The sequence below is a fragment of the Sphingorhabdus rigui genome (genome assembly GCF_014196595.1).
Lineage (GTDB): Bacteria > Pseudomonadota > Alphaproteobacteria > Sphingomonadales > Sphingomonadaceae > Sphingorhabdus_B > Sphingorhabdus_B rigui.
Window position 1 is genome coordinate 1563487 of the sequence record NZ_JACIEA010000001.1, and the last position, 57401, is coordinate 1620887.

A 57401-nucleotide genomic window follows, 5' to 3' on the forward strand; every position below is an offset into this window, starting at 1 on the left:
TCTGCCGCTGGGCGGTCAATTGATTGACCTCACCCTCTGCAATCACGGCAGACGCGTTCGACAAGATTTTGAGAACCTTAAGCGATCCATCCTCGACCATCAGCTCAAATGAACGGCTGAACAGAAAGTCACCGACCAATACAGCGGCAGGGTTACCGAAAATAAGGTTGGCGGCGGTTTTGCCGCGGCGCATGTCGCTGCCGTCGACAACATCATCGTGCAGCAAGGTTGCGGTGTGAATAAACTCGACGGCCGCCGCCAGCTTGTGATGACGGTCGCCGGGATAATCGAGAAGCTGCGCGCACGCCAATGTCAGCATCGGGCGCATCCGCTTTCCACCGCCAGCAATAAGATGCCCGGCCAGTTCAGGAATAAGCGGGATTTCGGACTGCATACGGTCCAAAATGACCGCGTTCACCTTGTTCATTCCGGGTGCGACCAGCTTGAACATGGGTTCCAAAGATGGCGCACGATTTCCGCCGATTTTATGTATGGTTGCAGTCATAATCGTTTCGCTCTGACGACAGCCGCGTCGCAAGGCAAGTGCAAATGGCGTATTTCCTCTTGTCCGTTGCAGTCATTATCGGCACAGGATGCAGTCATGGACGATCAAGAAACCCTCACCCGTTTTCGTGAAAGCATCGACAATATCGATGCCGCGCTCGTATTCATGCTGGCCGAGCGCTTTAAAATAACGCAGGCGGTGGGCGAGTTTAAGGCAAAGTCTGCGCTGCCACCCGCCGATCCCGCCCGCGAAGAACGGCAGATTGAACGGCTTCGGCAACTGGCCCGCGATGCGAAGCTTGATCCGGATTTTACCGAAAAATTCCTGCGGTTCATCATCGATGAAGTCATCCGCCATCATCAGCAGATCCGCGACGCAAGCTGATTAGCTGATCGCTTTGGGTAACCTGAGGCGCACGAGCAACCCGCCCAAATCTTCGCTTTCTTCAAGCCGGACGGTCCCGCCGTAAATTTCAACAACATCGCGAACAATCGCCAAGCCAAGCCCCGTGCCCGGCTTACCAGTATCTAGACGCGCGCCGCGGTCGAACAAACGTTCACGCTCGCCTTCTGGTATGCCCTTCCCATCGTCCTCAATAAGCATTTCGACAAAATCGCCTGCGTCTTCGACCGTAACAAACACGCTGCCGCCACCATATTTGGCTGCATTTTCGATCAAGTTGCCGAGCATTTCATCGAGATCCTGGCGTTCAACACGGGCAGCGATTTCCTTATCGCCCGCCATGTCGAGCCGGACATGCGAATATAGGCGGCTGACGGCGCGTTCGACGGACTCAAGGCTGTCCCATACTTGCGCGCGGCTATGGCTATGCCCGCGCCGTCCGACGGCACGCGCACGCGCCAAATGATGGTCCACCTGACGCCGCATGGTCGTGGCTTCGCGAATGACGGTTTCGGCGAGGTCGGGTGATTGCGCGGTCGCACTGTTCATGATGACCGTGAGCGGCGTTTTAAGTGCATGCGCCAAATTCCCGGCATGACGCCGCGATTCTTCGGCCTGCTTTTCATTATGGTCCAGCAAGGCGTTCAGTTCATTGACCATCGGCATGACTTCGTCCGGCAAGGCGTCGGTAACCCGGCTTTCACGGCCACTGCGCATCTGCGCGATCGCTTTGCGCACCGCACGCAGCGGCCATAAGCCATAAAATGTCTGGAGCGCGGCCAAAATAATGAGGCCAAGACCGAGCAAAAGAAAACTCGTTACCAGCACGGACCGTAGCTCGATAATTTGCTGATCAAGGCTGTCCCGGCTTTGCGCAACCATGAAGGTCCACGCGATGTCGGAATCGGGGAGCTTGATTGCGCGTTCGGCAATGCGCAAGGGTTCTTCGGCGAATTCGTTGCTGTTCCGGAAATGGACGGCTTGGTCGTTATGATTGGCAGGCGCACTTAATGCGCGGTCCCATAATGACCGGGATGGGAATGGCATCGCGCCCTTTCCGGTGATTTGCCAATATAGGCCGCTGTTGGGTTCAAGAAAGCGCTGATCGCCCAACGGGCGGTTCATCCGGATTTCACCATCGGGACCGATTTCCGCCGAAGCAATCATCGCGGTCAGAACATATTCCAGCTGATTGTCGAAATTCTGCTCGACCGAATTGACCAACACGCGGTCAAGCGCGGCACCGCCACCGATCAACAATATCGTAATCCACGCCGCAGCGGTCAGAATCATCCGGCGGGTCAGCGAACCCGTGCTCTGAAACTGGCTTCGCCACGTCGGTGCTTGATTGGCCGTTTTCATGGCGACCGGCTTGTTCAGCTGACGGGTTCCTCAAGGCTATAGCCAAGGCCGCGGATCGTCGAGATCACATCTTGGCCAAGCTTTTTGCGGATGCGCGTTACGAACACTTCAATCGTGTTGGAATCGCGGTCAAAATCCTGATCATAAATATGCTCAATCAACTCGGTCCGCGACACAACCTTGCCCTTGTGGTGCATCAGGTAGGACAGCAATTTATATTCCTGCGCGGTCAATTTCACGGGCTCGCCGCCCAGCGTGACGCGGCCTGAGCGTGTATCAAGGCGAACCTCGCCAACGGTAAGTTCGGACGAAGCATTGCCCGACGCGCGGCGGATCAGCGCCCGAAGACGCGCGATCAGCTCTTCTGTCTGGAATGGCTTTGCCAGATAATCATCGGCACCCGCATCAAGACCAGCGACCTTATCAGACCAGCTGTCACGCGCCGTCAGAACCAGAACGGGGAATTTCCGCCCTTCCTTGCGCCAGCGATCAAGAACCGTGAGTCCATCAATTTCAGGCAGGCCCAGGTCAAGAATGACCGCATCGTAATTTTCGGTCGAGCCCATATAATGGCCGTCTTCGCCGTCGGTGGACAAATCAACCGCATATCCAGCCCCTTCAAGGGTGGACTTTAATTGCTTGCCCAATGTGGGTTCGTCTTCGACGATCAAGATGCGCATGCTGTCCCCTTAAATTGTTAAATATTCTGCCAAAATCGGGCTAGCAGATTCGCCGCCTGCCGCAAAATTCATTCAGCGTTGCCGCAGAACGTTGCCGGTCTTTCCATCGACATCGACGAAGATAACGCGGTCCTTATTGATGAACTTCAGCCGGTAAACCTGCGCGCTTGGATCATATTCAGGACCCAGATATTGCATTCCGCGCATACGCGGCACGACGCTTGCCTCGATCTCGCGCAGCGATTTCACTTTTCCGGCCGCCATATCCTGACGTGCATCATCCTGTTCGCCGCGACGCGCATCGGCGGGAAAGGCCGTCAGCAACGCAATGGCCGAAAGCCCTGCGAAAATTGAAGTTCGGTTCAACATTCCTGCGCACTACCCCCATGGCATTGAACGTAAAATGAATGGAGGCCGGTCATCACAACCGGCCCGATAAGATTATTTCACCATTTCAAAGGTGAATGAAAGGGTTGCCCCTACGCTTAATTCACCCGGCGCGATCGGTGTCGACTTTTCCGACGCATCCATCGCGCGCAAGACCATGGGCCGTGGATAGCCACCGCCTTGGCTGTCGGTTTCTTCAACGCGCAAGACGCGGACATCATTGTAGCCAGCCTTTCGTGCAAGATTTTGTGCGCGGCTCATTGCGGTTGCCCAAACCTTGTCACGGGCAGCGCCGCGAAACGCACTGTCATCATCAACGCTGAATGTCGGACCATTGAAGCTTGTCGCGCCATCGACCGCAAGCGCATCCAGAAACGCGCCCAGTTTCTTCAGGTCGCGCAGTTTCGATGTCACCATGTTCGAAGCCTGATAGCCTTTGAAAATTTGCCGCCCATCGCGATAATCAAATTGCTGGTTAAGGCTGATCTGCGTGGTTTGGATATCGCGCTCGGCAATACCCAATGTCTTCAGCCGCGCAACAACCGACGCCATTTGCACGTTGTTCGCGCGGACGGCCTCGGTCGCCGTTGGTGCCATATTTTGGACGCCGGTTGAAAAGGTCGCGATATCTGGCTTGGCGTCAACAGATTCGGTGATCGTCAGATCAATGACGGGGTTTGCGGCGGTGATACTAACCTGCGTGGCCATCGCTTCGCCCGACGCCAACCCTGTGGTTGCCAGCAAAGCGGCAAAAATCATTATACGCATAATATGCTCCTGTTTGATGCCAACCACTTATATCGCGGTTCGGCGTGCCCAATCGATATAGGCTTGGCGAAGCTGAACGGTTGCCGAACCGGGCGTTCCATCGCCGATGGTTTTGCCGTTGATTTCCACCACCGGCATCACAAAGCCTGATGCCGACGAAACGAAAGCCTCAGCGGCTTGTTCCGCCTCCGCGACCGAAAACGCCCGCTCTTCGATTGTTTGCGCAACCAATGGTAAAACCGCGGCACGGGTAATGCCATGCAGGATTTCGCGGTTCAGCGGATGCGTCACCAGCACGCCATCATGCGTAATGATATGCGCGTTTTGCGCGGTCCCCTCTGTCACGACGCCGCCACGTTCCATCCACGCGTCGTCGACCCCGCGGGCAATCGCCTCATTCTTCATCAGCGACGCATAGAGCAATTGCGTCGTTTTGATATCGGCCCTGCCCCAGCGCAGATCTGGCAAAGTCACCACACGAATGCCGCGCTTTGCCAATGGGGTGTCTGCCAATGCACGGCTTTGGCTAAAGGCCAGAACGGTCGGCGTTGTGCCTTCGGGTGGGAAGACAAAATCACGATCAGTCGGCGCGCCGCGCGTGACTTGCCAATAGATCATGCCTTCCTCAACCGCATTGCGCGCGACAAGTTCGCGGCAAATCGTGAGCCACGACCCCGCATCAGGCGCGCCTTTAATACCCAGTTCGCCAAGCGAGCGGGCCAGTCGCTGCACATGGCCGTCAAAATCCACCAGCTTGCCGCCCAGTACCGAGACAACTTCGTAGACCGAGTCAGCGAACAGAAAGCCCCGGTCGAATACCGATACTTTGCCGTCGATTTCGGGAACATATGCCCCGTTGAGATAAATAGTGCGCATATGACGTCTGTGCTGGAAGCACCGCTAATCGTCAACATCGACATTGTCATTCCCGTTGCGACCCCCTATCCGCCAGCGCATATGTCTCAACCCCCAATCTTCGCATTCGAAAATCTCGCGCTGCAGCAAGGTGGCGGCTGGCTGTTTCAGGATATCAACCTGTTTATTGGCGCACGCGATCGGCTCGCGCTGATTGGCCGCAATGGCGCGGGCAAAACAACGTTGATGAAACTGGTCGCTGGCACGGTCGAGGCGGACAAAGGCACCCGCGTTGTCGTTCCCGGCACCAACATCGTCATGCTGGAACAAGACCCCGACGTGACATCGTTCGATCGGCTCGTCGATTTTGCCATTCATGGCGAAAAAGGCCCGCCCGAATATGCGGTGCGCGCCATTGCGGACCAGTTGGGCATAAATCTGGACCGCGAAGCCAAGACCGCAAGCGGTGGTGAGAAACGGCGCGCCGCGATTTGCCGCGCATTGGCCAGCGAACCCGATTTGCTGTTGCTCGACGAGCCGACCAACCATTTGGATCTCGCCGCGATTGAATGGCTGGAAGATTGGCTGACGCGGTATCGCGGCGCCTTCATGGTTATCAGCCATGACCGGACATTTTTAACGCGTCTGACGCGGCAGACATTCTGGCTGGACCGTGGCCTGTTGCGCAGGAATGAGATTGGCTTTGGTGGCTATGATGCGTGGACCGAGCGCGTCTATGCCGAAGATGCGCGTAATGCGGACCGGCTTGATGCCAAGCTGAAGATCGAGGCACATTGGCTTGAGCGCGGCGTCACTGCGCGGCGTAAGCGCAATCAGGGGCGGCTCGCAAAGCTGTGGGAAATGCGCGCCGCACGCGCCGCAATGATCGGCCCGCAAGGCACCGCCAAACTCGCCGCCGCAAGCGACGATAGCAAAACCAAAACCGTCATCAGCGCAGAAGGCGTCGGCAAAAGCTTTGGCGACCGCACGATTATCAAGGATTTTACGCTGCGTATCCAGCGCGGGGACCGCATCGGCATTGTCGGCGCGAACGGTACTGGCAAAACGACCTTAATCCGTATGCTGACCGGTGAAACGCAGCCCGACAGCGGCAGCATCACGCTATCGCCAACGCTGACCGGCATTGTCATCGATCAGCAGCGCAAATTGCTGACCCCCGAAAAGCGCGTGCGTGATGTGCTCGCCGATGGCAGCGACTGGATTGATGTGCGCGGTGTGCGCAAACATGTTCAGGGTTATCTCAAAGAGTTTCTGTTTGACCCCGCATTGATTGAGGCGCGGATCGGCTCGTTATCGGGTGGCGAACAATCGCGTATTTTGTTGGCGCGCGAATTCGCGCGTGAGGCCAATTTGCTGGTGCTGGATGAACCCACAAACGACCTCGACCTTGAAACGCTGGATCTGCTGCAGGAAGTCATTGCCGATTATGATGGCACTGTGCTGATCGTCAGCCACGACCGTGATTTCCTTGACCGAACGGTGACGCTCACGCTCGGCCTTGATGGATCAGGGCATGTCGACATCATTGCGGGCGGTTATGCCGATTGGGAAGCCAAGCGGGACAAGCGCGACAAACCCGCAGCGAAAAAGGCAGACAAACCCGCCGCGCGGCCAGAGGTAAGCAACGACACTGCGCCTGCCAAACGGGTTAAGCTGACCTACAAAGACCAGCGCGACTATGATCTGCTGCCCAGCCGCATTGCCGAGATCGATGCCGAGGTTGCAGCCGCCGAAAAGGAAATAAGCGAACCGACGCTCTACACAAAGAACTCGGCGCGATTTGCCGAACTGACGGCAAAGACCGAAAAACTGCGCGCCGAAAAGGACGCGGCGGAGGAGCGGTGGCTCGAATTGGCCATGATGGTTGAGGAAGCGGCCACCTAACCCGGTATCCGGTAAAAGGTCACCAGCCGGTCGAGCGCAATTTTCAGCACGAGCTTTCCAGACCGCACAGGCCATGACATCTCACGTTCTGCCGCAGGCATGCTCTCGCCCACGCAAATAACCCGCCACGCAATGTCCGACAGGTCGGGGCCAAGCGCGGACAAGGCATCGTCAAAACGCGCCTTTGCGCTCATCATCCGCTCTGTCCGGTTCAAGCCGGTCGGCGCAGCGCGTTTTTGGCGGCCGATCGGAATATTTTCCCAAGACATTGTGACGTGCGGGCCGAGCGCCGCAGATTCATAATCGCGGCGCAAGGTTTCCCCGGCCAACATCTGCCGGTCCGACAAGTGACCACGCGCATGCAACCATGACAGCGGCGATTCTGCGAGATTGACGGTCACCGTGCGACGGACTTTCGCATTTCGCGGAACTGGACCGGTTTCGCGCAAGCCCCGCTCGGCCAATAGCCGTGGATCAGGCAGGTTACGTTTTGCATGGGACTTTGAAGGCATATCTATTCTCCGCTTAATCAGCGAATCACCCTTGCCATGTGGTAAATATTGTAGGAAAGAAAAAACCTATCTGGTGATGGAGTATTTTATGCAAAGCCGAATTCGTGATGTGCGCAGGGCCAAGGGGATGACGCTTGCCGATGTGGCGGAACGGTGCAAACCCGCAACGACGGCGCAGACCATTGGGCGGCTGGAGACCGGTACGCGGGTGCTGTCGCTGATTTGGATTAACCGCATTGCCGATGCCTTGGGCGTTGAATCGAGCGATTTGTTGGCCCTGCCCGACCAGCAGTATTTGCCTGTGGCCGCCATCTTAAACGAGGACGGCACACATGCGCCGACCAAGAAAGAACGCATCATGGTGCCGAACGTGGGCGGGACGATGGTCGGCCTGCGTATTGCCGCGGCGACGGGCGAATATCGCCGTGGTGACGAATTATGGCTTGAACAGATTCAGCCTGACGCTTTTGGATCTGCGCTCAATCTGGACGTTTTGGTTCCACGCCCCGGTGGCCGTTTCCTCTTTGGCCGATTGTTGGGGCGCGAGGCGGGCAAGCTGCATCTGCTGCCGCTTGAGGCTGGAGCACGGCAACAGGTCGTCGCGGACCCGGCGTGGATTGCGAAAGCCGTACGGCTTGTCCGCAAGCTGTAGCGCGCGGGATGCGGATGCCACCGCGAACGCGCAGGCATTCTCCGGGAAAGAAAATGCCCGCCAGTTAGCCGACTTTTTCCGGACGCTGTCCGGACGTCAGGTTTACGATTCAATACCTTCGATGATGCGCTCGGCCTTTGAACCGGCTTCATCGGTCGGCACAAAGCTGTGTGAGCCGACCTTGAGCCAGATCAGGATTGGCGCAGCCTGATAAATCGAAGAATATGTTCCAACGACAATACCAAACGCCATCGCGGCGCTGAATCCGAAAATAACGTCTGGCCCGAACAGCACGAGGACAATCAACGGCAGCGAGATCGACACGCTGGTCATGACCGTACGCGACAATGTTTCGTTCACCGAAAGGTTCAAGAGCGACGCCATTTCCATCTTGCGGAATTTCATCAGGTTTTCGCGAATACGGTCATAGACAACCACGGTATCGTTCAACGAATAACCGATGATCGTCAGCAGGGCCGCGATGATGTTCAGGTCGAACTCCCAACCCGTCAGCGCAAACAGGCCGAAGGTAAGCGTTACGTCGTGGACAAGCGACCAGATGGCGCCCACGCCGAACTGCCATTCAAACCGGAACCAGATGTAAATCGATACGCCAGCCATCGCTGCAAGCAGCGCGAGGATACCCTTGCTGAACAATTCCTCCGACACCTTACCCGACACCGAATCCACGCCGTCAATGCGCACGTCAGGGTGACCCGCTTTCAACGTATCGGTGATCTTTGTTGCCATGGCATTGGCGAGCTCAGGATTCTTATCGGCGCCTTCCGGCAATTTCATGCGGATCGAGACCTGATTTTCAGCGCCAAAACGCTGAATGGTCGGATCGCCATAGCCGAGCTTCGCTACCGTTTCGCGTAATTCCGTGACCGGTGCGGATGCGCTTTGCGTAAATGTCGCGCGGATCATTTGGCCGCCGATAAAATCGACACCAAAGTTCAGGCCCTTTGCGGCCACCAATCCAACCGACGCGACCATCAGAAAAAGACTGATCCCAAAGGCCCAGGTCCGCCATCTCAGGAAATCGATATTTGTATCGTCAGGAACGACTTTGAGCAGTTTCATGTCTATATCCTCAAATCGTCAGTTCATGGGGACGGGTACGCTTCACCCAGCGTGAAACCCACATGCGCGTGATGGTAACTGCGGTGAAAACCGATGTGACGATCCCGATCATCAATACCACTGCGAAACCGCGAATGGGTCCGGAGCCAAAGATGAACAGCAATACCGCCGCAATGACGTTGGTGCTGTTCGCGTCAAAAATGGCGCGGCTGGCTTCTTTATAGCCAAATTCAATCGCCTGCACGACACGGCGGCCCCGTTTCAATTCTTCGCGAATACGCTCGTTGATCAACACGTTTGCGTCAACCGCAGCACCAATGGTCAATACGAAACCAGCAATGCCCGGCAGGGTCAGCGTTGCGTTGGCAAATGCCATGACGCCAAGGATCATGGCGACGTTGATGACCAACGCGACGTTGGCATACATGCCGAAGCGACCATAAACGAGGAACATCAGCACCAGAATTGCAGTGGTACCGATAACCGCAGCCAAAATGCCGCGGCGGATTGAGTCTGCACCCAAATCCGGGCCAACAGAGCGCTCCTCAACAATCTTCAGATCAACAGGCAATGCGCCCGACCGAAGCGAGATGGACAGTGCGTTCGCACTTTCCGTCGTGAAGCTTCCAGAAATTTGGGAGACACCGCCAAAAATGGGTTCACGAATTTGTGGTGCCGAAATCACCTGTCCGTCCAACACGATGGCGAACAGCTTGTTGACATTCTGCTGCGTCATACGGGCAAATTTCTGCCCGCCTTCGCTGTCGAACTGGATGGTGACCGCTGGCTCATTTGTCTGCGGGTCGAATGTCGGGTCAGCCTTGACCAGCTTGTCGCCGGAAATGCCGCCCAACCGGCGCACGGCAATGTACGGCAGACCGGAAGGGTTATCGGGATAGGGGAGAACTTGGCTACCAACGCGGGCCTTGCCCTGCGCGGTTTGATCTGGGTCGGCTTGTTCGTCGACAAGCTTGAACTCAAGCTTGGCCGTCTTACCAATCAATGCCTTCAACGCCTCTGGATCATCCAATCCGGGGACCTGAACAACGATGCGATTTTCACCCTGACGAATGATCGTAGGCTCAAGCGTGCCCAAGGCGTTGATGCGGCGATCGATAACGTCCTTTGCCGTATCCATCGCTTGATCGAGTGCGGTTTCATCGCCTGTGCCCGCTGGCGTCAGGATCATGCGGTTGCCGTCATTCACCCCGATGTTCCAGTCGCGGCTGCCGGTCGCGTTGCTGGTCAAAGGCAACAACGCCTCGCGTGCGGCGTCGATTTGCGTGGGGCTATCGACGGTGAAGCTCAATTGTCCGTTGGCACGCGACACATCCGAAATCGCAATCCGCGGATCGGCGCGGCGCATTGCCGTTCTGACGCTGTCTTCCAAAGCTTCCAACCGGGTTTCGGCAAGCTGCGAAGTGTCCGCCTCAAGCAGAATGTGGCTACCCCCCGCAAGGTCGAGACCAAGGTTGATGGTCGGCGTCGGCACAAATTGCGCGAGCTGCGCCCTGATGTGGGTAGGCAACACGCTTGGTATGGCAAAAAGCACACCCAGAACAATCAGGGTGTTGAGCATCCATACGCGCCAACGGGGAAAATCAAGCATAGGCTGGGTCCGAACGAACTGGAAAAACGGAATTTGGGGTCAGCATCACTGCTGTTCAACCCCGGCGATCAATCGTTAGCGGCTTTGGCGCCGCGCGGCTGGACGTTGGCGATGGTGGATTTAACCGCCTTCACCCGCACATTTGGCGCGATTTCGACTTCGACATAGTCATCGGCAACTTTCGTTACCTTGCCCATCAAGCCACCCGCAGTGACGACTTCATCATTCTTCTGCACCGCGTTGATTTTCGCCTCATGCTCCTTGGCGCGCTTTTGCTGCGGGCGAATGAGAAACATGTAAAAAACGACGAAGATCAAAAGCAGCGGGAACAGCTGCACAAAAAATGCCGAACCGCCCGCGCCACCAGCTGCAGCGCCCAAGATAACAAACTCCATCGGAAACCTCACAATTTAAAAAAGGCGCCCAATGCAGGCGCGGTCCTGAACAATCCGGCGCGATTATCACCTGCACCCAGCTGACGCAACGTCAAAGCGTCCAAACCGCGCTTGCTTTTAGGAAACCAGCGCCATATAGGCGCGCTTCCACTGGCCTCGGCGAGGTCTTTGGCGGTCGGGACGTAGCGCAGCCTGGTAGCGCATCACACTGGGGGTGTGGGGGTCGCAGGTTCGAATCCTGTCGTCCCGACCAATTATTCCAAGAAAATTTGCATCAAATAAGACCGCGACGCGCCAGCGCTGCGGCTTTGCGTTTTTCACTTTCCTACAAATAACCATATTGGTTATTATTGTTACGAAAGTGAGGACTCGATGACAATGGATCATATTGACGCGCTGATTGATGACCTGATTGCCCGTGAAGGCGACTATGTAAATCATCCGGCGGACCGAGGCGGCCCGACCCGCTGGGGCATTACCGAAGCGGTGGCGCGTCGGCACGGCTATCATGACAAGATGAGCCAACTCCCCCGGACCGAAGCCGCGGCCATTTACAAACGCATATATTGGCATGCCCCCGGCTTTGCCGATGTGGCAGCCATTGCACCAGATTTGGCGGCAGAATTGTTCGATACCGGCGTCAATATGGGCACCGGAACGGCCACCGGCTTTCTGCAACGCGCGTTGAACGCATTGAACCGGAATGGGCGTGACTATGCGGATATTGTGGTTGATCGCAAAATGGGCCCCGCAACGTTGCGCGCACTTTCTGCCTTTTTCGACACACGTGGACGCGCTGCAGAAAATGTTCTGCTGAAGGCAATGGATGCCCTGCAGGGTGCCCATTATGTCCGGCTGGCGGAGGCGCGGCCATCGCAGGAAGCCTTTCTGTATGGCTGGCTATCGAACCGTATTGGATAAATCAAAAAGGATTTCTTATGGCATTTGTTGACGGATTAATTGGGCCAATTGCCAGCATCATCGACAAAATCATTCCCGATCCGAAGGCGCGCGATACCGCCAAGCTTGAACTGCTTAAATTGCAGGGCAGTCAGGAGCTCGAGAATATAAAGACGCAGCTGTCGGGCATCTTGGCCGAAGCGCAATCGGCGGACCCATGGACAAGCAGAGCGCGGCCAAGCTTTTTATATGTCATGTATGCAATGCTGCTCTGGGCTATTCCGATGGGACTGATTTCCGCTGTCCAACCCGAAACCGCCGCCAACATCGCGGCGGGCATGAATGCCTATCTCAACGGCCTACCAGAGCCATTGTACGCGCTGTTTGGTACAGGCTATCTTGGTTACACCGTCGCGCGCCAATGGGGGATTTCGCGGGGAACGGAAAAATAGTTGCGCATGAAGGCCTTCATCCGTTACGCCTTATTACCCACTCGTAATGCATGGGACTGAGGAGAACCAATATGAAGAAAGTTGTCGCAACTGTTGCCGCTCTCGCGTTCACAATTTCGCTCGCTGCATGCGGCGAAGCTGGCGAAAAGGCAGCTGAAGAAACCGCAGAAGCAGCCGACGCAACTGGCGAAGCTGTTGAAGCTGGGGCAGAAAATGCCATGACTGCTGCTGAAGGTGCAGCGGACGCCACTGCAGAAGCAGCAGGCGAAGCTGCCGACGCAACCGCTGATGCCGCTGACAATGCAATGAAGGAAGAAGACAAGTAAGAGTCTTTTTTTCCGAAAAACATGAAGCCCGCCCTGCCCTGAGCAGCGGCGGGCTTTTTTGTGTCAATTCACCTTATGCGCAGTCGGGAAATAAGGGCGCCCGCATTCTTGCGGGATCTAAACCATGTTGCCGCGCCAGCGCGTCGCTCTCTCCCGAACATCGCGTGTTCGATCACAAGATGGGCTGCTTCGTTGTTATTCGATCATCCTGTGCATCGCCGTTCATCGCGAATAGTTGCATCGCAAACCTCGCCGCCATACAGTCGCGAAAAGCACATTTGGGCGGGGGGGTATTGCGGGTGTCAGTCACAGATGAAAATATGGGCCACGCCATAAGCACAAAACCGCGCTGGTGGTTAATCCTGATTGGATTGGCTATCGTTCTGGCAGGCGCGTTTCTCGCCCAAAGCGTTCGAACGGCAGATGGCACAATCGTTCGCGATATACGTTTTAAAGGCACCAATGGGACGGTCATGAGCGCGTTGCTCTATGTCCCCAAAAACGCCACGCCAGCGACACCAGCGCCGGGCATTCTTGCCGTCCACGGTTACATTAACTCGCGCGAGACGCAGGACGGTTTTGCGATTGAATTTGCCCGCAGGGGCTATGTGGTTTTGTCGCTTGATCAGACCGGCCATGGCTACAGTCAGGGGCCTGCATTCTCAAACGGCTTCGGCGGTCCCGATGGTTTGAAATATTTGCGGTCTCTGCCGATGGTCGATGTTGATCAAATCGGACTGGAAGGACACAGCATGGGCGGCTGGACGGTGCTTGCCGCGGCCGCTGCCATGCCCAACGCTTATACGTCGATGGTCCTGGAGGGCTCATCAACCGGCGCGCCATTCGCGCAGGAAGGATCGCCCAATTGGCCACGCAATGCTGCGGTGGTTTTCAGCCGCTATGACGAATTTTCAAATTTGATGTGGGGCGTTGCCCGTGCGCAGGATGTTGCGACAAGCAGCAAGCTGCAAACATTATTTGGCACGAAGGCGTCTGTTGTCGAAAACCGTCTATATGGCAGCGTTGCAGACGGGACCGCGCGCAAACTCTATCAACCGGCAACAACCCATCCCGGCGACCATGCATCCACGGCTGCCATTGGACACGCGATTGATTGGTTTGGCACCACGCTGACTGGTGGCACGCCCAAACCGGCAAACGATCAAATATGGTATTGGAAAGAATTTGGCACGGGCATTGGCCTTGTTGGTTTTGTGATGATCATGCTCGGTGCGTTTGATGCACTTGTCCGATTGCCCCTATTCGCGTCGGTGAAAGGCACGCCGGTCCCTGCCGCGGCAGAACGCGATGGCGCGTGGTGGAAGGGCTTCGCGTTCAGCACCGTGCTTCCCGCGCTGTTATTCTTTCCGACGTTCATTGCCGCCTATCTTCTGCTTCCGGCATCGCAATGGCTGCCGCAGGCAGTCACCACGCAAATCACACTTTGGGCTGTGACCAGCGCTGGTGTGAGCCTTTTGATCGGTCGCATGATGGGACGCAGCAGTGCCGCACAACAATCCAACTGGTTTAAGTCCATATTGCTGGCTCTGGCGACGGTGGCGGCTGGCTATGCCGCGCTCTTGCTCGTCGATATGCTGTTCCTGACCGATTTTCGGCTTTGGGTCGTCGCGGTCAAGCTTCCCAGCGCCAGCCAGTGGGGGATTGCCGCGATCTACGTCGTGCCGCTTACCCTCGCCTTTTTGGTAACAACCAAATCACTGGCCAATGCCACCGTCCGCAGCGACAGCGCCGGGCGTCGTTATCTGGCGGCAATATGCACGCTCACGACGGGCTTCATAGTCTTGTTGGGCGTCATTTACGGCCTGCTGTTCATGACCGGATCACTGATTACCGCATTTGATCCACTCAGCACCGTCATCGCCATCCAGTTTGTGCCCGTGCTGATTGCCATCGCCATCATCGCGACATTCACGTGGCAACGCACGGGCAGCTATCGTTCAGGCGGGCTGATCGCCGGAATTTTGGTGACGCTGTACGCCGTTGCGGGAACAGCGACGCAAATCTGATCTGGTGCACACCGGCTGATAACCATGCAACGGTCGGTCGCCACGGAATAAAGCAACGCGAACCGCAGTTCTATACGGCTACGATTAGTCCTAGCCGACCTTAGCCTTTAGCAGCGTTAACCTCTAAATGCGTAAGTTCAGGAACGTTCCAGCACTAGGGGACATTTCGTGCGTTCAATGGCGCAGTGGCTCGACATCAACTGGCTTGCCGCAATCCCTTTGTTGCGGCTCGGGATCAATCCATGGTTCTTCTTCAGGCGAACGGTCTGGGTAGCGGGCCGGTTCAGTTGGCGGCTGTTCTACGGGCGATTGGTCGGGCCGTTCACTCGGATGCCGGAGAGGATATTCCGGTATTTGTGGCGGACTATCGGGATGTTCTTCCGGATGTTGCTGGTCGTCACCGTACATATCCACCTCGCCAAAAATATTCGGCCTGCGGCCCCATTGTTGGTGTCCGATCTCTCAATCAGCAACCAAGGCTGGGAACCACAGGCCTAGCCAAATGTGTCATCGTCAACCTGCCAGACCCAACGCATTCACCGAAGTGAGGATTTGGAAACGACAGTCGACTCGGCATCTGACACCCAAAGAATGACGCACCATGAAATGTGCCGAAATACGTAAATCACCCGAGGGACAAAGTTCAGCGCGCTTTGACGCGCGCATGGTCGGAGATCTTTTCACTTGGATGAAGGATGACGACCGCACCCTTTTTCAGGCCGCTCAGCAGTTCTGCCTTCTCGTCGTTCATCCTGCCGATAGTTACCGGAACTAACCTTGCCCTGCCATTTTGCACGGCAAAGACTGCCCATTTGCCCTTGTCGCGAAAAAGCGAGCTGATCGGAAGTTGCTGCGCGTTCGCGCTTTCCCATTCGACCGCGCGGATGATGACGCGGAAACCATGGCCGAGCTTGGTCCATTTTTCCGGCGGATCGATGATGTCGATAATGACATTGACCCGCTGTTCCTCAACACCCAGCGCGGAGATTTTGGTGAAGCCAAAGGGCTCAATGCGCCGCACGCGGCCGTTAAGTGGCTGTGCACCACCCCAATTGTCGATCAGCACGCGTGCGCCCGGTCGCAATCGAACGGCATCGGCGGAAAGCAGGTCGGTGACAATTTCCAACTTTCGCGGATCGCCGATTTCGACCAGTGGCGTGCCAGCGGCCACCGTTACCTCGCTCTCCTGCGCAACCCGCATGACGGTGCCGCTGGTGGGGGAGCGGACATTAAGCGTTCCACGGCTGCCGCGCGGTGAAATGGGTGTTACAAGATTGGCGCGGGCGGCGTCGCGGTCGAAGCGCGTGGCCTCGGTTGCGCGGGTGGCCTCCGAATAGGCCGCTCTGGCCGACGATACCGAGGCATTGGCGCTGTCGAGTGCAGCGCGGGTAGCGAATCCTTTATGGAACAATGCTTCAACGCGGCCTTGCTGCTGAATTGCCAAATCGCGGGCTGCGCGCGCCTGCTCAATCCGCATAGATGAAGACGCCACCATGGCATCGAGCGCCTGCACCTGCGCGCGTGCACGCGCCTCGGTGCGCGGATCGAGGAAATCGGGATCGACCGGCGTCATCCTTGCGACCACCGTTTGCCCGGCAATCACCGGATCGCCGGGTTCCAGCTCGATCCGGGTCAACCGACCGTTAATTGGGGCTGCGACAACAAACAGGTCATGCACACGGGTTTCGCCTTCATCATCGATGGTTACCGTCATCGGCCCTTGCGTGACTTTTGCCAGATCGACCTGATAAGGCGGCTTGCGAATAGCGAGGTAGAGCGCGGCGATCACCACGGCGGCAATGAGCGCCGAAATCACAAGTGGCCCGGGGCGGAGGAAGTTGCGTTTCGCCATGTCAGTCCCAGATTTTCAAAACGGCGACCAGATCGAGCCGGTCGAGCCTGCGGCGAACGAACAGCGCGGTAATCGCAGCGGCGAGCAGTACGAGGAGTACAGCCTGCGCAACCGTGCCCGCGGTGAGGCCAAACGGCACAATGAACAAATCGCCGCCGAGGGCAGAACTCAGCCAACGCGAGAGATAATATCCAAAGGCCACTCCAAAGGGCAGTCCCACCATCGTCAGGATCGCAAGTTCGCCAAGCAGGATGTACGAGACTTCTGATCGGCGATAGCCGAGCACGCGCAGCGAAGCCAAATCGCGCGACCGTTCCGCCAGACTGATGCGCGCATTATTGTAAATCACGCCAAAGACTATCAGCGCGGAAAAACCGGTGTTAAACAGGGTGACGATACCCATCGTCTCACCGATCGTTTCTTCCAACCCGCTTCGTGAAGCGGCCCTGAGCGAGACACCAGCGATGAGCGGGGTCATCTTCAGATAACGATACAGCTCATCAATGCGCGCCGGATCGACGCCCAGATAGGCCCCTGAAAGCAGTGGTGGTTCTTTGAGCCGCGCGGCGATCATGTCCGCATCGACATAAGCGGGGCTGCCAACTGCACTTTTGATGATGCCCACGACAGGCAGTGCGAAATGGTCACGCCGTCCCTCGGTTATTTGCACGTCCAAAGAATCGCCTATCGCGAGCCCCAGTTCGTTCGAAAGGCCGTAAGAAACGAGAACCCCGCGCGGCGGTGCCTCGATAATCGCACCGTCGATACCGACTATCCGGTTTAGATCGCTACCGGAGATCGCAGCAGTCAGGGCTTCGGATTTGGACCGGCGTTCGCCATCCAGTTTGGCGCCTATCATCCGCATTGGTTCGGCGCGCCAGACACCCGGCGCGCGTTGCAGTTCGAACAAGGCCCTTTGGTCGCGCGGCTCGGCAAAAGTGACCATCACATCGGCCCGGTTCGATTGGTCGAACAATATGTTGATCATGAGCGCAACATTGTCACGCGAGCCCGCTGAGGTGATGTAAAGGCCCAGCGCGGCGGCAACGCCCAGCGACCCCAAGGCCGAGCGGAAAGGCCGGCGGAGGATGCCACGCAATATAATCCGCGTTGGCTCGTCCAAGGCGCGCATCCGCCCGATCAGCCGGGCGATGGCGCCTGCATAATTGGGCGGCAAAGGAGGGCGCATCGCCTCGACCGGAGTCATCCGGCGCACACGCCGTACCGACTGAAATACGCCGAGCAGCACCACCGCAATCGTCGCTATGCTCGCCATCGCATAAACGTCGAGACCAGCGCGATAATTGAGGAAGGGAAAGACAAAAAACGCCTGATACATCCTGGCCAGCCCACGGCCTAGCCACGACCCCAACACAATGCCGAGGACCAGTCCTGGCACCGACAAGACCACCGCGATCTTGGCATAATGCGCCATGATCGTCTGCCCGCGATAGCCAAAGGCCATCAGCAGCCCAATCACCTCGTGCTCAGCATCGATGAGGCGCGAGAGCACCATGTTGATCAGGAAAGCCGCAGTGCCGAGAAAGATCGGTGGCAATATGCCCGTCATCGTCTGCAACTGCCTAAGCTCGTTGCTTACAAAGCGGTCGGATATCTGTTCAATGCGAGGGTAAGCGCTTACGCCGCCATAGCGCGCGAGCAGGCGATCCAGACGCCGGATGACGTCGCCTGCGTCTGCGCTGCGATCGATCCGCACCAGCGCCTCGTTGAAAGCATCGGTCAGGTCGAGCGAAGCCGCGAGATGCGCCTCGCCCATCCACAGAACACCGAACCGGCGGTTGTCGGGGAAAATCTGCCCCGGGCCGATTGCATAAATATATTCTGGCGACAGAGCGGTGCCGACCACCCGCAGATGCTGGCGTTTGCCATAGAGCAACGCGTCGATGCCATCGCCCAGACTGATCCGCGCAGCTTCGGCAAACTTTTCGTTCGCCATAACTTCTTCTGGCCGGTTTGGGTCTGGCCAGCGCCCGCTGCGAAGAACAAGCGCGTTCAAGCGGGGTTCGCCGCGCGCCGGGATCGAGTGGATACGCGCCGTAATGGGTTCGGCGATCCCGGGAATATCGAGCGTTGCGCCAGCGGTGATACGCCCCTCAACCATGCTGACGCCCGGCAGCCCCTTTATTTCCTTCAGCACGCTTTTCGGTGCGCGCTTGGCCGGGGCGAAAATGTCGGCGAAGCGATAGCGATCATAATACGCCTCCCGCGTTGTATCCAGCGAGCGGATCATCCCCAGCGACATCACCACCATCCCTACGCCCGCGGCAATCACCAGCGCGATCGCGAAAGCCTGGCTGCGCATCCGCCACAGGTCGCGCAGCACCTTGCGGTCCAATGGGCTGAGCCCGATTACCATATCATGTCGCCCGGGCGGCGACGCGTCGGATTTGGGCTGCTGCTGGCGAGCTGGCCATCGGCAAAGCGCAGCACATGGTCGGCCATTTCAGCGATCACGGCATTGTGCGTGATCAAAAGCGTGGTGGTGCCGAGCTCGCGGTTGACCTGATCGAGTGCCTCCAGCACGCGCACCCCCGTTTGGCTGTCGAGCGCGCCGGTGGGTTCATCGCACAACAACACCTTGGGGCGTTTGGCGATGGCGCGCGCGATAGCAACGCGCTGTTGCTCACCTCCAGAAAGCTGGGTGGGAAAATGGTCGAGACGGCTTTCAAGGCCCACCAGCGCAAGTGCCTCGGCGGGTTCCATCGGCTCCTCCGCAATCTCGGTGATGAGTGCCACATTCTCGCGCGCGGTCAGCGATGCGACAAGATTGTAGAACTGGAAGACAAAACCAACATGATGGCGGCGATATTCGGTTAGGCCGTGATCCCCGAGGCTGGTTAGCTCAATATCCTCGAAATGCACATGGCCACTGGTTGCCTGATCGAGGCCACCGACGATGTTGAGAAACGTTGATTTCCCAGAGCCGCTTGGCCCGAGCAATACAACCATAGCCGATTGCTGCACATCGAGATTAACACCGCGCAACGCCTGAACCGCCGCGTCGCCTTCCCCATAAGTTTTGGTCAGGCCCTCGATCCGGTACAGCGGTGGGGCAGACGCCATTTCATCTTCCTTCGCGCTGATCGGTAAGATCTAGAGAGTAAGACAACACGCAAATGGCACGCGATAGGTATTATTACTGACCTGTGAATCCGGTCAATCCGTGAGTCTACGGAATGAAACTATCTATCAATTCGATTATCACGGCGCCTAGCAAAGGAGGTCGTTATGCAAACTCGGAACTGGATTGGATTGGCAACAGCCGCAGGTGCAGCTGCTGTCGCAAGCGGCGCATATCTGCGTTACCGGCGCGAACTGAACGAAAAAGCACAAAAGCTGGAAGCGAACAGTTTTATAGCCAACACCAAATGCGGGCGTATCGAATACGGGCGCGAGGGCAAGGGGCGAGCTGCGCTGGTCATTCACGGTGCGGGCGGCGGCTATGACCAAGGACTTTATCTTGCCCGCGAAATGTTGGGTGAAGGCTTTGACGTCATTGCGCCATCACGCTTTGGTTATCTCCGCACGCCCGTCCCTGCCGACGCATCACATGCGGCGCAGGCCCATGCGCACGCCGCCTTACTGGACAAGCTTGCTGTGCAAAAAACGATTGTCATGGGTGTGTCTGCGGGTGCACCGAGCGCGATCGAATTCGCCTCTCGCTATCCCGACCGGACGACCGCTTTGGTGCTGGTCGTCCCGCGCACATATGATCCTGACAATCAGGCGGGTGCCCAACCAACGCCGCAGAACAAAACGGTCATTCGCCTTTTCGAGAACTCGGCCGATTTCCCTTATTGGGCAGCGACAAAAGTCGGGCGCAAAACACTGGTTCGCTTCTTTGGCGTCGATCCAGCACTTGAAGCGAAAGCAGGGCCTGAAGACCGTGAAAAGATAAAGACGCTATTGGCTGAAATGCTGCCTTTGTCAGCGCGCGCCGAAGGCATCATCGCTGATACAGCCGGCGAACTTGCAAAGCCCGATCTTGAGGGAATTCGGTGTCCGACGCTGGTGATTTCGGCTGAGGACGACCTTTATCATACGCTTCCTGGCGCCCGTTTTGCCGCAGAACATATCCCGGATGCAACGCTGAAGGTCTTCAAGACCGGAGGCCACCTGCTGATTTCACACAGCAACGAATTGCGCGGTATGATTGCCGACTTCCTGAGCCAGCATGACGGTGACAATGCGCCGCGGTCCGGTAAAAAAATATCCGTAGGCTTACCGGCAACGGCTGCCGCCCATTGAACAACGTCGATTCATAAAGCGTGTCGCGATACCTTGGTATCGCCAGTTGAGCGGAGTAATTGCAATGATCAAGAATGTATTACGACGTAAGATCGTGGCGGCCTCCGCATCATTGTCGGCAGCATTGTTACTATCGTCCTGTATGACCGCGACGCCGTATCAGCCAGAGGTTCGGGGGCAGCGCATCCATGGGGGATATTCAGAGCAGCGGTTAGCCAATAACCGGTTTCGCGTTACCTTTGACGGAAATACGCTCACGTCGCGCGAACGTGTTGAGGGCTATCTGCTGTACCGTGCGGCCGAACTGACGATAAAAGAGGGGTTTGACTGGTTTCGTATCGTTGACCGCGAGACCGACCGAGATCGGCGGGAGTATATTGAACCATCGCCATTTTACCGTCCATGGTACGGATATGTCTATTGGCGGCCGTACTGGCGCTACTACCGGCCGCATTATGGCTGGCAATATTGGTATCCCTATGAAGACAACCCGTTTTGGGCCGACGGTATTGATGTCCGCACCGTCGAAGAGTTCGAGGCGCACGCAGAGATAGAAATGGGGCACGGGATCACGCCACATGAAAAAAATATATTCGACGCGCGCAAGGTGCGTGACGAGCTGGAACCGTCAATCGAGCGGCCAAAAGAGCGCTGAGAATTTGTCGGCGCTCGATGGGTAAAAGCCGTATGCCGACATGCATCACTTCATAGGCCTTGCGGAGTCTGCAACTCTTAATCCGAAACCGCGCGCTTCGTTCAGAAGCGACACAACTTCTGCATCACTCGTTTGAGTGAAATCGTGATAGAATTCGCCAACTGCACCAAACGGCTTATAGGTTTCGAGACAGATGACCTGGTCGCATTCATGACCAAGGTCGCGTGCAACCTCGGGCGGCGCTACTGGGACAGCGAGGATCAGCCAAGAGGGCTCATTCTTGTTTGCACCACGCAAGGCGGCCCTCATCGTGCCTCCGGTGGCAATGCCGTCATCGACAACGATCACCATACGACCGTTTATGCTAATAGGCGCGTGGTCGCCGCAATAGGCTTTGCGGCGCCTGTCTATCTCTGCGAGCTGCCGCCGCATTTCGGCACGAATATAATCAGGACTGGGCCCAAGTTGCCGAACGATATCTTCATTCAACACAAGTTGCGGGCTCGCCCCATCAACCACGGCCCCGATGCCGAACTCGGCATATCCAGGCGCACCAATCTTGCGCACAAACAGCAGGTCTAGTGGCGCATCAAGCGCCTTTGCGACCTCGAACGCAACGGGTACCCCGCCACGCGGAAGAGCAAGAATAACCGGATGCTGGGGCGCAAGGTGCAAAAGCTGCCGAGCAAGCTTGCGACCGGCGTCGCGACGGTCCTCGAATGGATAGTCGCGGTTAAACATCGTCAAATACCCCTTCTTGCAAATTGCGCGAAATGCATCGCAAACCAATCGCTGGCATGGGTGATCACCTGATCAAGCGTTCCTGGTTCCTCAAACAAATGCCCCGCGCGCTGAACGATCAGCAGCTTTTTTGGACAGCTAAGCGCCATGAATGCTTGCTGGTTCAGGGTGATCACGGGCCCATCCAGGCTGCCGACGAGGAGCAATGTGGGTGCGCGAACCATCGGCAATGCCGCTCCGGCCATGTCCGGTCTGCCTCCGCGCGATACGATTGCGGCTATGTCCGGATCATCTGCAGCTGCGATGAGCGCAGCTGCTGCACCCGTGCTTGCGCCAAAATAGCCAATGGGCAAGTGACGCAGGTCGGCATTGCTCCTCGCCCATTTCGTCGCCGATTTTAGCCGGCTGGCGAGCAATTCGACGTCGAACACGTTCCGTCGGTTCTGTTCCTCTTCGGTCGTCAGCAGATCGAGCAACAGGGTCGCCTGCCCCTGCATTCGAAGTTCAGCTGCAACATGATTGTTCCGCGGGCTGAGACGTCCGCTTCCGCTGCCATGTGCAAAGATAACAAGTCCTGTCGAAACCGGAGGTATCCCGAGCAGCGCGCGAAGGCGATGCGGCCCAACCAGGATCTCTTGTAGCGGGGTATCAAGGTGTGACGCCATGACATTAAAGCCCAAAAGGATATGTTTCAGGCGCGCCATGCGGCTTTTCATGCCCAAGCGGCGTCACTGCATGGGACCGTTCAAACCAGACAAAGGCATCGAACTGGTCGGCCAATACCGCCTCGAAATAATGGCTAAGAAATTCGGTCTCCGGCCTGTAGACCACACCAATTGCGCGCTCTAGCAAAGGCTCGCGCAATATATGCGCCAGCGATTGACGGGAGCGCCCGCGCCAGTCGGTCAACGTACGAGCAAGGCCGGTTCGCCGAAAGGCATGCTCATAACTATCGGACCGCGCAGGACGCACAGTCTTCACTTGCATATCTGCACCCCATTCGCTCGCCGCTGCGACCGTTCCGGTGTCAGTGCCAAAACCAATCAGCACAGCATCATCACCATAAGCCACCCGGCAAAGCTGCCCAATGTTGAACTCGCCGTTCCACCCCATTGCCGTCGCAGACGCATCGCCGATATGCGAATTATGCGCCCAGACGACCGCCTTGGTACCGACACCTCGATGTGCGATGACCGCTTGCAGGGTGCTGAACATATGACGGTCGCGTAGGTTCCACGATGCAGCACCGCCTTGATAGATGGCGCGGTAATAGCGCTCCGCCTCACGCACGATCCGTGCGTTTTGTGTAGCATCAAACCACGCTTCACCATCGCTCGCCAGATATCCCAGCCGTTTGTCGAGTAACGTGTGCAGCTGCTCCACTGCTTGTTGCGCGCAGTCGGGTCGTTCGCCGCGCACGACGGCGCGGCCATATTTTGCTGGCTCGTCTTGCCATGGAGTCAGGCAACCATAGCGCCATCGCGCCATTGTGGCTTCGTCAGGATCGACCTTGTCGAGATAGGTGAGCACCGAATGGATGGACTCGCTCAGACTGTAAACATCAAGCCCGTGAAACGACGCCTTCGCGCGGTCGGGCTGACCTTCATTATGTCCGCGCATCCAGTCGGCAAAGGCCAGTAGTTCGGCATTGCGCCACATCCATGTCGGGAAGCGGACAAAGCCCTCGCCACGGCGCGGCCGCTTTTCATGGTGGCGGACATACCCATCGATCCGGGCCGCATCGGGCCAGTCGGCCTCAACCGCGACCACAGTAAAGCCATGATGTTCGATCAGTTGTCGCGTGATCGCCGCGCGCGCATTATAGAATTCAGATGTGCCGTGGGTCGCTTCGCCGAGCAAAACGATCTGCGCATCGCCGAAGCGGTCAAAAAACTGCCCAAACGCCTCTTGCTGCTCGGGTGCAGGCAGCGGTTCGGCATATTGCCGCAACGCATCGACCAGCCGCTTGGACGCTTCTCGCTTGGGCTTGTCCTGCAATGAAATCGTCGTCATGATTTGCATCATACCGGCTTCAATTAGGCAGCGGCATCCGGTTGATTGCGTATGGTTATTGTTAGGTAGATTTCCGGAGTTACGCTTCGCATCCAAGAGATTAACTAAATCGGCAAGAATATCGATCCGGGCGTTCAGCAGGTAGAGATATGCCAAAGCCTTCGCAGCATTACGTCCGCTTTATCCGCTGGTTCGATGAGATCGGGTTGGATGATCTCAACCTAGCTGGGGGGAAAAACGCGTCACTGGGCGAACTCGCCCGGTTCCTTGGCAGCAGCATCAAAGTGCCTGAAGGATTCGTCATAACAGCGGACGCCTATCGTCAAACCATTGATCGAGACAATCTTTGGCAACGGATGATGGTCATACTTGACCAGACCGACTGGCGAAATCCGAAAGCGACGGGACCGGCGGCGGCAACATTGCGTGCGATGGTCCAAAATGCGCGGTTACCTGACGGGCTCGTTGCCGATATTGAATTCGCCTACCGCCGGCTTGAACGCGAGTTTGGACGCGGCGTTGCAGTCGCTGTTCGCAGCAGCGCGACTGCCGAAGATTCTCCGACGGCCTCATTTGCTGGCGTGCACGAAAGTTACCTCAATGTACGAAGCGCAAAGGCTTTGGTCGGTGCGGTCAAAGATTGCTTTGCATCTTTGTTCAGCGAACGGGCGATCTCCTATCGCATAGATAAGGGCTTTGCCCATCATAGCGTTGCGCTGTCTGTAGGGGTGCAGCGAATGATACGAGCCGACCGTGCGAGTTCGGGGGTCATTTTTACGCTCGACACCGAAAGTGGTAGCCGTGACGTCGTCTTGATCAGCGGCGTTTGGGGTTTGGGTGAGGCGATTGTTCAGGGCATCGCCGACCCGGACGAGTTCCTTGTGCATAAACCAACAATGCGGATCGGGCGCAGCACTATTTTGCGGCGGCGGATCGGGGCAAAGCAGGTGAAACTGGTTTACGGAAAGCGCATGGATGCCGGACGGACAAAATGGCAAACCGTCCCGCGCAAGATGCAGGCCATGCAATGCCTGTCCGATGCGGAAATACTCGATCTGGCACGTCAGGCAATCCTGATCGAAGGCCACTATAGCACGCATTATGGCAGCCCGACACCGATGGACGTCGAATGGGCCAAAGATGGCGCTGATGGTGAATTATACATAATTCAGGCACGCCCCGAAACCGTTCACGCGACGGTGGGGGATGCTGCGCTGAAGCTCTTTCGCCTGACCGGCAGCGGGCCAGTTGTGGTGTCTGGTCAGGCCGTCGGCCAAGGGATCGCCACTGGTGTTGTGCGCTTCGTAACCACTAAGGCAGACCTTGCCGAACTCAACGCAGGAGATGTGTTGGTCGCCGAAACGACCGCACCCGATTGGGAATCTGTGATGAAACGCGCTGCTGCAATCGTCACCGAGCATGGCGGCCGGACCTGCCATGCTGCCATTGTTGCCCGCGAACTTGGCATCCCCGCGATTGTCGGCGCAAAAGGCGCCCGGAGCCTTTTACAAGCTGGCCAGCAAATTACGGTATCATGTGCCGAAGGAGAGCGCGGAAAGGTGTATGCTGGCCATATTCCCTTCGCGCTTGACGATGTGGACGTCGCAAATATCACGCCAGCCGATGTAGAGATTATGGTGAACATCGGGAATCCGGATATTGCATTTCGCACGGCCGCATTGCCGGTTGCCGGTGTTGGTTTGGCGCGGATCGAATTCATCATCGCCAATGCGATAGGCGCCCACCCAATGGCATTGTTGTTCCCGGAACGCGTTACTTCGAAAAAGACCCGGCGACAACTCGACGCCCTGACCAAAGGCTATCGTGGCGGCGCGGATTATTACACTTCGCGCCTCGCCGAAGGAATTGGCGTCATAACCGCGGCCTTTTATCCGCGGCCTGTCATTGTGCGGACGTCCGATTTTAAATCAAATGAATATGCGTCCCTGATAGGTGGCGCCGATTTCGAGAAACCAGAAAACAACCCGATGATTGGATTCAGAGGAGCGTCTCGTTACATGCATCCCGATTTCCGGCCAGCGTTCGAACTCGAATGCGCGGCAATCAAGCATGTGCGCGACGATATGGGCCTTACTAATCTGGTCATCATGATCCCTTTCTGCCGCAGTCTGCGCGAGGCTAATGAGGTGCTCGACATCATGGCGCGCAGCGATCTCAACCGCGGTGAGAATGGTCTGAAAGTTTATATGATGTGCGAAATCCCGAGCAACGTAATCCTGATCGATGAGTTTGCGAAATTGTTTGACGGTTTCTCGATCGGCTCCAACGATCTGACACAATTGATCCTCGGCATTGATCGCGACGCCGACATATTGGCAGATAGTTTTAACGAAGAAGATCCAGCCGTATTAAAAATGATCGAGCAAACAATTGCCGGTACCCATAAGGCCGGTCGCCATTGCGGCATTTGCGGACAGGCCCCGTCGGACCGCCCCGGGTTCGCCAAGTGGCTGATTGACCGGCACATCGACAGCATCAGTCTCAATCCCGATAGCGTCCTCAGGGTAATGCAACGCCTCGCGTTAGACTGAATTGTTACGCAACATTGCGTATCCCACGGCTGCCCAATGTCGTGCAAAACATCGATATGACTTGGAAAACCATTCGCTTGGAACTTGCGCGTACGGCAGAATTTCCAGAAGGTTCTGCGGCGCATGCCTATGTGTTGCGGCTGCCAATTGACGACAATGGCTTTATAGAACGGTCGGCCATCAAGCATGCAACCCAAAGCCCGATAGTCCATCGCATGTGGCCCAACGAGCCGGATCGGACAGGCGTGGTCATAAGCCAGCGCGCTGGCTGGGCATTTTCATATGAAGATGGTGATGCCGATGATGAGGGTGTTTTCCAATTGGAACACCATCCAATCAAACCTGGCCAATATTTGACCATCACCGAAACAAATGGGGAGCGCCTGCCGTTCAAGGTGGTGAGTTGCCATGCTTAGCTTTGGCCAAATGATAACGCAATTTAGCGGTCCCATCCGTTATTTTGTAATGGTCTATTTCGCACGCTTTGCATTGGGCATGATCAGCGAATTCAGGGTTACTCCGGCGGTTGGTCTGAGCGCCGCGTTGCTGATGGAAATGCCAGTCATGGCAATAGTCTCGTTTTTCTCAGCGCGGTTTGTGCTGGATAGGGCACCTGATACCAAAACGCCCAGCGACTTCTTGTTCATTGGCTGCACCGCATTTGTCCTGCTGTTAATTGCCGAAGAGACTATGGCACGGATCCTCAGCGACAGTTCAGTTTTTACTCTCTGGGCAGGCTTGAGCCCGTTTGCGGCGCTGACCAATGCGACCGTTCTTGGGCTGTTCATGCTGATGCCATTGATTGTCGGTCTAAAGCGCAATCCGGCGGTGCCAAGCTGATGTCAGGCAAGGTGATTCTTGCAGCGGATCATCCCGTTTTCGAAATCCGCGGTGGCTCATAAAGGTGCATTTAATAGGTCCTGACCCTAGCATCCGTATTTTCCCTGATATGGCGCGTTCCCCGCGCAGGTTAAGTTCGTGAATACTAAATCGTCGCGATACCGCGCCGCCTGAGGGAGAGTTGAAATGAAATCCCTGTTATTACATGTGCAGGACGATGCCGGAATGGAAGCCCGGTTGCAGGCTGCGCTTTCCATCGCACGCGCCACATCCGGTCATGTCAGTTGCCTGCATGTGACCCCGATCAACCTCTATATCATGTCAGACGGTATGACTGGCGCTTATATGATGCCCAACTTCATCACAACGCTCGACGAGATGGAAAAGAAAATGCGTGCGCGGATTGAGGAGAGTCTGAAAAATGAGGATGTATCATGGGACTATGAGCATGTGGACGGCGAACCTGCCCAGGAAATTGTCAGCCGGTCTTCGCTCGCCGACTTAGTCGTTTTGGGCCGATATCACCACCGCGAAACACGTTACACACCCATCACGTTGATGGGTGATGTCTTACAAAGTGCGCGCGCGCCGATATTGGTGCAGCCTCAGGAGCTGAACACATTTGACGTATTCGGGCCCGCCGTCGTTGGATGGAATGGCAGTTTCGAAGCCGCCAATGCGCTGCGCGCAGCACTTCCGCTGCTTAAAATGGCATCAGCGGTCCACATTGTGACCGTCGAAGAACCAAAAGAGCATCGATTACCCTCGCTTGCCGCTTCGACCTATTTGTCGCGTCACGGTGTAACGTCTGAACTGCACGCACGTCCAAAATCAGACATGCCTGTAGAAAAAGCGATTATCGAGACCGCGCAGGTTATGGATGCGGGCTATATTGTCATGGGCGGCTATGGCCACAGCCGGGCGCGAGAATTTCTTTTTGGCGGTGTAACGCGAACGCTTCTTTCGGAATGTGCTATCCCGCTAATCATGGGACGCTAAAACCTGATGCCGATGAGCGATCTTGCGTATCGCGACCTAGGCATCGCATTTGCGGCTGGTTTACTGGTTGGTATTGAGCGTGGATGGCGTCAGCGCGATGTTGCCGCCGGCGGCCGGGTCGCAGGCGTAAGAACATTCGCTGTGCTCGGCGGGCTTGGAGGGCTGCTCGGCCTAATCCAGCAGGTCTATGGCGCGGCGGCAGCCACCATATTGCTTGGCGCTGCGGTGCTCATGCTTGTGATTGGATATACCCGTTCAATGTCTTCGCCGGAGGACGTCAGCGTAACGAGTTTGATCGCGGCATTGTCTACGCTGTGCTTCGGTATGTTGGCCACATCAGGTCATCCGGCATTGGCAATGGCGACTGCTGCTGTCGTCACGCTGATCCTGACGCAACGGCGCGGTTTGCATACTATGATCAAAAAGCTGGGTGAAAGTGACGTTATCGCCCTTGCCCGGTTTGCCATCATTGCTGGCGCGATTTGGCCATTCCTGCCTGATGCGCGTTACGGTCCATATGCAGCATGGAACCCACGACAACTTTGGTTGGTCGTAGTCTTTGTTACGGGGCTTTCCTTCGCCGGATATGCTGCGAGCCGGATCTTTGGTTCAAAAAAAGGCGTGTTGGCCACAGCCGTTATTGGCGGTGCTTATTCCTCAACGGCAGTTACCGCTCTGCTATCGCATCGGCTCCGGACAGACCAAACCGGTCAAGGAACATTGTCGGCGGGAATAGCACTCGCGACATCCATCATGTTTGTGAGAGTGTTGTTTCTGACCGCCATTATTGCCAATTTCGCATTTATGACAGTGTTGCAATTGGCTGGCCCCGCAGTGTTGGTTGGCGCCGTTGCCGGAATGGTATTGCTCCGCGATCAAACGTCGGCGACGTCTACCGAACTTGCGCGCTTGGGAAATCCTATCGCTATCATTCCTGCACTTGGATTTCTAATTCTGGTCGCCATCATGGCGGTTGCCGCGCGCTGGGCTGAGATTGAGTTTGGGGGTGGCGGGGCGCTAGCGCTCATAATCACCATTGGTCTTTTCGACGTCGATGCGGCCATCGTCACGCTTGGCGGGCTGTCTTCCGGCACCCTTAATCCCGGTATTGCCGGCCTCGCTCTTGTCGGCGCTGTGCTCGCAAATATGCTGGTCAAGATTGGTGTCATCATAATCTATGCCGGTCCAAAAGCGGGAGGAAAGGCAATCTGTGCACTGGCCCTTGGCGCCGCGACATTGGCGGGCGCAATAGGGTTAGCGATGGCAACTTAAACCGGGATTAGAACAAATGGGTTCAGTCGAAATAATTTTCCATGGCGCAGCAGGCACCGTTACGGGTTCCTGCTTTGAGGTCCGTGCAAATAACAAAACGGTGCTCATCGATTGCGGGATGTTTCAAGGAACACGCTCGTTGGAGGCGCTCAACCATGAACAATTGCCCTTTGATCCCAAGGCAATTTCTGCTGTCATTTTGACCCACGCGCACCTCGATCACAGCGGCCGCCTGCCTTATCTGACCGCGCAAGGTTGCCATGCGCAGATCTGGATGACGGCGCCCACCGCCGACATTATCGAGCCTTTGTTGCTCGATTCCGCAAAGCTGCAGGCAGCTGATGCGGCTCGGCGCAATCGTCGCCCCGACCGAATGGCATTACCGCCTTTCATACCGCTTTATACCGGAGACGATGTGACATCATGCATCGGTCAGATAAAAGAGACATGCTATGGGGCGTGGAATGAGCTGGGCAATGACGATGGGTTTCGGCTCTGGGATGCACAACACATCGTCGGTTCGGCGTCTGTCGAGTTGAAGTTGGCAGATCAACGAATTTTATTTTCTGGCGACATCGGCGGCGGTTCGGCCATCCAGTGTGCAGACGTCCCACTTGGCGGCTATGACCAGATCATCTGTGAAACAACTTACGGCGATCGCACGCGCGAACCAGTTTTGATCAGTGACCGCCGCGAACAGCTGGCTCAGTATATCGAAGAGGCGCTGGGTAAGAATGGCAATGTACTGATCCCCGCGTTCGCAGTCGAACGAACACAGATCGTGTTGGAAGACCTAGTCGCGCTGTTTGAATCTAAACGGTTAAAGCCCTTTAACGTCTTCGTAGATTCGCCGCTTGCCGAACGGGTCACGCGCACAACGCAACGTCATCGCCTCACAGGATATGATTTGTTTAGTGTGCCGAACATCCGGTTTACCCACGATGTTGAGGAATCGAAGCAGATCAACAGCATGTCTGGCGTGATTATCATCGCAGGATCGGGAATGTGCCAAGGCGGGCGTATTCGGCATCATCTGCTACATAACCTCCCGAATGCCCGGGCACGGGTGCTGCTGGTAGGCTACCAAGTTGCCGGCACACTGGGTGCGGTGCTTCGCGACGGTGCCCGCAATGTTCGCATTTCGGGACACGATGTACCGGTTCGTGCCGATGTAAAAATAATCGATTCCTATTCGGTCCATGCTGACCGTCCGGCGTTAATGCAATGGATTAAGGACCGCGGCCCGGTGTCGGGCTCGGTCTTCCTCGTCCATGGCGAGCAACACGCGCTTTCGGTATTTGCCCAAGACATTCGCAAAGCCGGGTTAGCACCTCATGTAGTCGTTCCCATGCTCGGCGAGAGTTGGAGTGTCAGCGCCAACCATGCAGCAAAGCGCATTTGCCCAGCGCGCGAGGATTTGCAGGTCCGCATCGCACCACGCGACTGGACAGCAAGCCTGGCTGCGCTCAAGTCCGGATTGGCGGATCGTCTGCGCGCATTGCCGTCGGACGCAGCGCGAGAACGTGTCCTCGCATCGATGACACGCGCGCTTGAAGATGCAGAGAGCATCCGGACAATTACCTAGGTGGCATTCCCGATTTGCGGGCCACGACAACTTCATCAATATCGCGCGTGGGGGCTATCCTAAATATTGCATATAAAGGAGAATTCCGATGAAGACAGACAGTCAGTTGCAAAAAGATGTGATGGCCGAACTGGAATGGGAACCAAGCGTCGAACATGCCAATATCGGAGTTGCGGCGAAAGATGGCGTTATCACTCTTTCCGGTTTTGTGAGCAGCTATGCTTCCAAAATTGCGGCTGAACAGGCTGCGCGGCGGGTTAAAGGCGTCCGAGGTCTTGCCGAAGAGATCGAAGTGCGTTTCGCAAGCGATGCGAAAACGGCAGACCCCGAGATTGCCAAGCGGATCGCTGACATGTTCGATTGGAGTGCAACGATTCCAAAGGGCAAGATCAACATAAAGGTCGAACATGGCTGGGTGTCATTAAGCGGGGATGTTGGTTATCATTATCAGCGCCAAGCGGCGGGCGATATGGCTTCGCGGGTTTCAGGGGTCAAAGGTGTGAGCAACCTGATCGCAGTGAAACAGACGCCGTCCAAAATCGATATTCGGCAACGCATCATGGATGCTTTCAAACGATCCGCCGATCTGGATGCCGGTACCATCACAGTCGAGACAGAAGGTGACAAGGTTAAATTGTCCGGCAAAGTCCATTCAAGTTATGAGCGCCGGATCGCCGAACGGGCTGCTTGGGCAGCGCCTGGAGTGAACCGTCTTGAAGACAACATCATGATCATCTGAATTTTGACTTTCCCCTTCTGCGACCCTGGGGAAATGACTGAGCGGGCCTTGCTATCTGTAAGATCGGGGCCCGCTCTTTTTTTGCGCAACCAGTTCAGCGATCGACATTAACGCTGCTGCGGTAACAAGGTACAATTGCCGAATGGCGGGGCGGAAAGTGCAGCAAGATAATCATGCTGATCAATGCTGCGAAATAACACCAGACAGACGCGAACCACATCGTGTAAAAAGCATATGTGGCGATCATCGACGCGATAATCACCGCGCCAAGGAGCCTGACACTTTTGTAACTCGACAGCAACGGTGCGAGGCAAGTTGCGGTTGCGTAAAACGCAAACATAATTTCTTCATTATCGTGCGGCAAACGATAGCGGATGTGCGATCGAACGATTTCGGCGCCAATTGGGTGTGTCGCAATCGCATGTGCGAAAAAGATCGCAGTTACGACCCCGGCGACAAGAGGAAGCAGGAGACGTTTACGGTGCGCGGATTTCCGCTCCATCAACCAGATCGCCAATGGCGCGTAGATTGGCCACAATATGTTGGCAAACCCCAAATAACCGACAGTCAGACACTGCTGCGACGACGAACGTTCCGCCAGAACAAGCCATAGGGCCCCTTCGATAACCTGTTGGATCCCAAACAAAAGGGGAATGGCCGCATATGCATAATCTGGCTTGTGCGCACGACGAACGGCAATCGATCCAACTGCCAGTAAAACGGCCCCGGCTGCGAAACTGGCGGTTGCAGAAAAACAGATGATCGTCACTCCCTGGCATCATATGCGAATGGGCTCCGACGCATGCAGGTTGCCAGGCCGCTTTGTAATCAGGATATCTACTTATCGGCTGATTTCCCAGGGGATCAGAACATCTGTAACGGGCCTTCGTAATGACATAGGCAAAGCAGGGGCATAGCCCAAGCGGATTACCAAATCAGGTCGACTGCCCGGTGTGCCAAGCCAGCTGGCAAATTGTTGCCGCGCGCTGGTGACTTCGATGGGTTGATTGATATGTGCGTGCCGCAAGCCCAATGCGGTGGCTTGCAAGGCGAAACGCTGAAAACTGCGGCCCACCTTGATCCAATTGTCTTTGTTTGCTTTGTCGCCGGTGAACACCGCGACGACCGGGGATGAGCGGATTTGCGCTGCATATTTTTTGTTCTCTGCATCCACATCCCAAAACTGTGAAAACAGTGCCCGGCCGACAAATGTCGGAGCAATCGGCCCGCCCGTCGAGAGGCTGAACAGACCATCCCTTTTTGCAAGCGCCGCGTCCGGATTAAAACGAACCCATTGCTTCATCTCTTTGACAAAATCAGGGTTGCCCATTTGCTGAGTGTTGGCCGAAATCACTTGATCAAGCACGGCTTCGCGCTGCCTATCATCCGTGATGATATGAATGGATACGCCTTCCACATTGCCGGCAGCTTCAAGATCAGCCAAATCAGCTACAGAAATTCGGCCACCCTGATATATTGATCGGGTCGTTTGTCTTTTGGGAATGGCTGAATAGAGAGCTGATTTTTCGGCTTTTCCTCGGCCCAGACCAATATCGATGCGGCCACCATCGGTATTCAGAAATAGCAATTCTCCAGGCCGGCCATGCGCGGCCCCAGCCAGCAGTAGATTTTCCGCTGCACAGCCGAGGCTTATAAACAGATGATGGTCGTCGGGATCAACCACAGGCGTTCGTCGCGACAAATCTGGAATGATGCTGGCGTTGCTGCCATTTATGGAAAATCGCCAAGGTTGGCTGTTATGGCCGTTGGCGGCCAAGGTGGCAAAGCGAAGCATCTCCTGCATATCTGGATTTTTAGGCAGATCAGCGCGAAGCTTTGCGGCGGCTGTTTGATAATCCATCGCATCAGCGCGTGCGCATGCCACAAGAGGCATTAATGCAATTGCCGCCGTCGATTGGCAGATAAACTGGCGACGGCTCTGCATATCTAGTCCTTTTTTGGTTCGGCGACAGGTCCACTTCGGGGGAGGGGTGGAAGGAGGACCTGCCGCCTACATATCCGGCACATATGACTGTGCCGAAAGCTATCCTTTGATTGGAATCTTGCGCTCGCGTTCAATCGCTGCTGGACTTTTTGGAAGATGGACCGACAAAATCCCGTCACGCGCCTTGGCCGTAATTTTCTCGTGATCAATGCCCTGTGGCAATTCGATTACGCGTTCAAACCGGCCGTATCGGCGTTCGGAGAACAGGAAGTCCCCTTCCCTTTCTTCATGCTGCTCCCGCTTTTCTCCGGTCAGGCGCAGCAGGCCATCAGATACCTTAAGTTCGACATCCTCAGCCTGTATTCCGGGGATTTCCGCTACAAGCTCATATTCGGTTTCCTTGTCCTTGAGTTCGAGCGCAGGACCGGAAAGCGCTTGCATACGCCGTGTCAAACTCAACCCCATGGGTCGCGTCCATAAATCATCGAGTAGATGATCGAATTCGCTCCGAACGCGTGTCAGCGGCTCCCAGAAATTGTCCGCATTTTGTTTGGCCGGTCGCTGGGCCGCAACTTTTTCAAGCTGGTTCATGATGTCCTCCAATATTGCGATGAAATTTGAAAGCCCAAACTAGCGACTACAGTAACATCCCAAAATCCGAAGATTCCCCTATGCGCAACTACGTAGTTCACCGCATTGTGCGTTCGGGAGACTTCGGCCACGACCATTCGACATAATCTGGAAAATCAGTTAGGCTGCTGCTTGGGAGGTCGAGTTTGTTGGATATCGGTTCGGATCGCACTTCTTCCGACAGAACGGGATTTCTGGATGCCATTCTGGAGACACTGTCCGAGGCCGTGGCTATCATCCTTCCCGACCATCGGCTGGCTGAGCTAAACGCCGCCGGCCTCTCTTTGTTGGGTATTGAGTCTCTAAACGACATACCGCCGGGATCGCCCTTGTTGCTTCTGGATCCCAATCATGCCCCACAATTCAAAGCACATTTCGACAAGGTGATGTCGGGCAATACACCAGATAAGATCGAACCACTTTTTCTGGTTGTGCATGCTCTTGATGGCGAACGAAGAGCAATCGAATGCAGGTTGGCTCCGCTCAAAAGCGGCGACGGTGAGCCCGCAGGCGTGATCGTTACCGCCCGAGAGGTAAGCCAGCGCGAAAATAATCTGCAGAAAGTGTCTGAGAGCGCGGCATTGCTGTCGGCGATACTTCAAACCGTACCCGATCCCATGATCGTGATCGACGAGGATGGTTTAATTACATCATTCAGTAAAACCGCAGAAACACTTTTTGGTTACCTAGAGGACGAAGTATTAGGCCGCAGTATCGAAATGGTGATGCCCGAACCATATCGCGGGGCCCATCATTCCTATATAAAACGTTATCTTCAAACCGGTGAAAAGCGAATTATTGGTATCGGACGCATACTCGAAGGCCAGAAAAAAGACGGAAGTATTTTCCCGATGGAGCTCGTGGTCGGCGAAATCCAGGTGGGCGAGCACCGCGCATTTACTGGCTTTATCCGCGACCTGACTGAGAAGTTTGAAGCTGAAGCGAAAATGAACGAACTACAGGCGGAGCTGGCGCATACATCGAGGCTTAGCGCTGTCGGAACATTAGCCTCGGCGCTGGCGCATGAACTCAACCAGCCCTTGACCACAATGGCAAATTACTTGGCTACGAGCCGTGATTTGCTGGATGACTGGAAGCCCGAGATGTTGGAGACAATCCGCGAGGCGATCGATGAATCCGGGAAAGCGGCATTGAGAGCTGGGCAGATTGTACGACGATTGCGCGATTTTGTCTCCAAAGGCGAAATTGACCGGCAGATTTTGCCACTCGGAAAACTGATACACGATGCGACAACGCTAGGTCTCGTTGGCGCCCGTGAAAAAGGGATATCCTTATCGGTCGAAATTGAACCGCATATAGACAATGTCATCGCGGACCGCGTTCAAATTCAGCAGGTAATCGTGAATTTGATGCGCAACGCGGTTGAGGCGATGGAACATAGCGCGATCAAGCATTTGGCGATCCGCGCCAAGCGGTGTGGTTCGGATTATGCAGAAATATCGGTCGCCGACACTGGACATGGTGTGCCTGAGGTCATGCAGGGACATTTGTTCCAGCCCTTTGTCAGCACAAAGGCAAAAGGAATGGGTCTCGGGCTCTCCATCTCCCACACGATCATAGCTGCCCATGGTGGAGAAATGTCTGTTGAATTCGAACAAGGTGGCGGGACAATCTTTAAGTTCACGGTGCCACTCGTTTCTGAGGAGATGCAAGATGAATCATGACAAGATCGTTCATATTGTCGACGACGATGACAGCGTACGCCGGTCAGTCGCATTCATGCTGAAGCACGCAGGGTATCACGTCGAAAATCACTTGTCTGGCATAGAGTTTTTGAAAGTAGCGAAGCTGGCGCCGCGTGGATGCGTTTTACTTGACGTGCGAATGCCCGAAATGGATGGCATTCAGGTCCAACAGGAAATGGCAATTCGGGGGGTAGATATGCCGGTTATTGTCCTGACTGGGCATGGCGATATCGCGATTGCCGTAAAAGCGATGCGTAACGGCGCGGTCAATTTTATCGAGAAGCCTTACGAGAAGGAGGAGCTCCTTCGTGCCGTCGATGAAGCATTTCAACACCTTTATCAGTCGCACGATAAGGGCATGAAATCGAGTGAAGCCAAGATTCGTTTGGCCAGCCTTACAGGGCGCGAGCGGGATGTGCTGAACGGGCTTGTGGCGGGCTATCCGAACAAAACTATCGCATATGACCTGGGCATATCGCCTCGTACGGTCGAGATATATCGCGCGAACATGATGGAAAAATTGCGCGTCCGCAGCCTTTCCGAGGCATTGCGTATCGCATTCATCGCCGACCAAAAAACTGCCGAAACTCCTGCCATTTCGGCGGAAAATCTCGTGTAGCGCATTGTCAATTCAAGCACGTTAACAGTCGCAGCCGTTCGCACGAGGAAATCAACCCAGTACTGTTCCGGATTGGACAAGCTTCAACATATACGCACAACGATGAATGGGGGGGTATGAGCGAAAGATAAACCCCCATGGACTTTCAATATTTCGATATCGCGAGCAAAATACCCATTCGGCAGAAATCCGATGCGGCCAGATCGATAAGACCCCGAATTTCACGCATCGCGCTTATCGGCAATTACCTGCCGCGCAGATGCGGAATCGCTACATTTACCGCCGATATTTTCAACTCTCTAAAATCGCAATATCCCAGCGTCAAAGTTGACGTTTGGGCGATGAATGACAGTTCCCACAGCTATAATTATCCCTCGGAAGTCAGCGGGAGCATCGCGCAAAATGATCCCATTTCATACCGCTTGGCGGCTGCAGCCATTTCCGCCAACAAACCCGATCTTGTCTGGCTGCAACATGAATTCGGCATCTTTGGCGGTCGTGCTGGCTGTCACATTCTGAAATTGCTGGATCGTGTTTCAGTGCCTGTCGCTGTCACGTTGCATTCGGTCCTTAGCAACCCTGACAGCGACCAACGCCGCGTCACCGATGCATTGCTTAAAAGATGCGCCATCGTCATGGTAATGGCGGAGGCGGCTAAGCAGATACTTATCGACACTTATCGATGCGACCCTGCCAAGATTTGCGTCATTCCGCACGGCATTCCGGATCGGCCATTTACCGCTACCGCGCCTATGAAAGAGCGGTTTGGTTGGAAAAACCGCAAAGTCATTATGACCTTTGGCCTATTGTCGCCGGGCAAGGGCATCGAGACCGTCATTTTGGCCCTGCCTGCATTAACGCAACGGTTTCCTGAAGCACTATATGTGGTTTTGGGTGCAACGCATCCTCACTGCATTTCCCAGAATGGCGAAACATACCGCGATAGCCTGAAGGCGATGGCTGACGATCTAGGTGTCTCCAATAATGTCGAATGGATCGATGGCTTTTGTGATACGGAGCAACTGCTCGATTATCTGTCTGCCGCAGATATCTACGCCACGCCCTATTTAAACCCTGCGCAAGTGACTTCAGGGACGCTGGCCTATGCAGTCGGTCTGGGCAAGCCCGTGGTTTCAACCCCTTATGTGCACGCGATCGAATTGCTGGCGGGCGGGCACGGCCATCTTATCGATTTTGGCGACAGCAAGGGGTTCGCGAATGCGATAATCGATCTTCTGGAAGACGAGGTGGGACTAATGGATCTGCGTAAACGCACTTATGCTCTGAGCCGTAGCATGATTTGGCCTAGATTTTCTGAAGCCGCTATGGCGCGATTTCAAGAAGGGATACCGCCGTCGGTTGTGCCGACGACACCGATCCGGCCGGTACCTATTCCTGAAACCCTGCCATTTGAAGCGGTCATCCGTCACAGCAATTTTACGGGCATTTTGCAGCATAGCCGGTTCGGTGTGCCGGACCGCCGTCACGGTTATTGCATAGACGACAATGCCCGTGCGCTCATTTTGGCGTGCCGCAGTCATGCTGATATCATCCAGCGGGATCGCTGGATGGCGGTCTATGCCTCTTTTGTGGACCATGCATGGAACCCCCAAGCTTGCCGGTTTCGCAATTTTATGGGCTTCGACGGCCAATGGCTTGAGGATATCGGTTCCAATGACTCGAACGGTCGCGCTATTTGGGCCCTGGGTATTGCCGCCGCATCCGCCCCAATAGACGGCGTTCGGGATTGGGCGCAGAATTTGTTCGGCGATGCAATCGATCATCTGGCTGGTATTGATTCGCCGCGCGCAAAAGCGTTCAAAATTCTGGGTAGTGTTGCTGTACAAAATAGCTTGCCCGAGCATCCCGAACTTCTGTCATATATTGTCGAATGGGGCGAGCTACTCGTACAATTGTATCGCGATACCCAGCGCGACGACTGGCGGTGGTTCGAACCGGTGCTTGCTTATGATAATGCGAGGATTTCCGAGGCATTGATACGCTCAGGCATCCTCCTGCGTAGGGAGGATTTTGTTCAAATAGGTCTCGCATCGCTCGAATGGCTGAACGAAATTCAAACCAGTTCCAAAGGTACATTTTCGGCGATTGGCTCGGATAGCTTTAACAGACCGTTTGCTGAGCCCCTTCCGCACGACCAGCAGCCGGTGGAGGCCGCGGCGATGGTGGATGCCTGTGATGCGGCATTTATTGCGACGGGTGAACCGGTATGGCAAGATCGCGCGCTCAACGCATATCGTTGGTTTTTAGGCAAAAACGAACATGGCCTTCCCGTCGGTAATGCCGAGACCGGTGCTTGTTTTGATGCGCTCACGCCGACAGGCGTTAATTTAAACCAAGGGGCTGAATCACTCCTCGCCTTTCATCTGGCGACCATTTCTATTCAGCCCCATGTCAGACGCTGATGCTGCAACTGTATCAATCCCCAATACGGTTGCGGGCCGATCCCTCACGTGTCGTGCTGCGGCCTTTCCATCTCGCGTGGAACGCACAAGCCACGAAGGGACGGATGCTTCAGCTGGTCGATATGGTAAGGGCGCTCGATATGCGAACCGCCAGATCCGAACTGGCCCTCGTTTTTCACGATTTTGAATCGCGGCATTTGCAGACACAAAATATTCTCATGCAACGATATGAAGAGCTTGAGAAAGATCTGGAACTGGATGGCCGCCGGATTCGCGAAGAAAAGAAGCTGCTTATCGGTGCCTATTTTTGCCATGAATATAGTTATGCGGCCGCCGCTTTGATGAACCCCAGCGTGACATTACATCCCGATCAAGGGGAGCTTGCCGATGGTTATGTCCGCATTCTCATCTCGCTGCGGGCCGTAGGAGAAGGCCACATATCGTCGATCGCATTTCGGGAAGGTGTGATAACGACTGACCGCAAATTCGAACTGGTGTCGCAACCACGTTGCGCAATCGCGGCCGATACATCTGCCGGCGATCCATGCCACCAAAATGGAAATTATGTTTCGGTATTCCGAAGTCCGGACAGTTCGATTTCGGGAACTGTAATTTTTCCTGTTACCGATGCGCAGCGCAATGGCCTTGAAGATTTGCGGCTAACCAGATTCGAACATGTCGACGGATCAATCGAATGGATTGGGACATATACTGCCTATTCAGGCCGCGAAATTCGGTCGGAACTGATGCGTACGAGAGATTTTTCGCGCTTCGACCTTATTCCATTGGAAGGAACCGCTGCGCAAAACAAAGGACTGTCCTTGTTTCCGCGTGAATTTAACGGGCGGTATAAAATGATCGGACGGCACGACGGCAAAAATCTATTCATTATTGAATCCGACGATCTCGGCAATTGGGGCGACGGCCAGCTTTTGCTCGAACCGAAATACCCGTGGGAGTTTGTGCAGATTGGCAATTGCGGACCACCCATCGAGATAGACGAGGGATGGTTGCTGCTGACCCATGGCGTCGGTGCTATTCGAAAATATTCGATTGGTGCAGTGCTGCTGGACAAAGACGACCCGTCCCGTGTTCTTGCAAGAACAAGCCATCCTGTCGTGTCAGCGGTCGACGAGGACCGCGAAGGCTATGTTCCCAATGTTGTCTATTCGTGCGGCGGTATCAAAGTGGGCGACGACCTATTCCTGCCTTATGGTGTTGCGGATAGTTCGGTTGCGTTCGCATTCCTGTCGATCAAGGACCTGTTGGCCACAATGTAACGTCAAAATGCATGTGCCGGTTTTGCTCCGGTGGCTTTACAACCGATATTGTTGAAGCATCTGCCCAATCTCAATCGCAGTGCGTCCAGCATAGTCTTTGTCAATCTCTGCCAACAGACGCTGGCGGATGTCGGCTGGTAGCGATTTGCGTATGACACCCATCGCATGCGGTGGGGCGATTAGGATAGCCTGCGCTTCATCGTCCCTCATTACTGAGGTCAGCATTTCGGCCATCTCTTTAATAAACGTGTCCTCTATGAGCTGATGCAAGTCCACAGCTTCATAGGCACCGCGCCTGTGTCCGGTGCTCTGAAAGGTGCGTCCTGGTTGGTCATCCCCAAGTTCGGCCGTTGAAGGGGTTATCCGCCGCTCCTGCACCATCAGTTCCAGCGAGGGCTTACGCACATTACCCTTGTTCCGAAACATCGCCATGCGGGCGCCGTCTACAACCATTATCAGTGTACCATGCGCAATCAGCATTCTCTGCCTCCTATCTGAAACATCGATAATGATGACCTGCCGATGTTGCTGGTGCGATAGGTATTGCTACGGATAATGTGCTGTCGTTGAGAGCGGTTTAAACAGAACCATCTTCATAAATTGCAAGAGTAATATTGCACCCGCGCCTGTGGCAATCGCGATAGTCAGATCCTGAATTCCCAACGGCGCAAATTCGAGCAGGGATGTGGTTGCCGGAATTAGCAGTATCGCAGAAGAAATGCAGACCACGCTAGCCAAGACATAGATCAGTGCACGGTTTTGTCGCCGTAATGCGGTAAAAATTGATCCATGGAACGAGCGATTTATGATGATCAGCGACAATATCGAAGCGACGAGTGCAAAGAAAACCAGTGTCCTGACCTGCGCATCACTATAGCCCTTCCAGATTGCAAAAGCATAGACGCCGGCCAGTAGAACGAAGCTCACCCCGCCCTGAAAAATGCTCCACATTATCATCCCCCAGGAAAATAGCTTCTCATCAGGTGCGCGGGGCGGACGGGTCATAATATCGGACTCGTCTTCTTCCGCCTCAAACACAAACGCACATACAGGGTCGATCACCATTTCGAGCAGCGCGATATGAATGGGTCCGAACAAGAGCGGCATACCGATCAGGAGCGGCCCAAGAGCAAATCCGGCAATCGGGACATGGACAGCGAAGATAAAGGCCATGGCCTTTCGGATATTGTCGTAGATGCGGCGACCGAACGCAATTGCCTTAACGATAGAACCGAAATCATCGTCCAGCAGGACGATGGATGACGCTTCGCGCGCAACATCAGTGCCGCGATTCCCCATTGCGATACCAATATGTGCCGCCTTTAATGAAGGCGCATCGTTGACCCCGTCCCCTGTCATGGCAACGATTTCGCCGGAGGCTTTCAATGCTTCCACGATCCGCAGTTTTTGTTCGGGCATGGTTCTGGCGCACACCGTCACCTTGGCCAGCCGGTCAGCCACGTGCGCATCATCAAGCGCATCCAGTTCAGCGCCGATGAGGATTTCGCCGTCGGCAAATCCGGCCTGTAATGCAATTGACCGCGCGGTTTTGGCATAGTCGCCGGTTATCATCATGACCCGCACACCCGCGGCCCGGCACGCAGCCACGGCATCAGGTACGCTGGTCCGTAAAGGGTCAGCGAGGCCAATCAGCCCAATCAGTGAGAAATGATAATCGCAATGCGATTTTGCTGGCTGCAGATCCATACTATCGGCAGCGGCTACACCCAGAACACGTATGCCCTGTTCGGCCATCATATCGGCGGCTTGTGCAAGTTTTCCTGCTTCGCTTGCGCTCAACCGGCATAAGGTCGCAATTGCCTCTGGCGCGCCCTTGGCTGCGACGACCAGCTTCTCCGGGGTTTGCCATACATTCGACATTGCGAGCAAGTCGGGGCGCAGGCCGTAATTACAAACAAATTTCCATTCTGGAGTGCTTTGCTGCTTTGATGATTGGCCAGCCTCGTGGATCGCAACCTCCATCGGATCGACGGTGGCGACTGCACTGGCGGATATTCCAGTATCGATCAGTTTCCCATATTCTTTGGGAATGGTCCGATAATCATCAATTTTCGTCGTGCCTTTGTCGGGTATCCACAAATGGGTGACCGCCATACGGTTCACCGTCAACGTGCCGGTCTTGTCTGTACATAATATCGTGGTCGCTCCCAACGTCTCTATCGCCGCAGCGCGCCGGGTCAGAACGCGCACTTTGCTGATCCGCCAAGCGCCCACCGCGAGGAAGATGGTCAACACAACCGGAAATTCCTCTGGCAGCATGGACATGCCAATCGAAATTCCTGCGAGCAGCGCGTCAAGCCAACTGCCGCGGGTCATCCCATATAATAAGGCGACCGCAATCGCGACAGATGTACCGCCAACGGCACACAGCCTGACGATCTGCATCGTTTCGAGCCTGAGCCGGGGTGCCTCGGGATCAAGCGCGGCCAATGATTTTCCGATCAGCCCGATTTGGGTCGAAAGCCCCGTTGCGGTAACGCAGGCGGCGCCGCTTCCGCGGGTTATGATAGATCCCGAATAGACCATGGGCTGATCTTCGCCCCCGGGCCGCAATGCTCCGACATATTCGTCAGCCGACGCGGCACGCTTGATAACAGGCAGAGATTCCCCGGTGAGGAGCGATTCATCGACTTGAAGATCGTTTGTGGCCAGGAGGACTGCATCAGCGGCAATCCGGTCACCTTGATCGAGCAGCAAGAGATCGCCGCGCACCACATCCCGGCCGGCCACACGTTGCCGCTCCCCATCGCGAATGACAAGCGCGCGCGGAGCTGACAAATCGCGCAGTGCATCGAGTACATGCTCGGTCCGGCTTTCCTGCATGATTGTCACCATGACGGAAAAGGATGCAAAGGCCGTCAGGATTAATGCCTCTGTAAGATCGCCGAGCAACAGATAAGCCAGCCCGCCGAGCATCAGCAGTGCGAGCATCGGTTCACGTACAACATCAAGTATAATGCGGAAAAGCGATCGTTTCCCTGATTTGGGGAGCATGTTGGGGCCGTCTTCGGCCAAGCGTTTCGTCGCCTCTGCAGTCGACAGTCCCGCAATGTTGCTCAAGGCGTTCAGAGTGAAGGGTTCGGACATTATTGTGCAGTTTTGCCCGCTGCACATCAGCATACTATCAGGACTTTACCGGACTGGGGGATGGGCGCGTTCATTGGCGCGGTATTTTTATGGTTTGATGGCCACTTTCAACACGCCGTCGCGCTGGTGCGCAAACACATCATAGGCGGTCTCGACATCGTCAAGGCTGAAATGGTGCGTCACCAGTGCCTTTGAATCGAATCTGCCCGATGCCACGACCTCCATTAACCTTCGCATCCGCTCCTTGCCGCCAGGGCAAAGCGTCGTGACGATGCTGTGATCGCCAAGCCCGGCGGCAAAGGCGTCGAGCGGGATTTTAAGATCATTTGAGTACACGCCAAGCGAAGATAGCCTGCCGCCTGGTCGAAGTACGCGAAGCGCGCCCTCGAATGTCGATTGCTGTCCCAATGCCTCGATTGCGACATCGACACCACGCCCGCTGGTCAACCGCATGACTTCAGATACGGGGTCGGTTCTGGAAAAGTCGACAACATGGTCCGCGCCCATATGCTTGGCCATATCGAGCCGTTCCGTGATGTTATCGATCGCAATGATATTTGAAGCCCCCATCAACCGGGCGCCTGCTGTTGCACATAGTCCGATTGGTCCCTGAGCAAAAATGGCAACGCTGTCGCCGATGCGGATATGTCCAGCTTCGGCACCGCCCATACCGGTCGACATGATGTCGGGGCACATCAATACCTGCTCATCGCTGATGCCATCGGGTATCACGGCAAGGTTGGCCATTGCGTCAGGCACGATCAGATAGTCCGCTTGCGCCCCGTCGATGGTGTTGCCCAACCGCCAGCCACCCATCGACTGCCAGCCATGAGGCGTGTGGCATCCGCATTGCGAGTGAAATCCCAATAATGATGCGTTGGACGTGCCGGACGGCGTGATGGCGCCCGCAATCACGCGCTGTCCGACCTCGAATCCTTCAACGGCACTGCCCAGTTGCTCAATCACACCAACGGGCTCGTGGCCTATGGTTAGTCCCGATTTTACGGCATACTCGCCTTTCAGGATATGGATATCAGTGCCGCAGATTGTCGTGAGGGTAATGCGGATCAAAGCATCTTTGGGGCCCGGAACCGGCATAGGCTTTTCGCCGAGAATGATCTTACCGGGCTCGATAAATATTGCTGCACGCATTTTGCTTGGCATGGCAGATACCTCTCGGATTGGATCGTAAACTTACGCTCTTCGATTGCGGGTAGCTTAGGCCCAATTTGACACAATCCAATCCGGATAGGTCCTTAGGGTCAGGACCTATTAAATGCGCCTTCGCGGTTTGAGGCCATATTGTTCAGTGCAAGGCGGTAAGCGCCGGACTTAGTTGTTCTAAGTCCAAGCTTGCCAACGCAGCAATGGACAATATGGGTCAAATCCGAAGGACGCCAAAATGGCTTCGATCTCAAAGCAAAATGCCCTTGCAGGCAGAATAACTGCCTGCGGCGGACATTTTACTTCGATATCTTTGCCATTTTGACGCCGCGATGGTGCATTTAATAGGTCCTGACCCTAGGTACAACAGGATGAAACCCTGAGAATCTGTCTATCGAAATCATGGCAACGATTGCCCGATTTTGGCAGGTGAAGTCGCGCAATGGATAGCGGATACTACGTAGTTACTTCAGGCGAAAAATTGTGTTTATCGATTTTTTTCGAGCCGAAGGATGCGGTGTCGTGCCATCCTATCGGCGTTTGCCGTTGGAGATTCATTATGAAAATGTCCGTATTTTATCCAGCTATTCTGATGGGTGCGTCTTTGATGATCAGCGGTTGCAGCGAACAAGCTGAACCAGAACAGGAAACGGACAAGGCCGTATCCGCAAGCGATGTGAAAGACGCAGCACGGCAACGTCTCACCAAAGCAGAGCAAAGCGCAGAGGTAGCCGCTGCTGAAGTAGTGCAAGCCGCTAAGTTATCGGTAACGGCGGCGAAGCTAGCTGTCGCTTCTGCTGCGCAAAAGGATAAGCAGGCCGCAATGGAACTCGCCTCTAAAACCGAGGCTGCTGCCGTTCGGGCCGAGGAAAGAATCAAGGTCACCAACTCTGAAATCGCTGGAGTGGTGAATGAAAATGCCAAAAAGGCTGAGTCGCTAGCCAAAGCCTCCGTTGCCGCATCCCGCGATGCGCTTGCAAAAACCAAGGCTTCTGTCGAAGCGGGTGCCAAATCTGACGCCGCTGCAGCAAAAGCTGCGGCTTTGGAAGCGGAACAGGCGGCCAACAAAGCGGCTTCGGCTGCGGTTGAGGCAAGCAAAGCCGCTGCGGTTGCTGCAAAAGAAACATGGAAGAAAGAAATGAACGAAACCGGCCAGCAAGACTGACTGCGTGCACCATGTCGTCTGCCCGAACGGTGCGTAATCACACAAACGGGTTTGAAACCAATGCTACCATAGCGTCACATCTGCGTGAAGCGGCAGCCTTGTTGAAAGCACAACAGGCGAGCCCGTACCGCAGCCTCGCCTACCTCAAGGCGGCCAGCACGATTGAGAAATTGGGGGAGGATATTTCAGTCGTTGCCAAACGCGGCATGAGCGCGCTTGATGCATTGCCCAATGTCGGCCTGGGCATTGGCGCCGCAATTCTTGAAATGCTCTCCACGGGCCAATGGTCGCAGCTCGATCGCATGCGTGGGACCCTTAAACCCGAGGCGGCGTTTCAGATCGTTCCCGGTATAGGACCTGTTCTGGCGCACGAAATTCATGAATATCTTCATGTCGACACACTCGAAGCGCTCGAAGCAGCAGCACATGACGGACGGCTCGCGCAGGTTCCGGGTATTGGTCCAAAGCGACTTTCGATTATTCGCATCGCCCTGAACGAAATTCTCTCACAACGGGGAACAAGGCGCACCGTTCATCGACCGCACACTTTGCCGCCTATCGCTCTCCTTTTGAGTGTCGATCTTGAATACCGCACAAAAGCACGAGACGGGCAACTTCGCCTCATCGCACCGAAACGTCTCAACCCCGAAGGGCGGGCGTGGCTCCCAATTCTGCATACGGAAATTGAGCCTTGGCATTTTACGGCTCTCTATTCCAACACGGCGCTGGCCCATCAATTGGGAAAGACCAATGATTGGGTAATCATCTTCTATGGCACAGGCAATCAGCCCGAAGGCCAATGCACCGTGGTTACCGAAACGTCAGGTGCCTTGAAGGGGCAACGTGTCGTGCGGGGGCGTGAAGATGAGAGCAAACAGATCGCGCGTGCAATTTGTCATTAGAAATCCGTTTGCGCAAATCAGCGTCTCCACCCAGTTTCCATTATGACAAGCCGACAAACCCGTTTTCGTGCTGGGCATGCTATCTACCAGAAATTTAACTCAAATTTAGTTAGTTTTGTACGACACCGTACAGACAACTAATGGTCTTGTCATCCACGAGGTCGTGCACGATATCAGCTCAATCGGTTGCTGATGCTAAAGGGCGCAGCCGGCAGAAAGTAGTGCTCCCGCCCCTTTTTTTTGGGTTATATGGTGCCGCATCCGGATCAATCGACAGTCTCCAACCATCTTTTAAAGGCGATGTCACCTCGTGATTTTGCGAGTCTTGCTCCGTATCTTGTGCGCGTGGACTTGCCGCGAGGTCATATCTTGTCGATGCCAGGACAAGTTATCGAACATTGCTGGTTTCTCGAAGCCGGTATTGCGTCAATGGTGATGGCAACGCACGATGGACGTGAAACAGAAGCAAGCATTGTCGGGTATGAAGGTATGGTCGATGTAGCGACGATACTTGGGGAGCAAGAGACGGCTTTGCGCTGTTTTATGCAATTGCCAGGTCACGGATATCGCATTTCTGCCAGAGCGTTAGCTAAAGCTGTTGACGAAAGTGTAACACTGCGATCGTCGTTGCACCGCTTTATGTATAGCGTTCTCATACAGATTGCACAAACCGCACTTGCCAATGCATCCTTCACCGTCGAGCAAAGGCTCGCGCGTTGGTTGCTCATGTGTTCAGATCGCTTGGTGGAAGAAGAAATTGCGCTGACCCACGAGTTTCTATCCGTCATGCTGAATGTACGGAGGGCCGGGGTAACTCTTGCAATACAATCACTTCAAAGCGCCGGTATGCTTGTCGCGGAACGGCGTAAGATACGCATTGCTGACAGGGGGCGACTCGAAGAATTATCGTCGGACGCGTATGCCCCACTTCGTTAAATAAGAAACAGCATATCCTTACTGTGGCCAATATACATCAACTAATCCCTAACTGGTGTCCTTTCATCATGAATTGACAGGTAAAAATACCCATTTGTACGTCAGCGTACAGACCGCTGGCGGCAGACAGTGGTTTTTTCATTATATGTTAATAGTTTCAACCACTGAAATGAACGCTGCTAACCCAGTCACGATGCGCCGCTTTATAATAAGCTGCAATATCGAACGACTAACGCGGGTGCTCAATTCACCTGACTTTACAGATAACCGTAACTATTTACAAAGCCTAGTCCATCACTACCGGCAGCAATTGGCGCTATTCGATGCAGGCGAATATGGAGCATGTGGTGAATTAGGGCAGGAATTGAACGCTAAGTGCGATGGCAGTTGTGTTGACGCCGATGAATTAGAGATTGACGGTATCGAAACGGTTTTGCCAACGATAATTCTCGATCCGGGTCCAGGCCTGAAAATTTTGTTTGTGAATGAAGCGTTTACAACTGAAACCGGGCTTTCAAACGGGCAGCTGGTTGGTCGTCCGATTTTTGATGTATTTCCCGAAAATCCTGAATCGTCGGAATCCGAATGCATCAGTCATACATTTAATTCAATCAACCAAATGACGAGTTTAAAAGAGCCACAAACCCTAACGCATCAGCGCTATGATATTGGCAATTGTGATGGTGGTTTTGCGGAATGTTATTGGCGAATGGAGTTCAGGCCGTTGCTATGCGTAAATGAACAAGTTAAGTTCATTGAAATGGTCCTCGTGAAACTTCATTAAGATGGTTAGACCTTAATGCTTGTGCGATAAAATTCGCTGAACAGCCGAAGCATATGCAATAAGTCAAGCGGCAACATTGCCTGTATCAGGCACCAAAATTGCTAACGCGATGACCATAACCTACCCTCGCCGGATTGACGGACGCGTCGGTTTGGATGAAGCCAGTTTTTCTGTTTGGCGACGACCGCCGCAATTGATCATGTAACGGGTGGATAAAAAGATCAGTATTCGTCTTTAGATAGCATTAAAATTCCTGACTCTAACGCTAACGTGACCATATGGGTGCGGTTTCTTGCCCTAGTCTTAAGCCGCACGTTTTCGATATGGCGTTCGACGGTACGCGGCGCAATTTCGATTTCTTGCGCAACTTCCTTTGCAGAAAGGCCTTGGGCGACGAGTTCAAGAACTTGCTGCTCGCGTGCTGTCAATATTGGCATGCCGTTTACAGGATCCAATTCCAACATAGTAACAAACTCCCAGAAATCGAAAGACTCGATTTTTTTCACCGTTTGCGACCCGGTTAGAATATTCGCCGCTTCCGTTGCGGTCTAAGTTTACGATTATGCTTGGGCTTTACGTCCCTCTCAATGTCTAGCTACCCGAAGCTTAATAAGCCGCCATGTAACCGAAGCAACTAATAAAGATCCGACCAATAACCCACTCTAAATCATACCGAATGGTAAAGTATATCTAGTAGAATCCCCTACGTTAATTCCTGCCGTGAAAGCCATACGCATTATTCCGAATGGCAGTCGAATGGGAAGCCGCATACCTTGCGCAACATAATAAAAAGAGAGACGGGCCGCGCCGACCATACAGGAGATATCAAATGCTTAGGCTACGCGGCCATACCGACATCGGATCCACGTCCAAAAACGCCAATGATCCCGGTACCATTTTGAAATTTCGCAAGGGTGAAATTGTGTATGCGCAAGGCGACCCCGCGACTGACTGGTTTGAAGTCATGTTGGGAACCGTACGAACCTGCCTTTTGTACAGTGATGGGCACCGTCAACTAACCGGCTTTTTCTATCCTGGGGATGTTTTCGGCATCGATCGCGGTCGTTACGCTTCATCGGCAGAAGCGGTCACAGCAGTGACGCTGCGCCGCTGTGGCAGGGGGTTTGGCGAGGACCTTCGGCCCAGCGGAGCGCCGCCTATGCATAGTGCGCTACGCAGTGCGTTGGATAGCGCACATGCCTGCATTTTTCTGCTTGGCCGCAGGACTGCAGCGGAACGTCTCGCGGCGTTCCTGCTCGTAACAGCCAAGCGCTTCCCGATAGATAAGCCCTTCGAACTTCCCATGTCACGATCGGATATTGCCGATCATCTCGGCCTGACCATCCATACCGTCAGCCGAACATTGTCCGAATTTGTCCGTCGAGACCTCATCAGCCTGGATAGCCCACACTCGGTTATGATTAAGGATTATGCGAGCTTACAGTTGCTTGCTGATGGCGATGATGACGCGGATCTTCCACTAAAGAGCACCCTACCGCATGCCAATGTGAATAGTGCCAGTTTGACCGCAGGATACGGGAGCTAACGGATGACTATTTCGCATTTAGAAAAAAGTGTGCTCCGCACGCTGGGCCTTGCCACATCATTAACGGCACTGACGATCTCATCGCAAGCCCACGCTACTACCGAACCGCAGCCGTCGTCAGAAACAGCGAATGAGACGCTCAGGCATTTTGACCTCGCTTACATAAAGGCAGACGACGAGCGACATGCTGATCGCAACGGACCGCCAAAACCTCAAAGGGCCGATAGCACTGCGATACAATTGTCGATCATTGCTGCAGAATTGGCGGCACAGCGGGAGCTGATTGCAAAGCAAAACGCGATAATAGCGAAGCAACAACTTGCGATCGATATGTTGGTTCAAAAGCAGCTGGCAAATTCGGACTTGGGTGCGCTACGCGGTGCCGGACTGGGTGGCGCCATGCAAGCAATCGCTCCAGTTTCGCGTGAAACCACGCAAATGATGCCGGATGCTCCGGTCGGCGAAGCGCCGCCGCCAGAGCCCACCGTGCAAAGCAAAGTTGAAGCCGTGCCTGAAGGTCAAGGTGTCCTGACCCCCGCAGGCCGAATGGTGCTCGATTCCTCGTTCGAATATACCGGCAGCTCGACGAACCGGCTTGTGTTTCGGGGCATTGAACTGGTGCCTGGAATTCAAATCGGATTGATCGAGGCATCTGATGCTGACCGCACGACGCTGGTTACAACATTGGCCGCCCGCTATGGGCTCACCAACCGCCTAGAAGTTGAGGCGCGCGCGCCTGCCCTTTATCGCTGGGACCGGATCGAGGTGGCACAGCAACGTGACGAAGGCATTGTACGCACCATTGCGCTCAAAGAACGCGATATCGGCGATGTAGAATTTGCGCTGCGCTACCAACTCAACCGGCCGCGCGGACAGAGGCCGATCTGGGTTGCCAATCTCCGCGTCAAATCGGACACCGGGAAAAGCCCATTTGAGGTCACCTATGACGAATTTGGCGTGGCCACTGGCTTATCGACTGGCTCAGGATTCTGGGCCGTGCAACCAGGGGTCAGCATGCTTTTGCCGTCCGATCCGGCTGTGATTTTCGGCAGCCTGGGCTACCTTTATCATATACCGCGCAATATTGATCGTACCATTGGCGGAGCCTTCATCGGCCGTGTCGATCCGGGCGATGCAATCAGCGGTAACCTCGGTTTTGGATTTGCGCTCAATCCACGCTTTTCCTTCTCGATGGGCTATCGTCATAGCTATATCTTCCCATCCACACAGGAAATCGGCAGCAGTGTCGAACGATCCAACCGGGCACAAGTCGGCAGTTTTACATTTGGAATGTCGTATAGGCTCAGCCCCCGCCAATCAGTCAATTTTGGCTTCGAGTTCGGCGCGACGGCTGATGCGCCGGACGTAGCTGTATCGGTCCGCTTTCCCCTTGGCATCAACCTGCGGAAATAAAATTCGACTGCATGAAAGGCGGCCAACCATCACTGGATGGTCCGCCTTTCATTATAATGGCATGTACAATCTTTTTACCCGCCAAACGCACCAGAGATCGCTCGGGTCACATCATCGCCAAGGCTGCGGCTCAGCTGATCCGAGGTGACAGTCGCGGCAAAGCCGTCATACCCTTGCAGATCGAGCGTTGCGGTAACATCCTGCGTTGCAGTAATGTTGCTTTCTGTATTGACCAGAATATTTTGCAGCGCGCCTTCATTGCCATGGATGATTGCCGTGCGGCCTTCATTGGCTAGAAACACCTGGCTGTCCCCAACATTCATCCGGATCGCCCCGTTCGACAGGACGTTGTTGCGGAGAGCGTCGGCATCAGCCAGTGTCAGTCCTGTCCCAACCGTCTGAGCGCGGTTATAACCGTTTTCATCCATCGTTATAACGGTCTGCAGCACCAGTTCGCTGTTCAGAAATGTGCGGATATCGGCACCAAGTTTGATTTCCATGCCGGCAAATTGAAAACCGCCGCGCTGTTCGCTCAATTCGTCATCGCTGATCGACGGTTCCGCAAAAACGGCCTCATCGTCGATCGGCGGCTCAGCAGTAGCCGGAAGCAGCGGCAGTATGACTAGGGCGGCCAAAGCAGCCCGTTTCAAAGAGGGGCGATACATGATTTTTCCTTACGGTATGGTGCCGACGCGGACGTCGAGCAATATGGTGGGGGTGAGCTGGTACTCCGGCGGCAAATGACTTGTCAGGTCGCCAACGGAAACCGCCAGCGCGTCATTTCCTTCTTCCAGCGGCGCTTGCGACCACGGACCCCAATCGCCGGCCATATTGAATTTGGGCCGTTTCGGCTCGGGTGTTTTGACAATAGCAAGTGCAATGCCATTCCACATTCTTTCAAAGTCCCGCGTTGAATATTGCGTCAGGCCAAGGACAGAGTCGCCGGTCAAAACACGGTTGGCCGATATGCCCTTGATGACCACAAAATGCTTAAACCCATTCAAATCGAGCAAAACGATGAGCGGGCGTTTGATTTTTTGTAGGTCCGCGACTTTCAGCCGGAATCCTTCCGTAGTGTAACCCAGATCGGTCAGGTAATCCTTCATGTCGAACATTGAAAATCCAACCTTGCGGATCAATGCCTTGTCGCCTTTGGCCCACATTGCTTTGAAGGGCTCTTGTTCGCTTGTCGGCCGGTCGTAATGGTGCGTCAGGATTGTGGCGACCGCCGCTGATCCGCAGCTGAAATCATAACGCTGCCGCACAACAGTGCGGAAAGGGATTTCCCACCAGCTCATGACCGAAACACTAAAGTCGCCGCCGCTTTCGCGGCCTAACTGTACCTCGGCTTGGGTCGATGTGCTTTGGGCGGCCAGTACAAGTGCGGTTGCACCCAACGCCGCGCCTCTGATCCAAGAATGGATCATGGAAGTCCTCCTATGTTGGCGTTCCTTATTTCTATGTTGGCGTTCCTTATTTGCCGATATTGATCGTCAGGTTCATGCCCGTCTGCAGGCTCACCTGCGCGCCGGTGTTGATCAAGATGTTCCCAACGCCATTGAAGCTGGACAGCGCGCTATCAGACAGAGTGACATCGCCCGCCAAAAAGTCACCATTGAGTACGTTGCCTTGCGTAATCGCGGTCAATGTCTGGTTCGTCACGATGAGCTGTTCGCCGCCGCGCTGTGTGTCTAATTCGGAATTTGCAACAACATGCTTAGATCGCGGCTTTGTCAAATTAATGGGCATTTTTGCGGTCACCACAATCATGTCTTCTTGCTGTGTCGGAGGGGCCACTGAGCCGTGATCTGCGGCTATCGTCTGCGCTACCGACGGTGCCGAACAAATTGAGGCACACATTGCGGTTGCTGCAATTGTAATTTCTCTAAACATGGACTTTACTCCATAATCGCTCTTGAAAAAGCAGTTGGCCGAGCGGGTTTCGGGTATTGGGGAGAGCCGCTCGGCCTCTTGGGGATGACGCGTTAGTCTGCGCCGCCACCAGCACTGTCGCTCGGGTTGACGCCGAAGTTGACCGTACCTTGAGCCGCGATGTTGGTCGCTGCCTGGGTGTTAGCATTGATCCCAGTGTTCCATGCCTGATTGGCAATTCCGGCAAATGCCGCAAAGGCATTGTCGTTCACCGAGTTGCGGCCGCTGTTGTAACCAACGGCAGTTTCATGTTCATCGTCGCCATCAAGATCGACAACTTCATCAAGTTCCGAGTTGGAATTGACAGAATGCAGCTCTTGGTATGCAGCAAGGTGCGTGTTGTTATTCGCAGCATAGCTCTTGCTTACCGAATGGCTGACACTGTCGGGGCTGTTATCCTGATAAAATTCATCGAGATAGTCATTGACGACATTCGTTTGGCTCAGGAATCCGCCGCCGTTATCACTGGCATCATTATTCTGATTCTGGTCATTGGCAGATGCCGGAGCCGCAATGGCTAAGACGAATGCGGGGACCAATAGGATCGCAATTTTCTTCATGTTAATTCTCCTTTTGGCGGTGGATCACAATGGTGGATTGGCACCGCCTTGTTGAATGTTCAGTCACCGCCACTGCCGCCAGAACCGGCATCGGCAGCGGCAGCAGAGTTCACGCCGAAATTGACGGTGCCCTGAGCTGCGATGTTGGTCGCTGCCTGCGTGTTGGCGTTAATGCCAGTGTTCCAAGATTGGTTGAGAATGCCGGCATAGGCAGCGAATGCATTGTCGTTCACCGAGTTGCTTCCGCTGTTATAGCCGACAGCAGTTTCGTCTTTGTCTTCGCCGTCAAGATCAACGACTTCGTCGAGCATCGAGTTGCTGTTTTCTGCAAAGAGATACTGCTTGGCCACGATCATAGTGTTGCCATTTTTTTCACTACTGGCGCTATAATCCATGGTCATTGTGTCGGCAGCGTTGTCCTGATAGTAGCTGTCGATCAGGTCATTCCATACAGTCGTGGTGCTGCCTGTTCCGCCGCCGTTGTTGCCGGCATTGTTACCCTGATTCTGATCATTTGCGATGGCTGCGCTTGACAAGCCAAGGCCGATCACAAGAACAGAAGCGGTCATGAGTTTCTTCATCTTCATCACTCTTCTCCATTGGTAAGATAATCCCGCATTGGCCCCTGTTTGGCGGGCCCGAGAATATCGGCTTAATCCGCAATCTACGGACCCCGAATGGATAGTGGATTTTTCAATCGGCGATTTGCGATAAGGCAATTTTCGATCGGTGAAATTACGTGGTCATATTTGGCTGTCACGAAACGCCATATGCTACCAATCGTTTGAGATAGGTTCGATGACCATTCAAAGCCTAGGTTCAGGACCTATGAAAGTACTTACATTTTGAGACATAGAACCAATTGCGGGGCTTCAGATATTGACCAATTCATTGAAGCAAATGGTGCACCGTGGATGATGAAGTCGATAACATTTATGTCTTTGATATAGCGATATAAAAATTCAAAGAAGGTTGTTAATTCTTATGAGTAGCATCAGTTTTTTCTTATCTTAGAGCAAGATTTCTTGATCCTGCGAAGTCTTGAAGTTCACATTGGCTTTTGAAAGTCCAGTTCGTAAACGGTTAGGGCAAAGGTGTTTTCGGTACTCGAACCACCTGTGTATTCGAAATATGAAAGCTCCTGTTTGCCGTCTGCGTTAAAGTCGTCAACAGCAATCAATCTTCCGACAGCGTTATTCCGCAGTGTTGTGGTCAGTCTGGTGAATTTCCCTGCGCCTTTGTTAAAATAGACCATCAAGCGCCCGTCATTAAGGCCGTGCAGGATGTCGACCAGTCCATCTCTGTCAAGATCACTAATGAAAACATCAGATGACCACTCCAACCGGTTGGCCATTATGTAGTTCTGGTCTTGGGGAAGTGCAGTTTCCGTGGTGTCCGTGAACTTTCCGCCGTCGTTACGTAAGATTTGGATATAATTCCCGCCATAGTAAGGCACGTATCGCGAGTATAATATGACCAAATCTTGGTCGCCGTCATTATCTATGTCGGTATCTTTTGTCTCCATATGGAGGCTAGTGTTAATGCCATACAGGCTGGGAGGCAGAGCAATCCGGTCTTCAAAACTGAATTGACCGTTCCGGTTTATGAACAAAAAGCTCGGCGTGGAGCCATGGCCGAAACCAGCAATCAGATCAGCGTATTTGTCTCCATTCACATCGACCAAATGCAGATCGAGAAGTAAGTTGTTGTTTTCATTACCCTCGGAATTTGGGTTTGTTACAGGCACGGAAAGCAGAGTTGCAGGGAAATTGTCGCTAGACGCCGTAAACTGGCCACTGGAAGTCTGCAGCAATATGGTAGGCGGGAAACCTCCCCATGGGTTCCAATTTCCTATCAATATATCGTCAAGACCATCGCCATTTATGTCACCTGTTGCCATCGAGTGGGCGTCGGTAGCGTTGTCTGGCAAGCCTTGCTTGGTTGTGATCCGCGGGAGGGCGTCCAACAGCGTCGTTACTACACCAGCCCTTTGCCCAATCAGAATTGCAGAACCGTGCGCCTTTGGATCGCCATAAACGCCGGATACATTGTGAGCGACAAAAAAGGCAGCGTTTTTGCCACCTACCGATAAGGTTGCGGCCCTTCTTGCGCCGAACACGGAAGGCATGGCTGCATTATGCGCCGGATCGTACATTAACCGTCCGTTTGTGTTTGATAGAAGTATGTAGGGCATTGCGGCATATGCAGGTGTTCCGTACGCTTTATTGAGCGGCACGACGACCTCGGGATAACCATCACGCTGGAAATCTATGCTGATACTTCCTTGCGGGAATATGCCAGCCAGTCCGCCTGAATAAACCACGCCTGCATATGTGTATTCTGGAACGACATCGCGGTTTGAAAAGCGGTGTGCCTCATACGCAAACTTGACCGTAACAAATGGTACGGAGGCAGGACTTGGCGCTTGAGTAGGAGTAAAGGGGGGAGATATCATTACGGGAGTTACAGACTGTGGTTGATCTCCACCGCACGCGGAAAGCGAGAATATCAGAAACAGGATACTTGCACGGTTTTTCATTTCGGCAGTCCTTATAACATTTCGTTCAGAAGCAATACTGAAACGCAGTCGCTCTTCAACCTATCTAAGTGCTTAGGTGATCTGTCCCAAAGCCCCCCAACCGGCGACAGAACCAAAACGCCTGGTTACATAAATGCATGGTTAAAGTAACGGCGAGATAGCGAAAGGCTGCTTATGTTTTAAGGTCTATCAGCTTATCGAGAGCTATGGTATTCCCAGATATAGTCACAAAATGGGCCCACGTCCCGAATTGTACATCATCGATATCAAACAAAAGATTCTTTATACTGATAGCTCAATACTAGACGGGTTCTCACCTTTTTTAAATCACATATCCGATGGCGTTTGCGCCATAGATTGCCTCGAAGCTTATTTCGTCGCCGAAGTTATCGTTGGCGAGGTTGTTCAGCGT

At 54.6% G+C, this 57401-nt stretch carries 55 protein-coding genes, 1 tRNA gene and 1 pseudogene (1 of these 57 running past the window's edge); 28 read left to right on the forward strand and 29 right to left on the reverse strand.

Features of this window, described 5'->3' with window-relative positions; translation table 11 throughout:
• Positions 1-505 carry the 5' end (the start) of a polyprenyl synthetase family protein gene (locus tag GGR91_RS07230; protein ID WP_183941417.1) on the reverse strand. Its footprint begins 509 nt before the window's first position, so the window shows 505 of its 1014 coding nt (coding positions 1-505); it begins with the start codon at positions 503-505; its stop codon lies off the left edge, out of view.
• Positions 506-601: 96 nt separating this feature from the next.
• Here GGR91_RS07230 and GGR91_RS07235 point away from each other — a divergent pair, with 96 nt between their 5' ends.
• Positions 602-889 carry a chorismate mutase gene (locus GGR91_RS07235; protein ID WP_183941418.1) on the forward strand — a complete coding sequence of 96 codons (288 nt, stop codon included), beginning with the start codon at positions 602-604 and terminating at the stop codon, positions 887-889.
• On the opposite strand, the gene GGR91_RS07240 is transcribed toward GGR91_RS07235, so the two are convergent.
• From GGR91_RS07240 to GGR91_RS07260, 5 genes are all read right to left on the reverse strand, one after another.
• Positions 890-2269 (reverse strand): sensor histidine kinase, encoded by a 1380-nt coding sequence (locus GGR91_RS07240; RefSeq protein ID WP_246337066.1) that lies wholly within the window; start codon positions 2267-2269, stop codon positions 890-892. It abuts the gene before it with no gap.
• 14 nt (positions 2270-2283) lie between these two features.
• On the reverse strand, positions 2284-2949 hold the full coding sequence (locus GGR91_RS07245) for a response regulator transcription factor (protein ID WP_183941419.1): 666 nt from the start codon (positions 2947-2949) through the stop codon (positions 2284-2286).
• Positions 2950-3021: 72 nt separating this feature from the next.
• On the reverse strand, positions 3022-3318 hold the full coding sequence (locus GGR91_RS07250) for a hypothetical protein (protein WP_183941420.1): 297 nt from the start codon (positions 3316-3318) through the stop codon (positions 3022-3024).
• 72 nt (positions 3319-3390) lie between these two features.
• Positions 3391-4104 (reverse strand): SIMPL domain-containing protein, encoded by a 714-nt coding sequence (locus GGR91_RS07255; RefSeq protein WP_183941421.1) that lies wholly within the window; start codon positions 4102-4104, stop codon positions 3391-3393.
• A 27-nt stretch (positions 4105-4131) separates the two neighbouring features.
• Entirely contained in the window at positions 4132-4980 is an 849-nt protein-coding gene (locus GGR91_RS07260) for a D-amino-acid transaminase (protein WP_183941422.1), read from the reverse strand.
• Positions 4981-5061: 81 nt separating this feature from the next.
• Between GGR91_RS07260 and GGR91_RS07265 the strand changes: the two genes are divergently transcribed.
• Positions 5062-6864, forward strand: a complete 1803-nt coding sequence (locus GGR91_RS07265; protein WP_183941594.1) for an ABC-F family ATP-binding cassette domain-containing protein — start codon at positions 5062-5064, stop codon at positions 6862-6864.
• Here the strand turns inward: GGR91_RS07265 and GGR91_RS07270 are convergent.
• Positions 6861-7376, reverse strand: coding sequence for a DUF6456 domain-containing protein (locus GGR91_RS07270; RefSeq protein ID WP_183941423.1), 516 nt, complete (start codon positions 7374-7376; stop codon positions 6861-6863). The two genes, GGR91_RS07265 and GGR91_RS07270, sit on opposite strands and share 4 nt — an antisense overlap.
• A gap of 88 nt (positions 7377-7464) precedes the next feature.
• Between GGR91_RS07270 and GGR91_RS07275 the strand changes: the two genes are divergently transcribed.
• Positions 7465-8028 carry a helix-turn-helix domain-containing protein gene (locus GGR91_RS07275; RefSeq protein ID WP_183941424.1) on the forward strand — a complete coding sequence of 188 codons (564 nt, stop codon included), beginning with the start codon at positions 7465-7467 and terminating at the stop codon, positions 8026-8028.
• 102 nt (positions 8029-8130) lie between these two features.
• Here GGR91_RS07275 and secF read toward each other — a convergent pair whose 3' ends face one another.
• From secF to yajC, 3 genes are all read right to left on the reverse strand, one after another.
• A complete protein-coding gene (gene secF / locus GGR91_RS07280) occupies positions 8131-9111 on the reverse strand; it encodes a protein translocase subunit SecF (RefSeq protein WP_183941425.1) in 981 nt (326 codons plus the stop codon).
• A 10-nt stretch (positions 9112-9121) separates the two neighbouring features.
• A complete protein-coding gene (gene secD, locus GGR91_RS07285; RefSeq protein WP_183941426.1) occupies positions 9122-10720 on the reverse strand; it encodes a protein translocase subunit SecD in 1599 nt (532 codons plus the stop codon).
• Positions 10721-10788: 68 nt separating this feature from the next.
• Entirely contained in the window at positions 10789-11115 is a 327-nt protein-coding gene (yajC, locus tag GGR91_RS07290) for a preprotein translocase subunit YajC (RefSeq protein ID WP_183941427.1), read from the reverse strand.
• Positions 11116-11291: 176 nt separating this feature from the next.
• Here yajC and GGR91_RS07295 point away from each other — a divergent pair.
• From GGR91_RS07295 to GGR91_RS07320, 6 genes and pseudogenes are all read left to right on the forward strand, one after another.
• Positions 11292-11368: transfer RNA gene (locus tag GGR91_RS07295), tRNA-Pro, on the forward strand.
• Positions 11369-11493: 125 nt separating this feature from the next.
• The gene (locus GGR91_RS07300; RefSeq protein WP_183941595.1) at positions 11494-12036 is read left to right on the forward strand and encodes a glycoside hydrolase family 108 protein; all 543 of its coding nucleotides are present in this window, start codon (positions 11494-11496) and stop codon (positions 12034-12036) included.
• A 17-nt stretch (positions 12037-12053) separates the two neighbouring features.
• Positions 12054-12467, forward strand: coding sequence for a holin family protein (locus GGR91_RS07305; RefSeq protein WP_183941428.1), 414 nt, complete (start codon positions 12054-12056; stop codon positions 12465-12467).
• A gap of 71 nt (positions 12468-12538) precedes the next feature.
• On the forward strand, positions 12539-12793 hold the full coding sequence (locus GGR91_RS07310) for a hypothetical protein (RefSeq protein ID WP_183941429.1): 255 nt from the start codon (positions 12539-12541) through the stop codon (positions 12791-12793).
• Positions 12794-13266: 473 nt separating this feature from the next.
• Positions 13267-13626, forward strand: a pseudogene (locus tag GGR91_RS11775) (alpha/beta hydrolase family protein); the annotation flags it as partial.
• A 1362-nt stretch (positions 13627-14988) separates the two neighbouring features.
• Positions 14989-15318 (forward strand): hypothetical protein, encoded by a 330-nt coding sequence (locus GGR91_RS07320; RefSeq protein WP_183941430.1) that lies wholly within the window; start codon positions 14989-14991, stop codon positions 15316-15318.
• A 145-nt stretch (positions 15319-15463) separates the two neighbouring features.
• Here GGR91_RS07320 and GGR91_RS07325 read toward each other — a convergent pair whose 3' ends face one another.
• The 3 genes from GGR91_RS07325 to GGR91_RS07335 are packed head-to-tail and all read right to left on the reverse strand — an operon-like array spanning position 15464 to position 19756.
• Positions 15464-16672 (reverse strand): efflux RND transporter periplasmic adaptor subunit, encoded by a 1209-nt coding sequence (locus GGR91_RS07325; protein ID WP_183941431.1) that lies wholly within the window; start codon positions 16670-16672, stop codon positions 15464-15466.
• A 1-nt stretch (position 16673) separates the two neighbouring features.
• Positions 16674-19049 (reverse strand): ABC transporter permease, encoded by a 2376-nt coding sequence (locus tag GGR91_RS07330; RefSeq protein WP_183941432.1) that lies wholly within the window; start codon positions 19047-19049, stop codon positions 16674-16676.
• On the reverse strand, positions 19043-19756 hold the full coding sequence (locus GGR91_RS07335) for an ABC transporter ATP-binding protein (RefSeq protein ID WP_183941433.1): 714 nt from the start codon (positions 19754-19756) through the stop codon (positions 19043-19045). Before GGR91_RS07335 ends, GGR91_RS07330 begins: the two co-directional genes overlap by 7 nt.
• A 165-nt stretch (positions 19757-19921) precedes the next feature.
• Here GGR91_RS07335 and GGR91_RS07340 point away from each other — a divergent pair, with 165 nt between their 5' ends.
• A complete protein-coding gene (locus GGR91_RS07340) occupies positions 19922-20941 on the forward strand; it encodes an alpha/beta fold hydrolase (protein ID WP_183941434.1) in 1020 nt (339 codons plus the stop codon).
• 64 nt (positions 20942-21005) lie between these two features.
• The gene (locus GGR91_RS07345) at positions 21006-21596 is read left to right on the forward strand and encodes a CC0125/CC1285 family lipoprotein (protein WP_183941435.1); all 591 of its coding nucleotides are present in this window, start codon (positions 21006-21008) and stop codon (positions 21594-21596) included.
• A gap of 45 nt (positions 21597-21641) precedes the next feature.
• Here GGR91_RS07345 and GGR91_RS07350 read toward each other — a convergent pair whose 3' ends face one another.
• From GGR91_RS07350 to GGR91_RS07360, 3 genes are read right to left on the reverse strand one after another with little or no spacing between them, the layout of a single operon-like run.
• Positions 21642-22337 carry a phosphoribosyltransferase gene (locus GGR91_RS07350; protein WP_183941597.1) on the reverse strand — a complete coding sequence of 232 codons (696 nt, stop codon included), beginning with the start codon at positions 22335-22337 and terminating at the stop codon, positions 21642-21644.
• Positions 22338-22339: 2 nt separating this feature from the next.
• The gene (locus GGR91_RS07355) at positions 22340-23041 is read right to left on the reverse strand and encodes a dienelactone hydrolase family protein (RefSeq protein WP_246337067.1); all 702 of its coding nucleotides are present in this window, start codon (positions 23039-23041) and stop codon (positions 22340-22342) included.
• Positions 23007-24350, reverse strand: a complete 1344-nt coding sequence (locus GGR91_RS07360; RefSeq protein WP_183941599.1) for an erythromycin esterase family protein — start codon at positions 24348-24350, stop codon at positions 23007-23009. Before GGR91_RS07360 ends, GGR91_RS07355 begins: the two co-directional genes overlap by 35 nt.
• Positions 24351-24499: 149 nt before the next feature.
• On the opposite strand from GGR91_RS07360, the gene ppsA reads away from it, so the two are divergent.
• The 7 genes from ppsA (at position 24500) to GGR91_RS07395 (ending at position 32337) form a co-directional block, all read left to right on the forward strand.
• Entirely contained in the window at positions 24500-26902 is a 2403-nt protein-coding gene (gene ppsA / locus GGR91_RS07365) for a phosphoenolpyruvate synthase (RefSeq protein WP_183941436.1), read from the forward strand.
• A gap of 56 nt (positions 26903-26958) precedes the next feature.
• Positions 26959-27318: a hypothetical protein gene (locus tag GGR91_RS07370; RefSeq protein WP_183941437.1), complete on the forward strand. Its 360-nt coding sequence runs from the start codon at positions 26959-26961 to the stop codon at positions 27316-27318.
• Positions 27319-27328: 10 nt separating this feature from the next.
• Positions 27329-27742, forward strand: a complete 414-nt coding sequence (locus tag GGR91_RS07375; RefSeq protein ID WP_183941438.1) for a hypothetical protein — start codon at positions 27329-27331, stop codon at positions 27740-27742.
• A 186-nt stretch (positions 27743-27928) separates the two neighbouring features.
• Complete coding sequence (locus GGR91_RS07380) at positions 27929-28741, forward strand: universal stress protein (RefSeq protein ID WP_183941439.1); 813 nt, start codon at positions 27929-27931, stop codon at positions 28739-28741.
• 12 nt (positions 28742-28753) lie between these two features.
• A complete protein-coding gene (locus tag GGR91_RS07385) occupies positions 28754-30013 on the forward strand; it encodes an MgtC/SapB family protein (protein WP_183941440.1) in 1260 nt (419 codons plus the stop codon).
• A gap of 16 nt (positions 30014-30029) precedes the next feature.
• The gene (locus tag GGR91_RS07390) at positions 30030-31598 is read left to right on the forward strand and encodes an MBL fold metallo-hydrolase (RefSeq protein ID WP_183941441.1); all 1569 of its coding nucleotides are present in this window, start codon (positions 30030-30032) and stop codon (positions 31596-31598) included.
• Between the two features lie 88 nt (positions 31599-31686).
• The gene (locus GGR91_RS07395) at positions 31687-32337 is read left to right on the forward strand and encodes a BON domain-containing protein (protein ID WP_183941442.1); all 651 of its coding nucleotides are present in this window, start codon (positions 31687-31689) and stop codon (positions 32335-32337) included.
• Positions 32338-32431: 94 nt separating this feature from the next.
• Here GGR91_RS07395 and GGR91_RS07400 read toward each other — a convergent pair whose 3' ends face one another.
• The 3 genes from GGR91_RS07400 to GGR91_RS07410 form a co-directional block, all read right to left on the reverse strand.
• A complete protein-coding gene (locus GGR91_RS07400) occupies positions 32432-33106 on the reverse strand; it encodes a DUF6629 family protein (protein WP_183941443.1) in 675 nt (224 codons plus the stop codon).
• A gap of 72 nt (positions 33107-33178) precedes the next feature.
• Positions 33179-34282 carry an Acg family FMN-binding oxidoreductase gene (locus tag GGR91_RS07405; protein WP_221204225.1) on the reverse strand — a complete coding sequence of 368 codons (1104 nt, stop codon included), beginning with the start codon at positions 34280-34282 and terminating at the stop codon, positions 33179-33181.
• A gap of 99 nt (positions 34283-34381) precedes the next feature.
• Complete coding sequence (locus GGR91_RS07410) at positions 34382-34873, reverse strand: Hsp20/alpha crystallin family protein (RefSeq protein WP_183941444.1); 492 nt, start codon at positions 34871-34873, stop codon at positions 34382-34384.
• A gap of 185 nt (positions 34874-35058) precedes the next feature.
• On the opposite strand from GGR91_RS07410, the gene GGR91_RS07415 reads away from it, so the two are divergent.
• The 4 genes from GGR91_RS07415 (at position 35059) to GGR91_RS07430 (ending at position 40940) form a co-directional block, all read left to right on the forward strand.
• On the forward strand, positions 35059-36597 hold the full coding sequence (locus GGR91_RS07415; protein ID WP_221204226.1) for a PAS domain S-box protein: 1539 nt from the start codon (positions 35059-35061) through the stop codon (positions 36595-36597).
• A complete protein-coding gene (locus tag GGR91_RS07420) occupies positions 36587-37237 on the forward strand; it encodes a response regulator transcription factor (protein ID WP_183941446.1) in 651 nt (216 codons plus the stop codon). The genes GGR91_RS07415 and GGR91_RS07420 overlap by 11 nt, the downstream gene beginning before the upstream one ends.
• A gap of 137 nt (positions 37238-37374) precedes the next feature.
• The gene (locus GGR91_RS07425) at positions 37375-39660 is read left to right on the forward strand and encodes a glycosyltransferase family 4 protein (RefSeq protein WP_183941447.1); all 2286 of its coding nucleotides are present in this window, start codon (positions 37375-37377) and stop codon (positions 39658-39660) included.
• Positions 39660-40940, forward strand: coding sequence for a glycoside hydrolase family 130 protein (locus GGR91_RS07430; RefSeq protein ID WP_183941448.1), 1281 nt, complete (start codon positions 39660-39662; stop codon positions 40938-40940). Before GGR91_RS07425 ends, GGR91_RS07430 begins: the two co-directional genes overlap by 1 nt.
• A gap of 36 nt (positions 40941-40976) precedes the next feature.
• Here the strand turns inward: GGR91_RS07430 and GGR91_RS07435 are convergent, their stop codons facing one another.
• The 3 genes from GGR91_RS07435 to GGR91_RS07445 all read right to left on the reverse strand — a co-directional run bounded on the left by GGR91_RS07435 (position 40977) and on the right by GGR91_RS07445 (position 45200).
• On the reverse strand, positions 40977-41420 hold the full coding sequence (locus tag GGR91_RS07435) for a baeRF12 domain-containing protein (protein WP_183941449.1): 444 nt from the start codon (positions 41418-41420) through the stop codon (positions 40977-40979).
• A gap of 66 nt (positions 41421-41486) precedes the next feature.
• A complete protein-coding gene (locus GGR91_RS07440; RefSeq protein ID WP_183941450.1) occupies positions 41487-44048 on the reverse strand; it encodes a cation-translocating P-type ATPase in 2562 nt (853 codons plus the stop codon).
• Between the two features lie 87 nt (positions 44049-44135).
• On the reverse strand, positions 44136-45200 hold the full coding sequence (locus tag GGR91_RS07445) for a zinc-binding dehydrogenase (RefSeq protein WP_246337068.1): 1065 nt from the start codon (positions 45198-45200) through the stop codon (positions 44136-44138).
• Positions 45201-45654: 454 nt separating this feature from the next.
• Between GGR91_RS07445 and GGR91_RS07450 the strand changes: the two genes are divergently transcribed.
• The 4 genes from GGR91_RS07450 (at position 45655) to GGR91_RS07465 (ending at position 48999) form a co-directional block, all read left to right on the forward strand.
• Complete coding sequence (locus GGR91_RS07450) at positions 45655-46377, forward strand: hypothetical protein (protein ID WP_183941452.1); 723 nt, start codon at positions 45655-45657, stop codon at positions 46375-46377.
• An 11-nt stretch (positions 46378-46388) separates the two neighbouring features.
• Complete coding sequence (locus GGR91_RS07455; protein ID WP_183941453.1) at positions 46389-47279, forward strand: helix-hairpin-helix domain-containing protein; 891 nt, start codon at positions 46389-46391, stop codon at positions 47277-47279.
• A gap of 249 nt (positions 47280-47528) precedes the next feature.
• Positions 47529-48215, forward strand: a complete 687-nt coding sequence (locus tag GGR91_RS07460; RefSeq protein WP_183941454.1) for a Crp/Fnr family transcriptional regulator — start codon at positions 47529-47531, stop codon at positions 48213-48215.
• A gap of 55 nt (positions 48216-48270) precedes the next feature.
• Positions 48271-48999, forward strand: a complete 729-nt coding sequence (locus GGR91_RS07465) for a PAS domain-containing protein (RefSeq protein ID WP_221204227.1) — start codon at positions 48271-48273, stop codon at positions 48997-48999.
• Positions 49000-49220: 221 nt separating this feature from the next.
• Here the strand turns inward: GGR91_RS07465 and GGR91_RS07470 are convergent, their stop codons facing one another.
• On the reverse strand, positions 49221-49505 hold the full coding sequence (locus tag GGR91_RS07470) for a response regulator transcription factor (protein WP_322788779.1): 285 nt from the start codon (positions 49503-49505) through the stop codon (positions 49221-49223).
• A gap of 323 nt (positions 49506-49828) precedes the next feature.
• On the opposite strand from GGR91_RS07470, the gene GGR91_RS07475 reads away from it, so the two are divergent.
• Both GGR91_RS07475 and GGR91_RS07480 read left to right on the forward strand, forming a co-directional pair.
• Positions 49829-50545: a helix-turn-helix domain-containing protein gene (locus tag GGR91_RS07475; RefSeq protein WP_183941456.1), complete on the forward strand. Its 717-nt coding sequence runs from the start codon at positions 49829-49831 to the stop codon at positions 50543-50545.
• 240 nt (positions 50546-50785) lie between these two features.
• Complete coding sequence (locus GGR91_RS07480) at positions 50786-51958, forward strand: transporter (RefSeq protein WP_183941457.1); 1173 nt, start codon at positions 50786-50788, stop codon at positions 51956-51958.
• Between the two features lie 74 nt (positions 51959-52032).
• Here the strand turns inward: GGR91_RS07480 and GGR91_RS07485 are convergent, their stop codons facing one another.
• From GGR91_RS07485 to GGR91_RS07510, 6 genes are all read right to left on the reverse strand, one after another.
• A complete protein-coding gene (locus GGR91_RS07485; protein ID WP_183941458.1) occupies positions 52033-52623 on the reverse strand; it encodes a hypothetical protein in 591 nt (196 codons plus the stop codon).
• Positions 52624-52632: 9 nt separating this feature from the next.
• The gene (locus GGR91_RS07490) at positions 52633-53385 is read right to left on the reverse strand and encodes a C39 family peptidase (RefSeq protein ID WP_183941459.1); all 753 of its coding nucleotides are present in this window, start codon (positions 53383-53385) and stop codon (positions 52633-52635) included.
• Positions 53386-53431: 46 nt separating this feature from the next.
• The gene (locus tag GGR91_RS07495; RefSeq protein ID WP_183941460.1) at positions 53432-53851 is read right to left on the reverse strand and encodes a hypothetical protein; all 420 of its coding nucleotides are present in this window, start codon (positions 53849-53851) and stop codon (positions 53432-53434) included.
• A gap of 92 nt (positions 53852-53943) precedes the next feature.
• Complete coding sequence (locus tag GGR91_RS07500; RefSeq protein WP_183941461.1) at positions 53944-54450, reverse strand: hypothetical protein; 507 nt, start codon at positions 54448-54450, stop codon at positions 53944-53946.
• A gap of 59 nt (positions 54451-54509) precedes the next feature.
• The gene (locus tag GGR91_RS07505; RefSeq protein WP_221204228.1) at positions 54510-55169 is read right to left on the reverse strand and encodes a hypothetical protein; all 660 of its coding nucleotides are present in this window, start codon (positions 55167-55169) and stop codon (positions 54510-54512) included.
• A gap of 329 nt (positions 55170-55498) precedes the next feature.
• On the reverse strand, positions 55499-56989 hold the full coding sequence (locus tag GGR91_RS07510) for an FG-GAP repeat domain-containing protein (RefSeq protein WP_183941463.1): 1491 nt from the start codon (positions 56987-56989) through the stop codon (positions 55499-55501).
• Positions 56990-57401: the final 412 nt, after the last annotated feature.

Bases quoted from the DNA above. Each gene is read 5' to 3' on its own strand.
- GGR91_RS07235 (WP_183941418.1), top strand. From the start codon at position 602: ATGGACGATCAAGAAACCCTCACCCGTTTTCGTGAAAGCATCGACAAT.
- GGR91_RS07240 (WP_246337066.1), bottom strand. From the start codon at position 2,269: ATGAAAACGGCCAATCAAGCACCGACGTGGCGAAGCCAGTTTCAGAGC.
- GGR91_RS07245 (WP_183941419.1), bottom strand. From the start codon at position 2,949: ATGCGCATCTTGATCGTCGAAGACGAACCCACATTGGGCAAGCAATTA.
- GGR91_RS07250 (WP_183941420.1), bottom strand. From the start codon at position 3,318: ATGTTGAACCGAACTTCAATTTTCGCAGGGCTTTCGGCCATTGCGTTG.
- GGR91_RS07255 (WP_183941421.1), bottom strand. From the start codon at position 4,104: ATGCGTATAATGATTTTTGCCGCTTTGCTGGCAACCACAGGGTTGGCG.
- GGR91_RS07260 (WP_183941422.1), bottom strand. From the start codon at position 4,980: ATGCGCACTATTTATCTCAACGGGGCATATGTTCCCGAAATCGACGGC.
- GGR91_RS07265 (WP_183941594.1), top strand. From the start codon at position 5,062: ATGTCTCAACCCCCAATCTTCGCATTCGAAAATCTCGCGCTGCAGCAA.
- GGR91_RS07270 (WP_183941423.1), bottom strand. From the start codon at position 7,376: ATGCCTTCAAAGTCCCATGCAAAACGTAACCTGCCTGATCCACGGCTA.
- GGR91_RS07275 (WP_183941424.1), top strand. From the start codon at position 7,465: ATGCAAAGCCGAATTCGTGATGTGCGCAGGGCCAAGGGGATGACGCTT.
- secF (WP_183941425.1), bottom strand. From the start codon at position 9,111: ATGAAACTGCTCAAAGTCGTTCCTGACGATACAAATATCGATTTCCTG.
- secD (WP_183941426.1), bottom strand. From the start codon at position 10,720: ATGCTTGATTTTCCCCGTTGGCGCGTATGGATGCTCAACACCCTGATT.
- yajC (WP_183941427.1), bottom strand. From the start codon at position 11,115: ATGGAGTTTGTTATCTTGGGCGCTGCAGCTGGTGGCGCGGGCGGTTCG.
- GGR91_RS07300 (WP_183941595.1), top strand. From the start codon at position 11,494: ATGGATCATATTGACGCGCTGATTGATGACCTGATTGCCCGTGAAGGC.
- GGR91_RS07305 (WP_183941428.1), top strand. From the start codon at position 12,054: ATGGCATTTGTTGACGGATTAATTGGGCCAATTGCCAGCATCATCGAC.
- GGR91_RS07310 (WP_183941429.1), top strand. From the start codon at position 12,539: ATGAAGAAAGTTGTCGCAACTGTTGCCGCTCTCGCGTTCACAATTTCG.
- GGR91_RS07325 (WP_183941431.1), bottom strand. From the start codon at position 16,672: ATGGCGAAACGCAACTTCCTCCGCCCCGGGCCACTTGTGATTTCGGCG.
- GGR91_RS07330 (WP_183941432.1), bottom strand. From the start codon at position 19,049: ATGGTAATCGGGCTCAGCCCATTGGACCGCAAGGTGCTGCGCGACCTG.
- GGR91_RS07335 (WP_183941433.1), bottom strand. From the start codon at position 19,756: ATGGCGTCTGCCCCACCGCTGTACCGGATCGAGGGCCTGACCAAAACT.
- GGR91_RS07340 (WP_183941434.1), top strand. From the start codon at position 19,922: ATGCAAACTCGGAACTGGATTGGATTGGCAACAGCCGCAGGTGCAGCT.
- GGR91_RS07345 (WP_183941435.1), top strand. From the start codon at position 21,006: ATGATCAAGAATGTATTACGACGTAAGATCGTGGCGGCCTCCGCATCA.
- GGR91_RS07350 (WP_183941597.1), bottom strand. From the start codon at position 22,337: ATGTTTAACCGCGACTATCCATTCGAGGACCGTCGCGACGCCGGTCGC.
- GGR91_RS07355 (WP_246337067.1), bottom strand. From the start codon at position 23,041: ATGGCGCGCCTGAAACATATCCTTTTGGGCTTTAATGTCATGGCGTCA.
- GGR91_RS07360 (WP_183941599.1), bottom strand. From the start codon at position 24,350: ATGACGACGATTTCATTGCAGGACAAGCCCAAGCGAGAAGCGTCCAAG.
- ppsA (WP_183941436.1), top strand. From the start codon at position 24,500: ATGCCAAAGCCTTCGCAGCATTACGTCCGCTTTATCCGCTGGTTCGAT.
- GGR91_RS07370 (WP_183941437.1), top strand. From the start codon at position 26,959: ATGACTTGGAAAACCATTCGCTTGGAACTTGCGCGTACGGCAGAATTT.
- GGR91_RS07375 (WP_183941438.1), top strand. From the start codon at position 27,329: ATGATAACGCAATTTAGCGGTCCCATCCGTTATTTTGTAATGGTCTAT.
- GGR91_RS07380 (WP_183941439.1), top strand. From the start codon at position 27,929: ATGAAATCCCTGTTATTACATGTGCAGGACGATGCCGGAATGGAAGCC.
- GGR91_RS07385 (WP_183941440.1), top strand. From the start codon at position 28,754: ATGAGCGATCTTGCGTATCGCGACCTAGGCATCGCATTTGCGGCTGGT.
- GGR91_RS07390 (WP_183941441.1), top strand. From the start codon at position 30,030: ATGGGTTCAGTCGAAATAATTTTCCATGGCGCAGCAGGCACCGTTACG.
- GGR91_RS07395 (WP_183941442.1), top strand. From the start codon at position 31,687: ATGAAGACAGACAGTCAGTTGCAAAAAGATGTGATGGCCGAACTGGAA.
- GGR91_RS07405 (WP_221204225.1), bottom strand. From the start codon at position 34,282: ATGCAGAGCCGTCGCCAGTTTATCTGCCAATCGACGGCGGCAATTGCA.
- GGR91_RS07410 (WP_183941444.1), bottom strand. From the start codon at position 34,873: ATGAACCAGCTTGAAAAAGTTGCGGCCCAGCGACCGGCCAAACAAAAT.
- GGR91_RS07420 (WP_183941446.1), top strand. From the start codon at position 36,587: ATGAATCATGACAAGATCGTTCATATTGTCGACGACGATGACAGCGTA.
- GGR91_RS07425 (WP_183941447.1), top strand. From the start codon at position 37,375: ATGGACTTTCAATATTTCGATATCGCGAGCAAAATACCCATTCGGCAG.
- GGR91_RS07430 (WP_183941448.1), top strand. From the start codon at position 39,660: ATGCTGCAACTGTATCAATCCCCAATACGGTTGCGGGCCGATCCCTCA.
- GGR91_RS07435 (WP_183941449.1), bottom strand. From the start codon at position 41,420: ATGCTGATTGCGCATGGTACACTGATAATGGTTGTAGACGGCGCCCGC.
- GGR91_RS07440 (WP_183941450.1), bottom strand. From the start codon at position 44,048: ATGTCCGAACCCTTCACTCTGAACGCCTTGAGCAACATTGCGGGACTG.
- GGR91_RS07445 (WP_246337068.1), bottom strand. From the start codon at position 45,200: ATGCGTGCAGCAATATTTATCGAGCCCGGTAAGATCATTCTCGGCGAA.
- GGR91_RS07450 (WP_183941452.1), top strand. From the start codon at position 45,655: ATGGATAGCGGATACTACGTAGTTACTTCAGGCGAAAAATTGTGTTTA.
- GGR91_RS07455 (WP_183941453.1), top strand. From the start codon at position 46,389: ATGTCGTCTGCCCGAACGGTGCGTAATCACACAAACGGGTTTGAAACC.
- GGR91_RS07460 (WP_183941454.1), top strand. From the start codon at position 47,529: ATGGTGCCGCATCCGGATCAATCGACAGTCTCCAACCATCTTTTAAAG.
- GGR91_RS07475 (WP_183941456.1), top strand. From the start codon at position 49,829: ATGCTTAGGCTACGCGGCCATACCGACATCGGATCCACGTCCAAAAAC.
- GGR91_RS07485 (WP_183941458.1), bottom strand. From the start codon at position 52,623: ATGTATCGCCCCTCTTTGAAACGGGCTGCTTTGGCCGCCCTAGTCATA.
- GGR91_RS07490 (WP_183941459.1), bottom strand. From the start codon at position 53,385: ATGATCCATTCTTGGATCAGAGGCGCGGCGTTGGGTGCAACCGCACTT.
- GGR91_RS07495 (WP_183941460.1), bottom strand. From the start codon at position 53,851: ATGTTTAGAGAAATTACAATTGCAGCAACCGCAATGTGTGCCTCAATT.
- GGR91_RS07500 (WP_183941461.1), bottom strand. From the start codon at position 54,450: ATGAAGAAAATTGCGATCCTATTGGTCCCCGCATTCGTCTTAGCCATT.
- GGR91_RS07510 (WP_183941463.1), bottom strand. From the start codon at position 56,989: ATGAAAAACCGTGCAAGTATCCTGTTTCTGATATTCTCGCTTTCCGCG.